This is a genomic window from Hymenobacter sp. BRD67 (genome assembly GCF_013256425.1).
Classification (GTDB): domain Bacteria; phylum Bacteroidota; class Bacteroidia; order Cytophagales; family Hymenobacteraceae; genus Hymenobacter.
This window is the reverse complement of record NZ_CP053904.1, coordinates 2379039-2436294: the sequence shown is the minus strand read 5'-3', so window position 1 is coordinate 2436294 and position 57256 is coordinate 2379039. Positions and strand designations below refer to the sequence as shown.

The window sequence follows — 57256 nt, the reverse complement described above, 5'->3', positions numbered from 1 at the left end:
GGTGTACCCACTGGCTTCTCGGCGCTCGACCGCGTTACGAGCGGCTGGCAACCGTCTGACCTGGTAATTATTGCGGCGCGCCCCGGCATGGGCAAATGCTTGGCGCTGGGTACCAAGGTGGTGATGTATGATGGTACGCTACGCCGCGTGGAAGACGTGCGCGAAGGCGACCTGCTGATGGGCGACGACTCGACGCCGCGCCGGGTGCTGAGCCTGGCCCGTGGCCGCGAAAATATGTACTGGGTGCGCCAGAATAAAGGCGACGACTACCGCGTAAATGAGAGCCACATTCTCTCGCTCAAGCGCAGCCGTAACGAAGGGCCGCACCGCCACGGCGACGTGCTGAATATAGAGGTTCGTGAATGGTTGAAAAAAGGCCCCAAGTTTCAGTCGAGCTACAAAGGCTACAAAGTGGCCGTGGAGTTTGCCGAACAGACGGTGCCGCTCGACCCTTATTTTCTGGGTGTGTGGCTGGGTGACGGGGCTGCCGGCAATTGCCGCATCACCGGCCAGGATGCCGAAATCATTGACTACCTCCACCAGTACGCCGATGAGCTGGGCATGCAGGTAACCACCGGCGTAGTGGCCGACCGCTGCAACAGCTACGGCATTACGCGCGGCCGGCAGGGTGGGAGCCTGGCTGAGTACTCGGTGCAGAACGAGCTGTGCCAGCTGGGCGTGCTCAATAACAAGCACATTCCGCAGGCTTACCTGGTCAACTCGACCGAATACCGTCTGCGCCTGCTGGCGGGCCTTATCGACTCCGACGGCCACCTCAACGTGGTGAGCAATGGCTACGAGATTACCCAGAAAAACAAGGAATTAGCTTGCCAGATTAAATTCCTGTGCGATTCGCTGGGCTTCCGCGCGTCGCTGACGAAAAAGCGTGCCGTCATCAGCAAAATCGGCTACGAGAGCGAGGTATGGCGTGTGCGCTTCTACGGCGATGTAGATAAGATTCCGGTGCGCGTGGCGCGCAAAAAAGCGAATCCCTGGGCTTCCGGCGTCGATTGGCGCATGACCGGAATCTCGGTCGAGTTTGATAAAGAGGACGATTACTACGGCTTCGAGATTGACGGTAATCACCTGTTTTTGCTGGCCGACTGCACCGTGACGCACAATACAGCGTTTGTGGTATCGGCCATGCGCAACGCGGCGGTCGATTTCAAGAAGCCGGTCGCCATTTTCTCGCTTGAAATGTCGTCGCTGCAGCTGGTCAATCGTCTGATTTCGGCCGAGGCGGAGCTGGATTCGGAAAAAATTAAGAAAGGCAACCTGGCCGACTATGAGTGGGCACAGCTCAACCACAAGATTTCGTCGCTCTCGTCGGCCCCGATTTTTATCGACGATACGCCCGCGCTCAGCATCCGCGAGCTGCGCGCCAAGTGCCGCCGCCTCAAGTCGCAGCACGATATTCAGCTCATTATCATTGACTACCTCCAGCTGATGAGCGGCGGCGAAGCCGGCCGGCCGGGCGGCAACCGCGAGCAGGAGATTGCCAGTATCTCGCGGGCGCTCAAGGGAATAGCAAAAGAGCTGAATATTCCTGTTATTGCCCTGTCGCAGCTCTCGCGCTCGGTTGAAACGCGCGGCGGCGACAAGAAGCCCCAGCTCAGCGACCTGCGCGAATCGGGCTCTATCGAGCAGGATGCCGACATGGTTATCTTCCTGTACCGGCCTGAATACTATAAGATTACCGAAGACGAGATGGGCAACCCTACCCAGGGTATGGGCGAGGTTATCATTGCCAAGCACCGCAACGGCTCGCTCGAAACGGTGCAGCTCAAGTTTATCGGCCGCTTCACCAAGTTTGCCGACCTCGACGGCTTCGACGGCGGTGGCGATGCGGGCGGTTTCGGCGGCGCGCCGGCTTTTTCGTCCAACTCCTTCCCAACCAGTAATTTCGACTCGGAGCCGGCCGGTGGCCCCGCGCCGGGTGGCGGCTTCGCGCCGAATACCATTCGCCTGGGCTCGCGCATGAACGACGCGCCGCCCTCGCCGGTGCCGTTCCCCAAAAGCAATAGCTTTGGCGAGGAGCCGCCTTTTTAGTGAGGATTCCGCTTAGAGCTATCCTATCCTATGTTTGCCTCGGGCTTACATTCCAGGTGGTGACAGGGAGGAACAAGGTGGATTAGAGTGAAGGGCATTTTTGCGCTATACTTCTATAAAGAAAGAAAAACGAACTGACTTTCGCTAGGTTTGAGGTAGCCGGACAAGTAGCTTTGCTCTACCTTTTTCTTAACTACAATGGAGCCAGTATATACCCTTGACCAAGCAAAGCCTGCCATTTATTCGCCTCGGGTGGTACGGGTTTTCTCAGTCCTGTTTAGTGGGCTGGCTGGTGGTATTCTGGCATTTCATTCACTAAGAGATGCCGGCCAGCCAGCTGCCGCCCGGCAGGCATTGTGGGCCAGTATTGGCTATACAGCTTTAACGGTACTGTTAGTGAACCTGATTTCAACAAAAACCGGGGGTTAGCTCTCGGCTTAAACTTAGGCTGGAGTTACGTACTCGACAGGTATTACTTCAAGAAATACCTGCCTGACGAAGCCGACTTTCCTCGCAAGAGTTGGGTGAAGCCTTTGCTTATCTGGCTGGTGATAAGTGCTTTTTTTGTATGGGCTATGCTAAATCAAGGAGCTTGAGTGGGTAACAGCTTAGTCCTCCCCCTCCTATGCCTGGCTTCGCTGCTGGCCGGCCTCATCGACGGCATGGTGGGCGGCGGCGGCCTTATTCAACTGCCGGCGCTACTGCTTTTATTACCCAAAGTGCCGGTGCCCACGGTGCTGGGCACCGGCAAAGTTGCTAGTCTGGCCGGCACGTCGGCGTCGGCATTTCGGTATTTGCGCGGGCTCAGTGGGGTAGCTATTAACTGGCGCACGGTGGCGGTAGCAGCGGTGGTGGCAGGCTGCTTTGCGCTGCTGGGCGCGCGGGCCGTGAGCGGCCTCAACAAAGAGCTGGTGAAGCCGCTGGTGCTGGCGCTGCTGGTGCTGATGGCTGCTTATACGTTCTGGCGCAAGGATTTCGGCAGCCTGCACGCCCCGCGCCTGCGCGGCAGCCGCGAGCTGTGGACGGGCGTGTCGTTGGGTGCCAGCATCGGGTTTTACGACGGCTTCTTTGGGCCGGGCACGGGCAGCTTGCTGCTGTTTGCGTTCGTGGGGCTGTTTGGCTATGACTTTCTGGCGGCTTCGGCCTCGGCCAAGGTGGTGAATATTGCCACCAACATTACCGGGCTGGCTTATTTTATCTCGACCGGGCAGGTGCTCTACTACTACGCCTTGCCGATGGCGGCCTGCAACGTCTTGGGTTCCACGCTGGGAGCGCGGCTGGCACTGCGGCGTGGCACGGGCTTCGTGCGGGTGCTGTTTTTGGGCGTGGTAAGCGCGTTTATTCTCAAGCTAGGCTACGAGGTGCTGCATAGCGCCTAAAGCACTTTATGAAGGTATTTAGGAAGCCGGGGCCGAAGCGCCCTGCTTTAAAACGTGTACCCTAGGGTGGTCAGGAACTGGCGCGGAGGTATAGGATTTATGCTATATCGGTCGTGCACCAGGTAGTTCAGCTCGTTGGTGATGTTGGAGAGCTTGGCCAGCAGGGAGAAGCACTGATACGTGTAGCCGGCCGATAAGTCGATGGTAGTGAAGCCGGTTAGTGAAATAAGCCGGCTGTATTCTTTGCCTACGGGGTCCTGCCCCACGGTATTGTTGTTGCCCCCGTACCGCTGGCCGGTATAAAAAGCCGAAGCACCTACTTTGATGCCGCGCAGGGCCGACTGGCTAAACGTGTAAAATACAGACGCGTTAGCCGTATTTGCGGGGTTGTTGGTGAGGCGCTCGCCTTCAATCTGCGACCCCTTCAGGCCGGAGGTATTGGTGTAGCGATTGTAGTTGTAGCCGTAGCCCACGTTGAAGTAGAGGCTTGGGGAAAGGCTGGCGTTGACGTCCACATCCAGGCCATCGCTGGTTGTCTGGCCGGTCAGCTCCTTCACATTCGTGTCGGTATTGGCTTGGCCATTGGGCAAAAAGGCGATAAACTGGGCCAGATTGCTATTGCGGTAGCGATACACGCTCAGGCTGGTAAAAACCCGGCCGCTAAACAACTCCTGCTTGGCGCCCGCCTCGTATTGGTCCACGATAGACGGGGCCAGCGCTTGTTTGTTTATGTCGTAGCCGGTATTGATGGTAAAATTGTTGGTGTAGCTGCCGTAAAATGACAGCGTGGCCAGCGGCTGGTAAAGCAGGGCGGCCTTGGGCGAAAAGGCTTTATCAACCTTCTCAACGCTGGTGGCCCGCTCGCGCTGGGTAAGCTGGTTGAAAACGCTAACTGGCTGGGCTTTTTGATACGACCACCGCAGCCCAGCCAGCACTTTGAATTTAGGCGAGAGCGTAATCAGGTCCTGGGCATAAACGCCGGCCCGGTACGACGGCGTGCGCGTGCGGGCAGTATCAGTAAAGGTCGGAATATCAGTGCGTTCCGCGTATTTACTACGGTCCAGGATATTGATTATATCATAGGCCGGGCCCACATTGCCCGCCGCATCGGTGTAGCGAAACGTATTGCTCTGGGTCTGAATCTGTACCACGTCGCTGCCGGCCAGCACCTGGTGCCCCAGAAAGCCGGTGTCAAACCTGCCCGTCAGGTTTAGCTGCCCGGTGAAGTCGCGCTCGCTCGTTTTCACGGCGCTGAGCGTCCGGCTGAAGTCGCCGTTGGTCGCAATAGCCGACGGCACACCCACCCCGAAGCCCTGCACGCGCGTGTCCTGCCAGCCAGCAATGGCATTCAGCTTCCACAATTCGTTAAAGCGATGATTGACAACCAGAGAGCCCGAGTATTGCGTGGTAATATTATACGCCCATACCGCGTTGATAAAGCGTGAGCGCGGCGTATTAGCCGGAATCTCAGCCGTAATTCCGTTGTTGACTACGCCCACGCCGGCGTCGGGGGTCACGTTCGATTGCAGGTAGTCGCCCTGCAGCAAAAGGTCCGTTTTTTCGCCTAGCTTATATAGTAGCGAAGGATTGACGTACGCGCGCTTCGACGTCACTACGTCGCGGTAGCTTTTGGCATTTTCGTAAGTGCCCACTACCCGGAACGCCAGATTCTTGCTGATGGGCCCGTAAATGTCCACAATCGGCTTGTAGAAACGGTAGCTGCCCGCCCGCATCTCTACCGAGCCACCCCAGTCGAAGCGAGGCTTTTTGGTTATCATATTGATTATAAGGCCGCCCGACACGTTGCCGTAGAGCAGGGCCGAGCTGCCTTTCAGCACTTCAATCGACTCAAGCGTGCTGGCATCGGGAAAGCCCTGGGTGTTGGAAATAACTCCATTTTTGAATATGCTGCCGCCCGCGCCGCTAATGCCGATGCTGAAGCCCCGCGCCGAGAAGGTTTCGGCAATGCCCTGGCGCTGCTGCGTGAGAGCTACGCCGCTCACGTTGCGCAACGCATCGCCGAGGCGGTTTACCTGCTGGTCGGTAAGCACGGTATTTGACACCACGCCCACGCTCTGGGGCAGGTCGAGGGGTGCGATACCGGATTTGCTGGCCGTAGTGGGGCGAGTGGCTGCGCTGCTGCCCGTCACCACTACTTCGTCGAGCTGCCGCGTGCCGCGTACCAAGGTCACGCTTGGTAAGGTAAGAACTTGATGAGGCGCTACCTGCACCGTGATTTCCTGCGCCGCGTAGCCCAGGCCCGTAAACGTGACTACCTGCCAGCCCGCCGGCGCGGTCAGTCGAAAATTACCGCTCGCATCAGGTGCCGCCCCGTAGCCCGTGCCACGCACCAGCACCGACACATGGTCAGCGCTCTGCCCGTCGGCCAGCGCTACCCTCCCTGCAAGGGTGCCCAGCCGCCGGTGCTGGTGCGACGCGTGGTGCGCCGGGCCGGGAGTAGTAGAGGCCTGCCCTAGGCAGCCCAGCGGCAAGGCCAAAGCCAGGAGCGAAATCGGAAAGAAAAGCTGAGACATAAGCTTATTTAGAATCATTCAACGCAGCGCAAAGGTCTGCCTGAATTTAGAATGATTCCAAATAATTTACTGATTAGCTTGTATCCAGCTACCGGCTCTTTAAGCTGGTAGTTGAAATAAAAAACTGTCTATGAGATGGTTGATACTAAAAAAGTCTCCCTAATGGGAGACTTTTTATTTAGAACAATACTGAATAGGATAGTATCCACTCATAAAGTCAAGGCTTCTTCAGCTACTTTTTGGGTTGTCGGCACCAACTCGAAGGCCTGGGCCAGCAGCTCGTAAGAACGTAGGCGGTCGTTAAAATCGGCGGTGATGCTTACTGCCGTCACCTCATCGATGTTGTACGCAGTGGCTAGTTGGGTCAGCTGCTCGCGCACCTGCCCGGGCGTGCCGCTCACTACGCGGCCCTGGTGGTAGCGCAGGCGCGCCTGCTCTTCAGGACTGAAAGCGTAGGCGGCTGTTTCGCTGGCGGTGGGGTAGGGGCCCCGCCGGCCCTGATCGAAGCGTAATAGCTGGATAAATAATGCTTTAACCAGCGCATTGGCTTTCTCTTCGGTATCGGCGCAGAGCACAAACAGCGCTACATTGGCTTGGGGGTGCGCCAGCTCGGGCGAAGGCCGAAACTGCGCCCGGTAGCGCTGCACGGCCGCCGGCCCACCGTGGGGCCCAATAAATTGCGCAAACGAAAACCCCATACCAAGCTGGGCGGCAAACTGCCCGCTTTGCCCGCTTGAGCTGAGCAGCCACAGGTGGGGCTGAGTAGCAATTTTAGGAATAGCCTGCACCCGCTCGTGAATGGTTTCGGGCGTAGCATCGTCGCGCAGGTAAGCCTGTAGGTCAAGCAATTGCTCAATAAAGTCCTGCTCGTTGAACTGATTATTCGGGTTGAGCGCGTAGGCCGTGAGGCGGTCGGCACCCGGGGCCCGACCCAGGCCCAGGTCGATGCGGCCGGGGTGCAGCGCTTCGAGCAGCTTAAAGCTTTCGGCTACTTTCAGGGCCGAATAATGGGGCAGCATGACGCCGCCCGAGCCCAGCCGGATATGCCTGGTGTGCGCTCCCAGGTGCGCCAGCAGCACTTCGGGGCGGGGCCGGCCAGGGAGGTAGTGTTGTGGTGCTCGCTCACCCAAAACCGGGTGTAGCCGAGGCGGTCGGCGAGGCGCGCCAGCTCGGTAGTTTCGAGCAAAGCCTGCCGGGAGGTAGCGCCGGGGCGCACGGGCGACTGGTCGAGCACGCTCAGGCGCAAAGAGGGAGAGGCAGGCATAGTAACAGTAATAGAATAAATAGTAAAACAAGCTGTACGCTCGTAAAACAACCACCCTTACCGCCTTGTTCCGGCTCCGACTTTACCACTCCTTTTCCTCTTCTTTATGAGTACCCCCAACTCGCTGGTGCTGCCCGTAGCCGATGGCACCGAGGTGCACGCCTACGTAGCTCAGCCCCAGGGCGCCACTACCGCCCCGGTATTATCCTCTGCCAGGAGGCGTTTGGTGTAAATCAACATATTCGCAGCGTGGCCGACCGCCTGGCCCAGGCGGGCTACGTGGTAGTGGCCCCGAATTGTTTCACCGCACGGCGGCGCCGGGGCTGGAGATTCCGTACGACAACTTTGCCAGTGCCATGCCGCACTATCAGGCTATTACCAACGAAGGCCTGACCCAGGATATGCAGGCAGCCTACGACTGGCTGCAAGCTCAGCCCAACGTGCAAAAAAATAAAATTGCCGCCATTGGCTTTTGCCTGGGCGGGCGGGTAGCGTTTTTGGCCAATGCCGTGCTGCCGCTGGCAGCAGCAGTGTCGTACTATGGTGGCGGAACCCACCTGCTGGCCGACCATGCCAAAGACTTGCACGCGCCGCATCTGTTTTTCTGGGGCGGCCTCGACCAGCACATCAGCCAGGACCAGATAAAGCAGGTGACCGACGCCGTGGCGGCGGCCGGCAAGCCCTACATCAACACAGTTATCTCTTATGCCGACCACGGCTTTAACTGCGATGCGCGCCCCAGCTATAACAAGGACGCCGCTGCCGAAGCCTGGGCCCTGACGCTGGCTTTCTTTAAGGAAAAAATGGGTAAATAACTGCCAGTGAATGAATAGCGCGGGCTTGATAAGGTTATTGACCTTGTCAGGCCCGCGCTTCTGTTTATAAGGTAAAGTAGCCGATGCAACCTTTCGCCGCCCAAACCCATACAGGGTAGCATGAAGCCAACTTCTCGTACTACTTCCTGGCTCTGGGCCGCCGGATTCGGCGTTGCTGCCCTGGCCACTACTGTTTGGCGCAACCGGCGCGGCTCGTATGAGCTGGCGGGGCGTACCGTGCTTATTACCGGCGGCTCGCGGGGGCTGGGCCTGGTGCTGGCCCGCCGGGCCGTGGCCGAAGGCGCCCGCGTGGCTATCTGCGCCCGCGACGAGCAGGAGCTGGCCCGCGCCCGCCAGGATTTGCTGCGCTACGGCGCGCCCGAAACTAGCGTGCTGGCCCTGGCCCGCAACCTGACCGACGCTACCGAGGTGCGCACGCTGGTAGCGGAGGTCGAAAACCGCCTGGGGCCGATTGATGTGCTCATCAACAACGCCGGGATTATTCTGGGTGGGCCGCTCGAAAACATGGACGTCCGCGACTTCGAGGATTCTATGAACACACACTTCTGGGCGCCGCTCTACGCCATGCAGGCCGTGCTGCCGGGCATGCGGCTGCGCGGCGAGGGCCGCATTGTCAATATCTCGTCGCTGGGTGGCAAGGTGGCCATTCCGCACCTCACGGCCTACAGCGCCAGCAAGTTTGCGCTGGTAGGCCTGTCCGAAGGCTTCCGGGCCGAGCTCAACCAATACGGTATTTTCGTTACGACCGTGTGTCCTGGCCTGCTGCGCACCGGCAGCGCCGGCCACGCCGAGCTAAAGGGCCAGCACGAAAAAGAATACGCCTGGTTTAGCATCGCCGATGCCCTGCCGGGCTTCACCATGAGTGCCGAAGAGGCCGCCCGCAGCATCTGGAACGCCTGCCGCCGCGGCGATGGCGAGCTCATTCTGACCTTGCCGGCCAAGTTGCTGGCTGCTTTGCACGGCCTTATGCCCGGCACTACCACCGACGCCCTGGCCTGGCTCAACCGCGCCTTGCCCGCCACCGGCGAAAGCCCGGCCGGCTACGAGCGCCGCCCCGGCGCCGAAAGCGAAACGCCGCTTACCCGCTCGTTCCTCACGGCGCTCAACCGCGAAGAGGCGGTGCGCAATAATGAATAATTTTTACTATATAATAAATTAATAATATAATTGCAAGAATGGCCTGGGCTGCTACCGGGCCATTCTTGCGTTAGCGGAAAAGCGCGGACTAACGTATTTTTCAGCAGCCGAATTAAACCGCCTGGCTTACAGCAAGTCTATATAAAAGCCGACTGAGCTATGACCCCATGCTGCCGTTAAAAAACATGAAATACCCTTTTCTCACCCGCTTGCCCCTGGTAGTGCTGCTTCTGCTGGCTACTAGCGTAGTGACTATTGCCCAACCGGGTGCTGGCCATCAGGCCGGCCCCAACCAGCCCCTTCGCCAGGAAATAAAAGCTTACCTCACGGCGACCGTCCTGCCCGTGCTGCGCCAGCAGCGCCAGAAGCTGGAAGCCCAGCTTGCCCCGGCCGACCAGGCGCAAGTAGTGACTTACCGCGCCCAGCTGAAGGCCCTGCGTGCCCAGGGCCAGGCATTGCGCCAGCGCATTATGCCAGCCGAAGCGCCAGCCGGAACCCGCCCCACCCTCACTGCCGACCAGCAGCAACAGGTGCACGCCCTGCGCTTGCAGGCGAAAGGCATTATGCTGAGTGTGGCCCAGCTGGCGCTGAAGTACGACGCCAACATTCAGAAGCTGACTCAGGAAATAGCGCCGCAAAAAGCGCAGTGGGCCACCGACATAAAAGCGATTGTGGCAAAGAATACTACGCCCGAGCAGCAGGAAAAGCTGGCAAAGTGGGCGGGCCTGGCCGCCCGGCGCAGTGGCCTGCGGAAGCTGTTCCGCCCGGCGGCCTTTCTGCTGCTCGACCCCACTGCGCCGGCTGACGCTAGTCTTACGGGCACCAGCCTTTACCCGAACCCCGCCGCAGCCACCACGCAGCTGCAGTACGACGTGAAAAAGGCCGGCTCCGTCAGCGTTGAGCTACTGGATGGCAAGGGTGCTGAGCTACGTACTTTATTGGCGCCGGTGCAGCAGGAGCAGGGCTCCTACACCCAGCAGCTCGATTTGAGTGACCTGCCCCACGGAACTTATTATTACAAAATCACGACCAAAGCCGGCACCGAAACCAAGCGCTTTGTGAAGGACTGACGCTTGTAATGCCGCCAGCAGCAAGGGCCGACTGAGCATAGCTCGGCCGGCCCTTGCTGCTGGCGGCTTGATGTCTGCCTTAGGGTGCCAGCAAAGCTGCCAGCTGGCGCAACGTTATCTCCGCCGACTTGGCGGCGTAGCGGTAGTTTACGAGCCGGTAGCCGGCATCTTCGAAGCTCTGCTGGGCCAGCTTTACATCGACCAGGGTAGAGAGGCCGGCATCGAGGCGCAGCTGCACCAGCTTCAGGAGCTGGCGGGCGGTGGTGTAGCTCTGCTCGGCGGTAGTAACGAGGCTTAGCTGCTTTTGGTACGCTTCCCAGGCCTTGAGGGCGTTGAGGCGGTAGTTGCGCTGCAGCGCATTGCTTTGCAGTTCGGTGGTGCGCGTGTTAATTCTGGCAATATCAACCTGCCGCCGGTTTACGCCGCCCGCGTAGAGGGGCACCGATAATCCCAGCCCGGCGTAGGGACCATAGCTTTGGTTGAAGAGCGTGGTACCCACCGAGTTTTGGCTACGGGCGAAGTTGGTGCCGGTATTTATGCCAATAGATGGGTAGCGAGCGGCCCTGGTTTCGCGCTCAATTAACTCGTTGACGCGTATTTGGCGCTCGGCCGCCAGCAAGTCGGGGTTCTTGGCGAGCGAGCCTTCCAGCTCGGCCCAGCTCAGCGAGCGGTTTACCGGAATAGTGTCTTCGACGGCTACCGGCGTGTTTAAATCCATGGTCAGGGCGCGAAGCAAATCGGCAGTAGCCTGCTGGGCGGCCAGTTGCTGCTGCTGCTGGGTTTCGAGCTGGGCATTCAGGTCGAGCTGCGCCTGAAAGCGGTCGGCGTTGTTGGCCAGGCCCACACTTTGGCGGGTTTCGATAAGGCGCAGCTTCTGGCGCGATACCTCCACCGAAGCTTCGAGGGTGCGGATGTAGCGCTGCTGCTGCACCACGGCGTAGTACTTCAGGCTCACATCGGCCAGCACATTCTGCACGGTCGAGTTGAGCTGCAGCTGGCTTATTTGGGCCAGCTCATCCAGCCGCTTGCGGGTGGCTACTACGTGGCCGCCGTTGTAAAGCAGCAAGGTCCCGGCCAGCCCCACGTTGTACTGGCTGAATACCGCCCCGGTGCGGGAGACGCTGCTCCCGGTATTGAATTCCTGCTGCGTGTTGTTGACCACCGCGTTGTTGCTGGCAGTAATACCCACCGCGGGCAGCGCGCCCGCAAAGCCAGCATTGTTGCGCAGGCCCTGCACATCCACGTTATTCTGACTAATTTGAATATCGAGGCTGTTTTTGAGGGCCGTTTGCAGGGCGTCGTGCAGGGTAAGCACCGGGCCAGCGCCGGGCCCGGCCGGCGACTGCGCCGTGGTAGGGGGCGCAGTCTGAGCCAGCAAAGAAGCAGGTAACAGGCAGGCTAACAGGCAGAAAGTTAGTTTCATTATACGTTAAAACGAAGGAATACTTCGTTTGTCATTAAACAAGTCGGGCGAGCAGAGCCGGTGCAGTCTAAGTGGTTGCCGGCCCCGCTTTTACATTCAGGCAGTTACGGGCTCCTCCTGCACTACTGCTTCTTCTCCCAGCTCCAGCGGTTTGCGGTCCTTGGCGATAAACGTGTAGATGGCCGGGATAACAAACAGCGTGAGAATGAGCGAGAACAGGATGCCGCCCACAATTACAATACCCAGTGGCCGGCGGCTGGTAGAGGCCGCGCCCAGGCTAAGAGCAATGGGCAACGCACCGAGCGCCGTGGCCAGCGAAGTCATCAGAATGGGGCGCAGGCGCTGCTGGGCGGCCAGCTGCACGGCCTGGCGCAGGGGCACGCCGGCGTCGCGCTGGTGGTTGGCAAACTCCACAATGAGAATGCCGTTCTTCGTTACCAGGCCAATCAGCATAATCATCCCGATTTGGGAGAAGATGTTGATAGTCTGGCCAAAAAGCCACAGACTGAGCAGCGCCCCGGCCAAAGCCAGCGGCACCGTGAGCAAAATGGTAAGTGGGTCGCGGAAGCTCTCGAACTGAGCCGCCAGCAGCAGGTAAATCAGCATTAGGGCCAGCCCGAAGGCGAAAGCCGTGTTAGAGGAGCTTTCGGCAAAGTCGCGCGACGAGCCCGAGAGGGCCGTTTGGAATGTCGGGTCGAGCGTTTTGTCGGCAATGGCCTGCATGGCCCGCACGCCGTCGCCCACTGTTTTGCCCTCGGCCAGCTGCGCCGACACGGTGGCCGATTTCAGGCGGTTGAAGTGGTAGAGCGTGCTGGGATTAGAGTCCTCAATCTGATGCACGACGGCCGAGAGCGGAATGCTTTCGCCCCGGCTATTGGTAACGTAGAGCCGGCTGATGTCGGTAGGGGCGCTGCGATTGCCCTGCTCCACCTGCCCGATTACCTGGTACTGCCGCCCGTTGATAAGGAAGTAAGCCATGCGGCGGCCACCAAATGCGCCCTGTACGGCCGCTACTACGTTCTGAGTAGTCAGGCCAAGGTCCCTGATTTTCAGGCGGTCGAATGTTAACTGTACCTCCGGCTTGTTGAATTTGAGGTTGGCATCAACGTTTTGGAAAGTAGGGTCCTGGCGGGCCGCGGCCAAAAATTTAGGCAGCGCCCGCGGATGCGGTCTAGGTCCACGTTTTGCAGCACGAACTGTACTGGCAAGCTGCTTTTCGACCCCGAACCCACGGCAATAGTCTGCTCCTGCACCACAAAAATGCGCGCATCATTGAAGCGCTTGGTATTCTTAGTCAGGTATTTGCCGATTGCTTCCTGCGAGCGCTTGCGCTCATCCGGGGGCACAAGGCCAATGCGCACCTGCCCATTGTTGACGCCGCCCCACCGCCGAAGCCCGGCGTGATACTGAATACAAAGTCATTTTCCGGTACCGAGTCGGTAGCAAACTGTGCTACTTGGTCGCTGATTTTCTGCATTGCCCCAAAGCTCGTGCCCTCGGGGCCGGTCAGGGTTAGGCGCAGGCTGCTGCGGTCTTCGAGCGGAGCCAACTCGGTTGGGATATTTTTACCCACAAAGTAGATGAGGCCGGCGCATACCGCTACCACTACCCACGCCAGGCTGCGCACGCGCAGAAAGCTGCCGACCAGCCGCCCGTAGGCGTTTTCCATGCCCGTAAAGAAGGGCTCGGTGCGGTCGTAAAACTTGCCGTGGCCCGCCCCTCACGGTGCAGCGCCACGTTCAGAACCGGCGTAATAGTCAGCGACACGAAGGCTGAAATCAGCACTGCGCCAGCCACTACCACCCCAAACTCGCGGAACAAGCGTCCGGTAAAGCCTTGCAGAAAAATAACCGGCAAAAACACCACCGCCAGTGTGAGCGAAGTTGAGATAACGGCGAAGAAAATCTCCTTACTGCCCTCCAGCGCCGCCTTGCGAATATCCATACCTTCTTCTAGCTTACGGAAGATATTCTCCGTCACCACAATGCCGTCGTCCACCACCAGGCCGGTGGCGAGTACAATACCTAGTAGCGTTAATATATTAATAGTAAATCCTGCCAGGTACATCACGAAGAATGTAGCAATCAGCGAGATGGGAATATCGATAAGCGGGCGCAGGGCGATGAGCCAGTTGCGAAAGAAGAAAAAGATAACCAGTACGACCAGCCCAAAGGAGATGAGCAGCGTCTCGATTACCTCATCAATCGAGTTGCGAACAATCTTGGTGTTGTCGGTGAGCACCCGCATTTGGATGTCCGCCTTATTTTCCTTCTGCACCTCGGCCAGGCGCTTGTAAAATTCTTCGGCAATCTGCACGTAGTTGGAGCCCGGCTGGGGCACAATGGCCAGGCCCACGGCGTAAGCCCCGTTTACCTTCCAGCTTTGCTCGTAGCTCTCGGGCCCAAGCACCACCCGGGCCACGTCGCCGAGGCGCACGATACCCGTTTTATCCTCCCGCAAAATCAGGTCGCGAAACTGCTGTTCGGTCGTGAAGCGTGCCATCGTGCGAATGGTCAGCTCCGTTTTGCCGCCGTAGATTTTACCGGCCGGTACCTCCACATTTTCGGCGTTGAGGGCGTTCTGCACGTCGGTGAAGGAGACGTTGTACGCATCCATCTTACTGGGGTCGAGCCAGAGGCGCATGGCAAAGCGCTTTTGGCCGAAGATGTTGACGGCCGATACGCCGTTAATGGTCTGGAAGCGCTGCTGCAGGTTGTTCTCGGCATAGTCGCTGAGGTCGAGTAGGCTCTTGGTGCGGCTCGTCACGGCCAGGATGAGGATGTTGTCGGAGTTGGCGTCCGACTTGGCCACCACCGGCGGGGCGTCGATATCCTGCGGCAGCGAGCGCACGCCCTGGCCTACCTTGTCGCGCACGTCGGAGGCGGCGGCCTCCAAATCCACGTCGAGGTTAAACTCGACCGTAATATTGCTCGACCCCAACGACGAGCTGCTGGTAATGGAGCGGATGCCCGGAATGCCGTTAATCTGCTTTTCGAGCGGCTCCGTTATCTGGTTCTCAATCACATCGGCGTTGGCGCCGGTGTAGGCCGTGCTCACGCTGATAATCGGCGGGTCAATGGCCGGATAGTCGCGCAGCGCCAGAAACGAGAAGCCCACCCCGCCAAATAGTATCAGCAGCAGGTTGAACACCGTCGCCAACACGGGTCGTTTTAGAGATAATTCTGAAATATTCATATTATTCTTATTATACAATAACCTAAAATTGACCGTCAGGCTTAGCGGGCACACACTTACCCAAGCATTTCACTCGCGTCGCTGGCTAGTAGCCTAACGACAGGGGCGAGGATGTTTCGGCAAGCGGCCGCTGGATAGGCCTGCTATTTTAGCATTTCATTACTGACCCTGTTGATTATTCTTGGCCTTGCGCACTTTCACCGGCTTGCCGGGCTGGGTGAACAGCACGCCATTTGTCACGACTGAGTCGCCGGCGGCGATGCCGCTGACCACGGCAATCTGCTCATTCTGGCGGTCGCCGGTTTTTACATCCTGCATTACCGCTTTGCCATGCTTGACCAGCACTACCTGGTCCGATTTATCACCGGGCATGATGGCGTTGGTGGGCAGCAGCACGCTGCGCCGCGCCGCGCCGGTGCTCACGCTCACGCGGGCAAAGGTGCCGGGGCTCACCTGAGCGCCGGCGGGCAGCAGGGCACGCACCGTGAGGTTACGGGTAGTCTGGTTTACCTGGCTTTCCTGCGCCTGAATGGTGGCGTTGTAGCGGCGCGGCGGGTTGCCGGCAAAGCGCACCGTCACGACGGAGCCCGGCTGCACGATGTTGCCGCTGGCTTCGGGCAGCGTAAAGTCGACTTTAAGCTTGGTATCGGCCTGTAGGGTGGCGATGATGGTAGCGGGCGTTACGTAGGCGCCGGGGCTTACCTGGCGCAGGCCCAGCACGCCGGCAAAGGGCGCCCGGATAACCGTTTTGGCCAGCATGGCCTGGGTGTAGGCCGCATCGGCCTCGTTGCTGCGCACCTGGCTTACGGCCAGGTCATAGTCGGCCTGGTTTACCCCCTGCACCTTCAGCAGCTTTTCGAGGCGGTCTTGCGAGAGGCGTGCCACTTGCAGCAGCGCGTTGGTTTTTTGCAGCTGAGCCCGCAGGTCGGCGTCGTTGATGCGGGCAATAATGCTACCCTGGCTTACGTGGCGGCCCTCATTGACATTGAGGGCAATAAGGCGGCCATTTACCTCGGGGTGCAGCTCAACAAAATCGTTGGCGACCACCGTGCCGTTGGCCTCGATAGAATCGGTTACGGACGAGGGATGGGCCACCAGCACATCGACCAGGGCCGGGCCATTATTCTTTTTAGAATCTTTACCGCCTTTCGAGTCGTCGGTTTTGGAATGGCAGCCGGCCAGCAGGGCCAGCGCGCCGCCGGCCAGCACGAGCTGGGCCGAAGTGAAAAAGCGCATACGGGAAATAAGGTGAATAGCAGCAGCTTGTGCAAAATTACGCACAGCCGCCGGCCGAAGCTCGGTCAACAGCACGCACCAAGTTCGGGTTCAGTGCGCGGGCAAGGACGTGGCCCCATGGTCAGGGTTGCGCTACCGGCGGCACTCTCCCGTATTTTCGCTGCATGAAGAAGCCAGCCGCCGCTTTGCCCACCCCGCCCGCCACCCCGGCTCCCGAGCGCAACTACTTTGCCGATGTGCACGAGGTAGTGCGGCTGGTGCCGCCGGGTCGTGTTACCAGCTACGGGGCTATTGCTCACTACCTGGGGGCAAAACACGGCTCGCGGGCCGTGGGCTATGCCCTCATGGCAGCTAACCTCGACGCGGCCACGTTCCAAAAAGACGAGCAGGTGCCCGCCCACCGTGTGGTAAACCGCCTGGGGCAACTCACCGGCCGCCACCACTTTCCTACGCCTACCGCCATGCAGGAGCGGCTCGAAGCCGAAGGCGTACGGGTGGTAGATGACGTGGTAGTCGATTTTAAAAAGCTGTACTGGAACCCCGCCGCGGAACTGGAGTAGGCGCGGAGGTCGGGGTTACTTACGAGTGCGGAGTCGGATAGCCTTCAAATCAAATTCTCCAACTCTGGTCGGCACTATCTCAAGCGGTTGTTTGGCGGGGTCAAGCTTACGAGCGCCCCGCACGTAAACAGGCTGCCGAAAATTAGGTAAAAACGTCAGTTCCGGCGCCGTTGCGCTACCCAGGCGCAGGTGTGGCTCATGCACGGGGTCGGTCCAGGTGAGGGTCAGAACCTGATTTTCGGTTAGCTCACCTACTGCCTGGTCATTTAAAAAAACGGGCAGGGCAGGCCCGGCACCCAGGTTGCGGTACACGTAGATGCGCACCACCCAGTTTGCCGATGCCGGCCGGCCGGCATCGGCAAACTGGGTGGTGCGCCCGGTTACCATATCGAGGGTATAAGGTTGAGGCCGGCGGTTGGCCAGCGCGGCACCCAGTAGGTTGCCAGCCTTCAACTCCTGACTGGCGTTGTCTGGCATTCCCATAAACCCAAAGCTGTTTTCCTGCCGCTGCAGGATGGCATAGCGCCCCTGATGGTAAATGTAGAGCTGCTGACCATCGGAGAAGCCCCAGCTACCGGCGGGTACCACTCCGCTGGCATGGCCGGCCGCGGCCACTGGGGTCAGCTCGGGCAGGTTTTCCCAGCCGGCAGCAGTCCGAGGAGTTGCTTTTGCCTGCAAGCCGGGTACTGGCACTGGCTGGTTGTTGCGAAAGCTGAGAAACGTAGGAAAGTAGCCCGGCACGACTGGCGTGGTCAGGATGGCGTAAAGCAGCGTTGGGCTCGCCACGTGCCCCACCTTGGTGAGGGCCTCCAGCGACTGCGCCGGCCGAGCTTGCGCGGTTTTCCAATCAGGGGTCGATAGCTGTTGCAAGCAGCGCTCCAGCGTTTTTTTGAGGTTTCGCTCGTGGCTGGGCGTTATGCCTAGCATACCAGTGGGGCGCACGGTGTCGGTAGCGGTTTGTACAAAATGATAGCCATCGGCCGCGTGTAGGTACAAGTCGAGGACCGCTCTGGCCTGCCGGATAATACCCCCGCCCGTGCCGGTTAACAATCCAGTTGGGCCGCTTACTGCTGTGCCGTTCGTAAACAGCTCGCCTACTCGCAGCTCGCGCACTAGCAATAGGGCCGGGCGGTCAGTAGGACGGGCCGGCAGTTGCGTCTGCAAAAAACTGGTCAATCCCTGAACCAGGTTGGGATACAAGTCGGCTGGGCGCAATGAGCCGGTCAATACCAACGCTGCCTGGGGGCGTATCCGGCCAATACCGGCGCGGTCGGTGCGCCCATCTAAAACCTGTTCAATATAAAAGGTGCGCTGGGGCAGGTCAAGCGTTTGCTGGTCGAGGCTCAGGTACTCAACCTGGGCACAGGCCGGCACAGCCCGGCCCAGTAGCAGCAAAAAAAAGTAGCCGAAAATCGATAAGCGTAACATCATTTGAGGAGAAAGTGCCGTGAAGTAGCACTCAAAGATGCAAACTCTCCTGCTTATGTAGCGCTATGCCGCCGCAGACATATGGCATTCCTTATATTTCTTGCCGCTGCCGCAGGGGCAGGGCGAGTTGCGGCCCAGTACTTTATTTTTCGCGCGCAGCTGGCGTAGCCACTGGCGCGGGTCAAGGTGATTGCCGTGGGCCGTGAGGGTTTGCTCGGGGTGCTGGTGCAGGGCCTGGCTGAGCAGGTCGAACAGCTCGGGATGGTTTTCCCGGAGCTTTTCGGGTCGCTCGAAAAAATACTCATTAACTACCGCAAAAAACTCGGCTTCGCTGGTGCCGCCGTAGGAATCGATGTCGGAGTGCCCGGCCCGGATGGCAGCCAGCTCGCGCTGCATTACCTCGGCCCAGGGGCGGCGCAGGGCCGGGGGCAGGCCCGTGGCAGGTATGCCGTCTATCTGGCCATCGGCCTCGTCTACGAGGTGGGCAAACTCGTGCACCCCACGTTGCGGCGGTCTTCGGCATCGGCGAAGCCCTGTACCAGCGCGGCCCGCGACAGGCGCATGTACTGTGAGGTCTGAAAGCGCTGCACCGAGCCCAGCAGAGTGCCTTGCAAGGGTAGTACCTCCTGGTCGGCCCGGGTTTCGAGCTGCCAGCCGTCGGGTACTATCAGTACCTCGTGCAGCGTCGGGTATTCCCAGCCGGGAAACCCGAAGACGGGGATAACCGCCGCGGCAGCCGTGAGTACCCGCGTCAGGTCATCGACCTGCGTTTGAATACCCGTAAGCCGCGTGCGGGCCAGAAACAGCTGCATGCCCTGCTCAAAGCGAACCCGCTCGGCGGGCTCCAGGCCGTTGTAAAAGGCGACGTGCGTAGCCAGCAGCGTGCGCCAGGTATCAGGAAAGGGAAGAGCCAGGGCAGCTGCCCGGCGGCGGCGGTCGGCCGTGAGGTAGCGGTAAAAAAGCAGCAGCGGGCCCAGCAATACCGCAGCGGCCAGTACGTAAGAAAAAGACATGCGCCGCTTAACGGCGCAGCCGCCCCGGCGGTTGGGGCGGCCGATTGCCGTTTCATGCGCAAATTTGTACCCTATCTTCTTCTTACGTGTCTTTCCCCTGCCTGCCCCGATGAACGCCGCCGACCTGAACGCCGCCCTGATGGCCCTGATTGAGAAGAAAGCCGAGCTTCACACGCTCACCTACGACGACGCCCGCTACGACGACGTGGAAGAGTCGCTGCACGACCTCGAAGACGATTTTAACGATGACTTTGGCCCCGACCTCGAAGCCGCGCTCGAAAAAGTCCACCTCGACCTGAAGTCGGATACCGACGTGCTGCTGCCTACCGCTTATCTGCCCGCCACCGACAAGCCCCAGAAAGAAGATGGCGTGTGGATAGACTCCGAAAAGTACCCCGGCCGCGTGCGCCTGGTGCTGCGCGCCAACCCGCCCGCTTCATCCTCACCACCAGCAAAGGCCAGGAGCACGAGCTGTGGAAAGCGTAGCTGCCTGTCTGTGAAAATTTAGCAATGCTAAAGAACGTCATGCCGAGCCCCGCGAAGCAGCTCGCCCAAATCGTTGGATAACTCACCAATGACGTAAGCAAGCTGCTTCGCGGGGCTCGGCATGACGTTCTTTTTTGCTTAATTCATGGTTTTACATAAAGTCGCTCAGCTCCAGCCAGCGCTCCCCCTTTTTATCCAGCTCTTTATCAACCGCCTGTAAGCGGGCCGGCCAGTCAACTAGCTCCTGGCGCGAGCCTTGGCCAGTGGCCAGGTTAGCTACCAGCTGCTCTTTTTCTTTCTCCAACGAGGCAATATCCTTTTCCAGTTGCTCAAACTCCTTTTTCTCGGCGAAGGAGGCGCGGCGCTTAGCGGGCACGGCAGCCGGTGCCGGGGCAGGAGCAGCGGGCGCGATTTTAGCGGCAGCGCGGGCAGCTTTGGCCGCTTTTTCCTCCGCTTCGAGGGCAGCCTCGGTTTCGCGCTCGGCCAGGTAGTCGCGGTAGTCGGTGTAGTTGCCAGGAAAGTTGAGCACGGCCCCGCCCGGCTCCAGCACAAACAGGTGCTCGGCCAGGTTATCGAGGAAGTAACGGTCGTGGCTCACGATGAGCAGGCAGCCCGAGAAGTTGAGCAGAAAGTCTTCCAGGATATTGAGCGTGCCCAGGTCGAGGTCGTTGGTGGGCTCGTCAAGAATAAGGAAGTTGGGGTTTTTCACCAGCACGCGCAGCAGCTGCAGGCGTCGCTTTTCCCCGCCGCTCAGCTTGCTTACCAGCGTGTACTGCTGGGCCGGCGGAAAGAGAAACAGCGTCAGAAACTGGCTGGCCGTGAGTACGTCGCCGTTGGCCAGCTCCACTACTTCGGCCACCTCCTTCACGATGTCAATCACGCGCTGTGAGGGGTCAAATTCCAGCTCGGTCTGGGTGTAGTAGCCAAATACGGTGGTCTGGCCCACGTCCACGGTGCCGCTGTCGGGCTGAAGCTTGCCCGTCAGCATATTCAATAAAGTAGATTTTCCGGCCCCGTTCGGCCCCACCAGGCCAATGCGGTCCTTTTTCTTAAACACGTAGCTGAAATCGTCCAGCACCACCTTATCGCCGAATTTCTTGTTAAGATGTTCGGCCTCAATGATTTTTCCGCCCTGGCGGGTGGTTTTCACGCTCAGCTCCAGCTGCTGCTTGCTGAGATTGGTGCTGGCTTTTTCCTTGGTAATGTAGAAAGCATCGATGCGGGCCTTCTGCTTGGTGCCGCGTGCCTGGGGCATGCGGCGCATCCACTCCAGCTCTTTGCGGAAGAGGTTGCGGGCCTTTTCTACCTCAGTAGCCTCGCGCAGCTCGCGCTCGGCTTTTTTCTCCACGAAGTAGGCGTAGTTGCCCTGGTAGCGGTACATGGTGCCCTTGTCGAGCTCCACAATCTCGTTGGCTACTTTATCCAGGAAGTAGCGGTCGTGGGTCACCATCAACAGCGTAAGACTAGGCGAGTTGAGGCGATTTTCGAGCCATTCGATAGTAGCCAGGTCGAGGTGGTTGGTGGGCTCGTCGAGCAGCAGCACGTCGGGCTCTTCGATAAGCACGCGGGCCAGCGCCACGCGCTTGCGCTGCCCGCCCGAAAGCTTGCTCACGTTGCGCGTCAGCAGCTCGCCCAGGATGCCCAGCTTGCCCAAAATCTGCTGCACCTGCGACTCATAGTCCCAGGCGTTGAGGTTATCCATGCGCTCCATCACGCGCTGGAGGTCGTCGGGGTCGTGGTTGGGGTCGTTGACGACGTGCTCGTAGTCCTTCACCGCCCGCAGCGTATCGTTCTGGCTGGCGAAGATGGTTTCCTCCACGCTCAGGCTCTCATCGAATACCGGCTGCTGGCCCAGGTAGGTGACCCGGATGCCCTGGCGGCGCGTTACCAGGCCGGTATCGGGGTTTTCGAGGCCCGCCAGCACGCGCATAAGGGTGGTTTTGCCCGTGCCGTTGATGCCCACAAAGGCGATGCGCTGCCCTTGTTGCAGGCCAAAGTTCAGGTTTTGAAACAGCCAGCGGTCGGCGTAATTTTTCGAGATATTCTCAGCAGAAAGCAAATTCATAAGTACCGTAAAGGTACGGCGGGCAGCCAACGATGGGCTGCGGCTCACACCAAGAAACACCAAAAGGAGGATGGCGCGGGGCAGAGCCCCGCGCCATCCTCCTTTATAGGTCGGCGGGGAAATTATTTTAACGCGCCCAGGATCTTTTTAATCCGTGCGAAGGCCTCGGTTAGCTTAGCGTCGGCGGCAGCGGTACTGAAGCGAATGCAGTTGGGCGCGCCAAATGCGTCGCCGCTCACGGCTGCTACGTGCGCATCGCGCAGCAGGTAAAGCGTCAGGTCCGACGAATTAGTAATAACAGTGCCATCGGGCGCGGTGCGTCCGAAGAAAGCCGTCACATCGGGGAAGATATAAAAAGCGCCATCCGGCGTGGGCGTGACGAGGCCCGGAATATCTTTTACCAGTCCCAGCACCAGGTCACGGCGGCGGCGATACGCCTGCACCATTTCATCGGCCGAGGCGCGGCCGCCTTGCAGGGCCGCCAGGCCGGCGCGCTGCGCAATGGAGCAGGTACCGGAAGTAACCTGGCTTTGGAGCTTTTCGCAGGCGGCGGCCACGACCGGGTGCGCAGCCAGGTAGCCCAGGCGCCAGCCCGTCATGGCGTAGCCCTTCGAGAAGCCATTGATGGTGATTACCTGGTCTTTCACCTGCGCAAACTGGGCCAGGCTCACGTGTTCGCTGGTGAAATTTATATATTCATAAATCTCATCTGCAATGGCAAAGATGCCGGGGTGCTGGGCCAGCACGTCGGCAATGGCTCCTAATTCCTGGCGGCTAAACACGGCCCCGGTGGGGTTGCAGGGCGAGGAGTACATGACAGCCTTGGTGCGCGGCGTGATGGCCGCGGCAAACTCAGCAGCCGTCACTTTGTAGTCGTTTTCCAGACTACCCATAATGGGCACGGCCACGCCCTCGGCCAGTTCGACCTGGGCGGCGTAGCTTACCCAGTAGGGCGAAAAAATAATGACCTCATCGCCAGGGTTTATCAGCGTCATGATGATATTGCTGAGCGCCTGCTTGGCACCGGTGCTCACTACAATCTGGCTGGGCTGATAAGTCAGTTCATTGTCACGCAAGAGCTTATCGCAAATAGTCTGGCGCAGGTCGAGGTAGCCCGGCACCGGCGTATAAAACGTGTAGCCGTCGTCAATCGCCTTCTTGGCCGCATCCTTTATATACTGCGGCGTCTGAAAATCGGGCTCGCCGAAGCTCAGGTTAATCACATCGACGCCCTGCGCGGCCAGCTCGCGGCTTTTCTTAGCCATGGCGATGGTAGCCGACTCCTGAATCTGAAGAATGCGGTCGGCGAAATAGGCACTTGGGTCGGCCGGGGCAGTAGCCGCAGAAGCACTAGGGGTCATAAACTTATTCGATAAGTTAAAGGAGCGAGTCGCAAAAGTATTGAAAATGTGGGGTAAGCCTCGTCTTGCCGGGTCTTTTGTCGCAAAAAAGCCAGAATCGCTCTGCCCGGCTACCATTTGTTTGTTATGACGAGCCGCCGAGTCGGCGCCAGCCCCGGGCCAATATGCCCAGGTCGAGGCTGGGCTCATAATCCTGCGCATAAAGCAGCTCCAGGCGGCGGCGGGTAGCCTCAGAAAGCAGTATCTCGGCAGAGGCGGTGTCGGCGGGCGAGAGCACGGCGGGGTGAGAGTCGGCTTCGGGCAGGTAGCGCAGTCCCACCCAGCTACGCCGGCCCGCAGCACTAGCCAGACATTGCGCAGCAGGCCGCCCGGCCGTAGCTGCCCCCAGGCCAGTAAAGGGCTGGCAGCTAGTATCGTGAGGGAGGCAACCAGGTCGAGCAGGCGCTTGTTGCGGCGCTGGGCGGGCTGGCTCAGCTGCCACGAGCGGTCGAGGGCGTAGTAATCGCCGGGCGCATCCTTATCGCTGCTGCCGATAATATACTGGCTGCCGGCCGGCAGAATCTTATACGTCACAACCGGCTCGGCCGGCAGGCGGGCCATGAGGTCGATAATCTGGCTGGCTGGCAGGTCCTGCCCGCAAAAAATAAGCTCCGTAAGGCCATAGAGCCGCAGCAGGGCCGGCAGCTCGGCCACCGTACCCAGGTGGTCGGCGGGCACAGGCAGTGCGGCGGGTAGCGGCACGGGCGTGAGGTAGCCGATAATTTTGGCAGGTACCTGCGCGGCGCCGAGCAGCTGGCGCACGCGCTGGCTTTCGGGAGCTGAGCCAACAATAGCCACGGTTTTTGCCCGGCCTTCGCTCAGGCGCAGGTTGCCGTGGCGCAGCCAGTGGCTAAACAGCCGCCGGGCAATGAGAGCCGCCGCCGCCCACACGCCGCCCAGCACGATAAGCGCCTTGGAAAAGCGCCAGTTATCAAAAAAATTGGTGGCCGCTGAAATCAACACGGTGCCTACGGCCAGGCCCCGCACCACGCGGCTGGTGCGGGCCGGCTGGTCGTAGCCCCCGCTTAGCCAGGTAGTAGTCAGCCACACGGCAATGTAGAGCGGCACCGCCACTAGCATGTACTGCGGCGGGTAGGGCATGCGCACGTACTTCTGGTTGGTTTCCCAGTATACTTTGAGGGCGTACATGCCCGCGTAGAGCAAGCCTGTGTCGAGCAGTACCGGGGCGGCGGCCGTGGCCAGGCGCTGCGCCACGGCCGCGCCTGCTCGCAGCCAGATGGCGCTGTTAATCAGCGCCGAAAACAGGCCGGCCCGGTTCGGGGCAAAGTGCTTTTGGGCAAAAATGACCATGGCCCGGTAAAACACAAACACGTAGTTAACGCTCGTGCGCTTGGTGCTCTCGCCCTTGTAGTGCAGAATGCGGGCGCCCGGAAAATACCAGTTTTGCCAGCCGCCCGCGTGAGGCGATACGAGAGGTCAATGTCCTCGCCGTACATAAAATAGTCTTCGTCGAGCAGCCCTACCTGGTCGAGCGCGGTTTTGCGCAGCAGCATAAATGCCCCGCTCAGCACCTCAATCTCGTGGGCCTGGTCTTTAGCCAGAAAGCCCAGGTGGTAGCGCCCAAACGTGCGCGACTTCGGAAAAAGACTCGCCAGCCCGAAAATCTTATAAAACGCCACGGCCGGCGTGGGCAGTCCGCGCTTGCTTTCGGGCAAAAACCGGCCCTGGCCGTCGAGCATCTGCACGCCCAGGCCGCCGCAGCGCGGGTGGGCATCCATAAAGTCGCAGCAGCGCCGGAAGGTGCTTTCCTCCACCAGCGTGTCGGGGTTGAGCAGCAGCTGGTACTGGCCGGTAGCCCGCCGCAGGGCCTGGTTGTTGGCTTTGGAAAACCCCGGATTATCCTGGTTGGCAAGCAAAATGACTTCGGGAAAGCGCGCACGCACCATTGCCACCGAGTTATCAGCCGAATTATTATCGACCACAAATACCTCGGTTAGCTGGCCCAGCGCCGCCACGGCGGTGCGCACCGAAAGCAGCGTCTGCTCCAGAAAGTAGCAGACATTGTAGTTAACAATGACGACGGATAGCTTCACCACGGGAGGGCGAAGTTAAAGTAACGCGGAGCTTCCGCTACGCCGGCCGGCAGCCAAGAAGAGCAGCTTTCTTTTCGGCGGGCTACCGGGCCTGGCGCTGGCGCTCTACTATCGAGCGGCCCAGGGTAATTTCATCGGCGTATTCCAGCTCGCCGCCCATCGGAATGCCGCGGGCAATGGTACTGAGGTGGATATTCTCGAAGTCGCGCAGGCGGCGCGAAAGGTAAAAAGCCGTAGTGTCGCCCTCCATGGTGGGCGAGATGGCCAAGATAATCTCCCGGATTTCCGAGTCTCCGGCCGCCGCGCGGGCCACCAGCGAGTCGACCTGTAAGTCGGCCGGGCCGATACCCTCAATGGGCGAGATAACGCCGCCCAGCACATGGTACACGCCCTTATACTGGCCCGTGTTTTCGATGGCGATAACGTCGCGCACGTCGGCCACCACGCACACCTGGGCATGGTCGCGCAGCTTATTGGCGCAAATGGTGCATTCCTCGCTATCCGAAATACTGTGGCAGGTGCGGCAGTACGTGATATCGAAGCGCATCTTGGCCAGCGCCTCGGCCAGGTTGGCCGTGGTGTCGCTTTCGGCCTTGAGCAGGTGCAAAGCCAGGCGCAGGGCCGTTTTTTTGCCGATGCCGGGCAGGCGCGACAGCTCTACTACCGCATTTTCAATAAGTTTGGAAGGAAAATCCATTTTTTAAATGTGCGGAATGTATGAATGCGAAAGATGTGAAAATGAATGAGCGGAAAGGAAAGGCATGAAGCGACCCTTCCCATTTCTACATTTCCATATTCAACATATTTCCACATTCTAAACAATATCGGCCGAGATGCCTCGGTCGTGGATGGCCGAGCAGCGCGGGGCCAGCTCGTCGAAGGTGCCGTTTTTGACCGCGCACTTGCCCTTATAATGAATGAGCAGGGTGCATTGCTCGGCCTGCTCGGGCTCGTGGCCGCACACGTCGATAAGCGTCTGGATAACGTGGTCGAACGTGTTCACGTCGTCGTTGTACACCACGAGCGTGCGCAGCTCCTGCTCTTCTTCGAGCAGCAGCACATCGTCTTCGTAATCAATCTGCGGGCGGGTAGCGGGGAAAGCCATGGCACAAAAATACGGCAGCCCCGGCGAAGCAAGGGGCCGCCTGATAACTCCGTAGCCCGCCATTTCGTTCGGAATAACAGGCTCATACCAGCGCTTGGCCGCTACTTTTAGCGCAGAAACCGGCGGCCCGTGCGCGCCGTGCCTGCTTAGCCCTATGCCCGTTCCTTCCGCCGATTTTAAAAAAGCCGTCGCCCGCCTTTCCGAAAAGGAAAAGGAGGCGCTCATTTTGCGGGCCGTGCGCCGCGACACCGAGCTGTACGATACCTTCAGCTACGAGCTGCTGCCCGATGTAACGCTCGAAAGCGTGTACGAAACCAGTGCCGACCGCATCCACGAGCTGTTCAATGTGGCCGTGACGGGCCGGCTGCTCAACCGCAGCCTGGTGAAAGCGCTGCGCGGGGCCGTACAGGAGGCGGCCCGCGCCCGACGCGTTACCAAAAGCAAGCAGCTCGAAATCGACCTGAGCGTATATGCGTTGAAGCTGATATTTGATAACTACACCGGGCAGTTCGACAGCGTGTACCAGGGCTTTTTTGTGGGCACGGCGCGGCTGGCAGCCCGGCTCACGCAACTGGTGCTGAAGCACCTGCACGAAGATTTGTGGCTGGAATATAAGGGCGAGCTGGATGATTTTCTCGCGCAGCTGCATGGCCGCAGCAAGAGCCGCGAGCTGAAGTTTGAGCTGCCCAGGGAGCTGGTATTGCCTGCCTAGCAAAGTTAGCGAACCTGATTTGTTTTAAAATATATTAAATAATGAATATTAAAAAACCGCCTGCCGTAACGTGGCCGCAGGTGCCGCGCCTGCTCACGCTGCGCAACTCGCTGAAAGCGGCCCGTAACCCAATTGGGGCGCTCTCACAGCTGCTGGCGCGCTACGGCGACACGGTGCGCCTGTACATGGGCGGCGTGCGGCCCACCGTCGTGACCCGCGACCCGGCCCTCATTCAGCATATTGTGCAGAAAAACCACCGCCGCTATCACAAGTCCGACCTCACGCACGGGCTGGTGCGCTACCTGGGCCGGGGCCTGCTCACCAACGAGGGCGCCGACTGGCTGCGGCAGCGGCGGCTGGTGCAGCCCGGCTTTCACCGGCAGCGGCTGGCCGGCCTCACGCGCCTTATGCGCACGGTGGCCGATGAGTGGGTGGCCGAGCTGGACGCGCAAACGGCAACTGAAACGGCGGTGGAGCTGGACACGCACGCCGCTACTACGCGGGTGGCTTTTCGCATTATTGCCCGCTCGGTATTTGGCAGTAGCCTCGACGAAAGCCAGCTGGCAAAGCTCAACGACTGGCTCACCGCCATTCAGGCTTTTTATGTGAATACCCTGCGGCAGCCGTACCTGCGGCCCTGGCATCGGCTGCGCGGCAATTATAAGCGCCACGACCAGCTGGCTACGCACCTGCGTGAGCTGGTGCGCGGGGCCATTCGGCAGCACCAGGCGGCGCAGGCTGCCGCGCCCGCCGGCACGCCCCCGCCCGACGACCTGCTGCAAATGCTGCTGGAGGCCCGCTACGAAGACACCGGCGTGGGCATGGCCGAAAACCAGCTGCTCGATGAGCTGAATATTCTGCTGGTGGCCGGCCACGAAACCTCGGCCAATGCTCTGGCCTGGGCGTTTTACCTGCTGGCCCGCCACCCCGAAACCCAGGCCCGGCTGGTGGCGGAGATTGAGGCGGCGCTGCCGGCCGGGCAAAGCCCGGAGTTTGCGGACCTGATGCGCCTGCCCTACGCCCTGCAAGTGGTGCAGGAAGCCATGCGCCTCTACCCGCCGGCCTGGATAATGTCGCGCGAGGCGGCCGAAGACGACGAGTTTCAGGGCCAGCACATTGCCAAGGGGACGTTATTTTCCCTTTACCTCTACGGACTACACCACCACCCGGCGCTGTGGCCCGAGGCCGAGGCATTCCGGCCCGAGCGCTTTGCGGCGGGCGCGCCGCTGCCGCCCTACGGCTACCTGCCTTTCGGTGGCGGGCCGCGCCTATGCGTGGGCAATCAGTTTGCCCTCACCGAGCTGCAGCTCGTCCTCATCCAAACGCTGCGGCGCTACCGCGTGGTGCCAGCCGGACCCGAGGTGCCGGGCCTGGCTCCGCTCATTACGCTGCGGCCCAGCGGCAAATTGCCCCTGCGCTTTGAGCGGCGCGAAATAGCTGCGTGAGCCAGGTAAAGAAGCCAGCGGGCCTGCTGCTAGCGCAGGGCCAGAACGCGCAGGCTTTTGTAGGTGGCCGCATCGTCCTGCAATTGCAGATACTGCTCGTACTCGGCCGGCGTTAGCACTTGTTCCAGGCACAGGGCCAGCTGCTGTAGCGAGCGGGTCTGGAGCTGATGACTCTGCACCGCGTGCTGTACGGCGGCGGTCTGCGCCCTGGAGAGCTGCAGGGTGGCTGCCAGGTAGCGCACCAGGGGGCGGGCGCCAATGCCGCCGCCTTCCAGCATGCCCACGCTGGGAGTAGGGCGCTCGGGGTCGTGGGAGGAAGCCAGTGCCGGATGCAGGCTCAGGCTCAGCCCAATGAGGAAGGTGGTGGTAAAGAGTGCTTTCATAAATAAAAACAGATAGGGTGAGGGAGCAGCCGTCAGGCTATAATGGTCTGGACGCGACCAGCAAAGCGTTTGACTCACCAAAGATTGTGTGCTGGCTACCCTGCCACCAACCCAACTAGCCCAGTGGCCGCTACAAATCTCCCAATCACCCGTTTTACCCTGTGAAGCGTCTAAAATCCTCGTTAAATACTTTTTTTTCCAGGTAGATTACCTAAGGCAGTAATCGGCTGCCCAGTGCCTGGCGCAGGTCGGGTACATCGTAGTAGCGCAGCACGCCGGGCAGTACCTCCGAATAAGCGTCCTTGGCGGTGGGGTTTTCGAGAAAATACCGGAACGAAGGTGGCCCACCGCTCACCTGCACCTGCTCGATTTGGGGCCCGAATGTGCTGGCCGGGCTGGTGCCCGGCTGGTCAGTGGCTAACGTAGCCGGCCCCTTCGCCACGCGAGAGCTTAACAGCGCCGCGTGCAGCGCCACCAGCGCCGCCCGGCCATCGGCCCGCAGCAGAATGGGCAGCTGCCCCAGCCGGCTGTCGTTGCGAATAAAGGAGAGAAGACTGCTCACATCTACTACGCGCTGGGTTAGCAGCGGCCGGCCGGTGTGCAGCGCCAGCAGCGCATCGCGGTATTCCTGGTTGTAAAACTTGGGGTCGTTGAAGGCGGCCGGGTCGGTGGTTTCGCCCAGGCCGCGCAGGTCGGCCAGCAGCACGGCCGTGCCCTGGCGCTGGTAGGTGGCCAGGCGGGCGGCGCTGTCGCGCAGGGTAGCGGCCATGCCCCGGTCGGGCAGCCAGATGACGAGGCGGGTCGGAGAAGCCGGGCCGGCGGGCAGCAGGAGCCGGGCCGGCAGCGGCGGCTCGCCGGTGCGGCGCAGCAGCAGGTTTTGCCAGTTCTGGCCGCCGGTCAGGCGCAGGGTATCGCGCTGGTCGGTGGCCGCAGTGACGCGGCCCTGGCTACCAATGCCAAGCTCGTGACCGACCACTTTGAGAAGCGCTTCGGGTGAGTAGGCCGGGCGGGCCGCCGCCAGGGCCCGTGCTTCGGCCAGGTAGCTGGCCGCCAGGGTTTCTTCGTCTTTAAAGCTGGTGTTAACCTGCCCGGTAGCGGTGTAGCGCAACGTTGCTTCGGGCAAGGCCGGTGCGTCGTCTTCGGGCACCAGCGGCCCGCTTGCGTGCAGCCACTGCCGAAACCAGGCCACCGCCGCTGCCCGCTTCGGGGCCGAGATGCCGTGGCCATCGTCGTAGGTAAACAGGTCGGTTTTTTCAGCGGCACCCAAAGCCGTATAAGTGCGGCGCATGTCGGCAAAAGCTGCTTCCATCTCGGTCTGGTCCACGAAGTCGTAGCGGCCCGTGAGCAGCAGCACCGGCTTGGGCGCAAACATAATGGGCCAGTCGGCCACGTCGAGGCCGGCCGCGCCGGCGCCGGGCAGCATTACGCAGCCGTCGGCCGGGCCAGTGGCGGTGAGATTGCGCTCGCCGGCAGCTACGTAGCTGCACAGCGCTGCTACCTGCACCCGTTCGTCGTAGCCCATGAAATAAGCCGTTTGGGTGGCCCCGCCCGAGTTGCCGAGGCAGCCCACGCGGGCGGCGTCGACCTCGGGCCGGGTCAGCAGGTAGTCGAGGCCGCGCACGTTGTCCCAGAGCTCGGCGGCGGGCAGGGTGCGGCCCAGCAGGTTGGCCTCCGCATTGAGTAGGGTGTGCTCGGTGGTGCCGCCGCGCGTGAGCGACTTGCCGTTCGCATCAGTCAATTGCATTCTTTCGCCCTGCGAAACGGGGTCAATGACGAGCACCACAAAGCCGTTGCGGGCAAAGAGCCGCGCCGTTTGCTGGTACGAAGGCGTGGCCTTGCTGGTATTCTCGTGCCCGCAAAACAGCAGCACCGCCGGCTTGCGGCCTTGGCCGGCGGGCAGGTAGAGGTTGGCCGTGACGTGGTGATGTGGCGTGCTTTCGTATAGTATTTTTTCTATATTAAATCCCCGCTGCGCTATCGTGCCCACAACCCGCGCCCGCAGCGGCGTGCGCGCCGGCAGCGGCCCCAGCACTCGTCGAAACCGCGCCCGCGCTGAGTCGCGGTAGGCCTGCGTGCCCGCCGCTGAAGTCAGCGCCTGGTCGAGCGCCGCCCGGCGCGGCGCGTACTGCTGGTGCAGCTGCTGCAAGAGGTAGGTGGGCAGCGTGGCGGGCGCTTTCCAATCGATAACGGCAGGGATGGGCGTCTGGGCGGCGCGCAGGGCCAGCAGAGCCAGTAGGGGCAGTAGCAACTTATGCAGCATAACGCACAAACTAACGGCTTTTGGTCTGATTCGCGGCTTCGCTACCTCAAAAGCTGGCCCCGTGCGCGCCAGTATTGAGCTGTTGCCTGATTGGTGAATATATTTAAAATAAATAATATGAAAGGGTGGATAATGGCACGCTAGGCTTCCTTTCAATAGGCGCATTCCCAAACCTGACAGCCTTAGCGCCTGAAGCTGGCCCTTGAATAATTGCCGTAACGAATACGCGCCGAGGGAAAACAGCCGGTTTTGGGGTGCTGGGGTTAGTTTTCTCAATAAACCCTGCTTCGGTCTACACTCACCAGGCGCCTTGGCGCACTAGCATCTTTATGCGATACCGTCGCATTGAATCAAGCCGGACCTTTGCCCCTGGTTAGCCAAGTAGTGCGCTGCTGGCTAATTAAGGGCAAACTGCCTTTTAATAGCTGCTTTTCGCCGTTCTCCTTTTTATGAAGTTTTCGCTACGCCTGCTGCCCGCAGCTCATTTTTTGCTCCTGCTGGTCGGGATACAGGCCTTGCTGCCCTGGGCAGCGCGGGCTCAGGCCCCAACTGTAAGCAGCATCCTCAACCCCGACGGCACGCTGCGGCCCGGTGCCAAGGGTTCCTTTAATGCTACCGGCTACCAGCTTAGCTACGGCAAGGGCGGCCAGCCCGTGCTGCAAGCGGCGGCCGGCCAAAGCTGGAACGCGCTGGGCGGTAGCCCGGCCGGCACCCAAAACGGCACTAATGGAAACGTACAGGTAGTGGCCGTGAGCGGCACCGACGTATACGTGGGCGGCAACTTTACCACGGCCGGCGGCACCGCCGCCAACTACGTGGCCAAGTGGAACGGCAGCACCTGGAGCAGCCTGGGTACGGGCTCGGCCAACGGGGTAGGGAGTAGCGTATCGGCGCTGGCAGTGCGCGGCACGAACGTGTACGTGGGTGGCAGCTTCTCTACGGCCGGCGGCCTGCCGGCCAACGCAGTGGCCATGTGGGATGGCACTACCTGGAACGCGATGGGAACAGGCGTGACTACGGGTAATTACCCTGGCAATGTGCTGGCCCTGGCTCTGGACCCCAACGGCGTGAATGTGTATGCTGGCGGCAGCTTCGTCACCGCAGGCGGTAGTACCGCCAACAACGTGGCCCAGTGGGACGGCACTACCTGGAGTGCGCTGGGCAGCGGCATGGGCAGCAGCGTGTATACGCTGGCTGTGAGCGGCTCGACGTTGTATGCGGGCGGCTATTTCACCACGGCCGGGGGTACCCCGGCCAACCGCATCGCCCAGTGGGACGGCACCGCCTGGAGTGCGCTGGGGCCGGCTTCGATAGTAGCGTAGAGGCGCTGGCCGTGAGTGGCACGACCCTGTACGCGGCTGGTTTTTTCCTGAACTCTGGCAGCGTGAGCACCCGCTACGTGGCCCAGTGGGACGGCACCGCCTGGAGTGCGCTGGGCACCGGCATGAACAACGTAGTGCAGTCACTGGCCGTGATTGGCACTACGGTGTACGCAGGCGGCCAGTACACAACTGCCGATGGCACTACCGCCAATCGCGTCGCCCAGTGGAACGGCTCGGCCTGGAGCCCGTTGGTAATGGGCGCGGCCAATGGCACCGATAACAGCGTTTTCGGGCTGGGAGTGAGCGGCACTACCTTGTATGTGGGCGGCAACTTTGCCAACGCCGGCGGCAGCACCGCCAACCATATGGCCCGGTGGGATGGCTCCACCTGGGCGCCCCTGGGCACAGGCGGCGCAAGCGGCGTCAGCAACTCCTCTTCGAGTGCTTCGGTTCATTGCGTGCTGATAAACGGCTCGACCGTGTACGTGGCCGGCTCGTTTAACAGTGCTGGTGGGGTACCGGCCAATGGGGTAGCCAAGTGGGACGGCAGTACCTGGAGCGCACTCGGCACTGGGCTCAGTAGCAGCGCGACGGCCCTGGCCCTGGGCGCAAATGGCACTGACCTCTATGTAGGCGGCTACTTCAGCACCGCTGGCGGGGTACCTGCCAACCGGGTAGCGAAGTGGGATGGCAGCGCCTGGAGCGCGCTCGGCAGCGGGCTAAGTGGGGGGAGTGGGTATAGCATTGGCCCGTCGGCGATGACGATGAGCAACGGCCTGCTGTACGTAGCTGGTATATTCAATTTGGCTGGAGGCATCACGGTTAACAATGTCGCCAAGTGGGATGGCAACGCCTGGAGTGCGCTGGGCAGCGGGGTTACCGTGGGTTCATATACCTCGGGCGTGTTGGCCCTGGCCGTGAACGGGACGACTGTTTACGTGGGGGGCGACTTTTCGGCGGCCGGCGGCAATAGTGCCATTCAACGAGTGGCCCAATGGGACGGCACTACCTGGAGTGCCCTGGGCAGCGGCGTGAGCGGCACGGTCAATGCGCTGGTAGTTGGGGGTACTACCTTGTATGCCGGTGGCTCTTTCACTGCTGCCGGCGGCGCGCCGGCCAACTACATCGCCCTGTGGAATGGCAGCGCCTGGAGTGCGCTGGGCAGCGGCCTCAGTAATTCGGTTTCTGCCCTGCTCTTGGATGGCACCAACCTGTACGCGGGCGGCAGCTTTACCACGGCCGGCGGCAGTGCTGCCAACCGGGTAGCCATGTGGGACGGCAGCAGCTGGACCAGCCTGGGCACCGGCGCTGACAACGGAGTCGGTAATGGCAGCGTCTACTCACTGGCGCTGAAGGGCACCGACCTGTATGTAGGTGGGAGCTTCGCTACGGCCGGCGGGCTGGTGGCCAATAATGTCGCTTACTACGGGGCCGCGCCGACGCCCCTGCCCGTCGAGCTTACCGCCTTCACGGCTACGGCCGAGGGCAATACGGCGGTGGCCCTGGCCTGGGCCACTGCCTCAGAGCAGAACACCCTGGCCTTTGAAGTAGAGCGCAGCCAGGACGGGAAGACCTTTGCCCACGTTAGCACAGTGGCCGCGGCCGGCAGTAGCAGTACTTCACGCCGGTATGAGTTGCTGGATACCAATCCGCTTGCCCGGCAGTCTGTCCTCTATTATCGCCTGAAGCAGCTGGACGTAGACGGCACCTACAGCTACTCACCCGTGCGCACGGTGGCCCTGGCGGGTGCCAGCGCCGGCCTGAGCCTGTACCCCAACCCCGCCCCCGGTGGCCAGGTCAGGCTGGTGGGCTCGGCCCCGGCACCCTGGTGCAGGTGTACGATGCGCTGGGCCGCCCGGTGACCAACTCACCGGCCGATGCCACGGGCACGGCGGCCCTGGTGCTGCCGCAGGGGCTGGCGGCGGGCGTGTACGTGGTGCGCGCCGGCGCGCAGGCCCTGCGCCTCACGGTGGAGTAAGCGGTTGGCTAGTCAGCTATGTATACATATGTATACGAAAAGAGGCCGCTTCCTGCCAGGAAGCGGCCTCTTTGCATGAAAGGTGGTCGGGGAGGTGCTACGCCTTCTCCGGCAGTAGCACGGCGTCGGGGTAGTTGCCGAGCACGGGCTGGCTCGGGGCACCCTGGGTAACGGCCTCTACCAAGAGCTTGCCGCCTACGAAGGCGCCCTTCCAGCTCTCGCCCAGGCCGCCGAATACTTCCTCGCGGTCGCCGCGGCTGCGCAGCTTGTTGATACCCACCTTGAAGGCGCGCAGCTCCTTGCCGGTGCGGGTGGCCCACTTCTCGTCGTCCGAGCCCAGGGCGGTCACGAGCGCGCCGTTCGAGATGTTCATCTCGCCTACCAGCTCTTCTACGCGGTCTACGAGCACTACCGTGTCGATGGGGCCGAAAGGCTCTTTAAAATACAACTCGCTCTGGCGCGGCAGGCCCACCAGGGCGCGGGGCGCGCGGTAGGCCGAGCGGTCCTGGCCGGGCAGGAAAAGCGAGTCGTCGAGCTTGCCTTCGTAGAAGGGAATCGCGCCGGTTTTGAGGCCGTCGGCGTACAGGCGGTCCAGGTCTTCGGCCTGGCGGGCGTTGATAACGGGGCCAAAGGCCAGGTCCGGCAGCTTGTCGCCAGCGGCATCAACCAGCGTTGGGTTGCCCACTTTAAGGCTACCAATAGCCGTTGTATACGTTTCGAGAAACTGCGGAAACAGGCGGCGCTCCACCACCCAGCGTACATAGGCGGTGCAGCGCTGCTTGCCGTAGTCGTAGCCTTTTACCAGCTGGTCGGCCAGCTTATCCCACTGCGAGTAGTCCCAGATTCCGTAGGTGTTCACGCCTTCCATCTCCAGCATATACCGCTTGTGGTTTTGCGACAGCGCATCGGCGATGTTGCGGCCGTTGTAGCGGCCGCCCACGAAGGAAAGACAGTCCACGGCGGGGTCTTTCACCAGTACATCGCTCAGCTCGCCGCCGGGGCCGCTTACCAGGGTCACTGGCAGGCCGCAGCGCCGGGCAATAGCAAAAGTGAGGCTCAGGGAGATAAAACCGCCGTCGGTGGGTGTTTTGGCAATAACCGAGTTGCCGCACAGCACCTGTGTGAGTACGGCGTGTAGCAGCACCGACATGGGGTAGTTCCAGGAGGCAATGTTGCTCACCAGGCCCAGGGGCTGGCGGCTACCTAGCAAGCCCTCAATATTGTCGACGTACCACTGCACGCCCTCGATAGCCCGGTCAATATCGGTAAAACCCAATTTATACGTCTTACCGATTTCCCAGATGAGCAGCTTACCCACCAGCTCTACCTGCGGGCGCAGCTGGTTGAGGCAGTCCTGCACGCGGCGCTTGCGCTCGTCGAGGTCGGTAGCAGCCCAGGCAGCGGCTTCGCCCTTGGCAAAGCGCACGGCGCGCAGCGCGGCATCGTGCTTGAGCATGGGCAGCGAGCCAATCTCGGAGCCATCAACCGGCGAGTGGAAGGGGCGGGGCTCACCGGCCTCCTGCCAGCGGCCTTCGAGCAGGTTGAGGTAGCCGCCGCTGGGGGCGAAGATTTCGGGCGTGACCTGCTTGATATCGGCCAGCAGCTTACTGAACTCGACTTCGGGCGAAATGATTTTAGCCATGAGAGTAGCGCGCGGCCGGTAGCTGCGCGAATCGGTGAAAAGAATAAGAACAGGTACGAGGCCTGGCGCAAGAACGTCATACCAAGGGTAGCGAAACAACCCGGCCGAATTGGGGAGGTAGTACTCCCTTAGCTCAGGCAAGATGCTTTGCTACCCTCAATATGACGTCTTTTCGCAGTGAAGGAGGCGCTACTTGCTCGCTACAGCTTGCAGCTCGCGCACCAGCTCCGAAGAGCCCACAAACAGCGGCACCCGCTGGTGCAGGTCGGCAGTAGGGGGCACGTCGAGTACCTCGGTGGCTCCGGTAACCGCCACGCCACCGGCTTGTTCGCTCACGAAGGCAATGGGATAGCATTCGTAGAGCAGGCGCAGCTTGCCGCTGGGCCACTGCCCGGTGGGCGGGTAAAGGTAGATGCCGCCCGTAAACAGATTGCGGTGGTAATCGGCCGCCAGCGAACCCACGTAGCGGGCGGCCATGCGGCGCTCCTTGCAAGTGGTAAGAAAGGTGCGGGCAAACTCCGGAAAGTCAAACCAGTTGCCCTCGTTGCACGAAAATACCTCGCCGCGCTTAGGCATAGTCAGGTGCGGGTGCGAGAGAAAAAACTCGCCCAGGCTGGGCTCGTAGGTAAAGCCTTTCACGCCGTGGCCGGTGGTATATACCAGCATGGTGCTGGAGCCATAGAGAATGTAGCCCGCTGCCACCTGCGCCCGGCCGCCCTGCAAAAAGTCTTCGGCCCGCGCCGGCCCGCCGTAGCGGCTCACGCGCCGGTAAATGCTGAAGATGGTGCCGGTATTTACGTTAAAGTCAAGGCTCACCGACCCGTTCAGCGGGTTGAGGGCCACCACGTACTTGCCCTCGTGGTTGCCGGTGTCGATGATATCGGGGCGGGCTTCGCTGAGCACGGCGCAGCACTCGCGGCCATTGGTGAGGGCCCGCACAAAGCGAATATGCGCCTCCTCGCCCAGCCGGTGGCGGGGGGGCTGCTGCTCACCCTCGGCGCCCACCACTTCGGCCAGGTCGTTGAGACCGGCGCGGCTCACCTCGCGCGCCATGATTTTGCTGGCCAGGGCGATGTCGCGCAGCAGCTGCGAAAGCTCGCCGGTAGCAAACGGGAACTCGGCCTGCTTGCGCATAATGTAGCGCTCGAGCGTGGTGCCGACGGGGGTCGCGATGTCGTCGTGCGAGGGCGGGATAGTAGACGGAGACATACCGGTAAAAAACGCCCCGGCCGTGGCCGGCCAGGGCAGTAACACAAAAAGCGGAAGTACTTAATCGATGGCCAGCCGGCGGCTCTGCTGGCCGTTGCGCACAATGTAGAGGCCCGGCGACAGGCTGCTCAGGTCAAGCGAAGCCCCGGCAGCCGGCGCCAGCGTACGCACCAGCCGGCCCTGGCTGTCGTGCAGGGTCACGGGCTGCTGGGCATCGTAGCTCACGAGCCCCACGCGGCCGTGGGCGGGGTTGGGCGCCAGCTGAAAAGCAGCCGCGGCCACCCCAGGGGCCATAGCCGTTACTACGCTCGGCGTGAAGGTGAAAATGCGTCCGCTCGTGGCCCGGCTGGTGATGGTGGAGGTTTCGGCCGTGGTACTGGTGGTAGCAGTAAGCTGCAGGTCCGACAGCGAGATAAAGTCGCCGCTGGTTGGCCCCGCCAGGCCCACCGAAGCACTGCGCGTCGAGCCATACGCGCTGCCACTGCCCTGCAGGTAATCGAATACTACTACGTTGGTGCCTTCAAATAGCTGCACGAAGAACGAGCATACCGGCCCGGTTGCGCCGGGTGCCCAGCGAACGTTGCGCCATTCAATGGTAAAGACGCGGCTGCCGGCCGTGCCCGTGGTCTGGTAGTACAGGTTGCCATCCATGGTGGGGTCGGGCGGCGAGGCGGCCGTGCCAAACGAGATATCATCCCAGAGCGGCGCAATGATGGGGCGTAGTGTGCTCGTAGCCAGGTTATTGACCGGCGTTGCGCTGGTCAGCGCCTGGCCCAGCGTCAGGAAGCCATTGGTTGAGGCCGATACGGTCGTGTACGACGTGCCCGCGAACTTAAAGGTGAAGCCCAGCGGCAGGTTGTTGTAGTAGCCTTCGTCTTCGGTGCCGGCGGTGCGCACGGCAAGGGTGGTGGGCTCCAGTACGGTGTAAGCGCCGGCGTTGCTGCCGCTGGCTACCATCGTGTAGGAGCTGGCCTTCTGAGCGGCAGCCGCCAGCGGCAGGGCCAGGGCCAGGGCCAGGAGGGCAAGGCGCGAAACGGAAGTAAAAGTGCTCAAAGCAAAGAGGAAAAGGGTGAAGAAGAAAAAAATAACTAGGCTTAACTCGTTCAGGCACCTTATTTCTCGGGTTGCTTCTGCGACTGCCACAGCACTACCTGCCACCCTTTTTTAGGGTCTTTTATCTGGGTGGTCACGTACTTGAGATGGGCCACATTGGGTGAGCCATCGGGCTTGTTTGGTTGGTAGATAACGATTTGGCCGTTGACGACGGCGGTCTGCCCATCGTTGTAGGCCCGCACGTTAATAGCCTCTACCTCAATCTTATCATACACGCTCTTGCCGTCGCGGATGCTTTGCAGGTAATCGGTTTTGCCGTTTTGCTTGCCGCTGGCGTGGGTATAGATAAGGTCGTCGGCGAATGCTTTTTCGAGGAAAGCGAAATCCTTGCTCACCTGGGCCGCGAAGCGCTGGCGCTCCAGCTTCTCGACTTCCTGAGCGGCGGCCACGTTTTTCTTGTTCGGAGCCTGGGCAAACGTGAGGAAAGGCAAGGCCAGCAGGAAGGCCAGCAGGAGCGAAATCTTTTTCATATAGTGAAAAGGGTATATTTTGTGATGAGACGGGCTGCTTTGTCAGAGAGAACGCGGAGTAGTAGACTTCTCTTACCACCTTTAATCCGTCTCGTCGAGCTTGATGGGCTCTATGCGCGGCACCAGCGTAAACATCAGTACCCAGGCCAATAAATAGGCCGCCCCGCAGATAAAGAACATGATATAGTACGCCTTATCGAGCTGGCCGATAGACTCGTAGTGCACAAACATGCGCTTCTGCACCAGGGCCGTGAGCGCGATGCCGCCCAGGCCGCCGGCCATGCCGCCGATGCCCGTGACCGAGGCCACGGCCCGCTTGGGAAACATATCCGATACGGTGGTGAAGATGTTGGCGCTCCAGGCCTGGTGGGCCGCCGCCGCAATGCCGATAACCAAGACCGCCAGCCACATATCAATGCTTCCCAACCACTGCGCAAACACAATCGGAAACACGCAGAAGGCGATAGCCAGCATAGCCGTTTTGCGGGCCTGAAAAGCCGGCATGCCGCGCTTGATAAAGCCCAGCGGCAGGTAGCCGCCGCCCACGCTGCCAATGCTCGACAAGATGTACACCGCCGCTACCGGCAGGGCAATGGCCGTGCCCGTGAGGTGGTACTGCTTGCCCAGAAAATCGGGTAGCCAAAACAAGTAAAACCACCAGATGGGGTCGGTAATAAACTTGCCGATAACGAAGGCCCAGGTTTGGCGGAAGCCCAGCAGGGGCAGCCAGCCCACTTTGGGCTTTTCTTCTACTACACCCTCGGCCGGCAGGCCCACCGGAATATCGGCGTTGATGTAGTCAAACTCGGCCTTGCTCAGGCGCTTGCTCTCGGCCGGCGTTTCGTAGATTAGCATCCAGAGCACCAGCCAGATAAAGCCCAGCGCGCCGGTAATAATAAAGGCCCACTGCCAGCCAATGTGCTCGGCAATCCAGGGCACCGAGAGCGGGGCCACGATAGCCCCGACGTTGGAGCCCGAATTGAAGATGCCCGTGGCCAGCGCCCGCTCGCGCTGCGGAAACCATTCGGCGGTCGTCTTGATAGCGGCCGGGAAGTTGCCGGCCTCCGTAATACCCAAAAACCCCGCGCCACGCCAAAGCCCAGCGTGCTGCTCACCAGCGCGTGGCCCATGGCCGCCACGCTCCACAGCGCCGTCGAAAGCGCGTAGCCCAGCTTGGTGCCCAGCTTGTCGATGATGCGGCCCACGCCAATCATGCCCACGGCATACGCCAGCTTAAAGGCAATCTCGATGTTGGCGTAGTCGCCCGAGTTCCAGTGAAAAGCCTTTTCGAGGTAGGGCTTCAGCAGCGAGATAACCGCCCGGTCGAGGTAGTTGATGGTGGTAGCAAAAAATACCAGCGAACAGATAGTCCAGCGGTATTTGCCCACGACCGTCGAGTCGGTGCCGGGCGGCGAGCTGCTAAGGGTGGGATTCATAGAATAGAGCTTTCGTATTGAATACTTAAAATTCGGTTGTCATCGCGAGCCTGCGAAGCAATCGCATCAGAACGTAATCGTCCGGGTGTAGTGCAGGTGCGATTGCTTCGCAGGCTCGCAATGACAGCTGATTAGTGGTTATCAACCAGCCGCTACTTGCTTCTGTAAAAAGTGCATCAGTGGCGCCACGCGCGCCGTAATCGTAGCCGCGTCGCTGGCCCCTTTGAAGAGCTGCGAGCCCACGCCCACCACATTTACCCCGGCCCCAAACCACTCGGTGAGGCTGGCCTCGGTAGGCTCGACGCCGCCCGTAACCATGAGCTTGACGGTGGGCATGGGGCCGCGCAGGGCCTTCACATAATCAGGGCCGACGAGGTTGCCGGGGAAAATTTTGACGAGCTGCGCGCCGAGCTGCGTGGCGGCATAAATCTCATTCGGCGTCAGGGCACCGGGCAGCCAGGCTACGTCGTGGCGCTGGCAGACGGCGGCTACCTCGGCCGTGGTAACGGGCTGCACGATGAAGGCCGCGCCGGCCGCAATGAAGCGCTCGGCATCGGCGGCGGTGTAGATGGTGCCAATACCCAGCACGAGGTCGGGGCAGTCATCAGCCACCAGCTTGACAAGCTCCTGAAAAACCTCAAAAGCATTGGCCCCGCGGTTGGTAAACTCAAATACCCGCACGCCCCCGGCGTAGCAGCCCCGCACAATGGACTGGGCATATGCGGCATCGGCGTGAAAAAAGACCGGCACCAGTGGCGCTTGCAGTGTGCGGGCGATAACTTCTTGGGAAGAAAGCATAGGGGAAACCCCGCCCCCGACCCCTCCCCAAAAGGCAGGGGTGCCGGAAGGCAAAGGATTAGAAGCAAGAAAAAAACGCAGAAAAATCGGCTGGCTTCCCTCCCTGTTGGGCCGGGGCCGGGAATGAGGTTACCGGAGCAGGCGCCCCGTCAGGTTGCCCTGCATGAGGTGCTCGACTTCGGCGGGCGTCACCAGGTTGATGTCGCCGTGAATGGTGTGCTTCAGCGCCGAAGCGATGGTAGCGAAGGATAGCGCCTGGGCACGGTCTTCATAAGCATGAGAGCCATAGATAAAGCCTGAAATAAACGAGTCACCGCCACCGATTCGGTCTACCACGGGCGAGATATCGTAAAAGGGTGTTTCGAAGAACTCGCCCTGGTCCCAAAGCAGGCCGCAAATGCGCTCGTGTGAGGCACTTTGGGTTTGGCGGCGGGTAGCAATCACGCGCTTGATTTGCGGAAAGCGCTGCGCCAGCTGCTCACTCATCGAGCTAAAGCTGTTGGGGGCGGCGGCAGCGGGCTGGAGGCCAAACAGGTCGTCGGCGTCGCCCTCGGTGCAGACGACTATATCGCAGCCGGCCACGAGGGCGGGCATTACGTCCTGCGCCTTCTGGCCGTATTGCCATAGGTTGCGGCGGTAGTTGACGTCGGCCGACACAGTGAGCCCCAGGCGCCGGGCAGCGGCAATGGCGTCGGCAATAGCCTGAGCCGCGGCGGCCGAGATGGCGGGCGTGATGCCGGTCCAGTGCAGCCAGCCGGCGTTTTTCAGAATCTCATCCCAGTTGAAAGCAGCCGGGTCGAGGTGCGCGAAGGCCGATTCGGCCCGGTCATACACAATGCGGCTGGGCCGCAGCGACGCGCCTACTTCCAGAAAGTACAAGCCGAGGCGGTGGCCTTCGGTGAAGAGGCAATGGGTGGTATCGACGCCGTAGCGGCGCAGGTGGCTGGCCGCCGCGTAGCCCAGCTCATTGGCCGGAAAAGCCGAAACGTGGGCCGCCGGTACGCCCATCTGGGCCAGGGCGGCGGCCACATTGGCGTCGCCACCCCCGTAGGTTACGTCGAGGGATGCCGCCTGGGAGAGCCGGTAGTTCAGCGGCGGCGAGAGCCGCATCATTACTTCGCCGAAGGTTACGACTTGTTTCATGTAGAAGAGGCAAAGCGCCTTTAACCGGTGCTAGTGCGGCCAGATTGCGGGTGAAAAGCGGGAGTACGATTGGAAAGGTAAGCCACCAGAAAGCCGTCTGAGCGTGCTGGCGCCATCTTTATTCATGCAAACGTTTCCGGTAGCGTTGCCAGTGACAAAGAAGCCGGTCTCTAAGTAACAGCTGTGCTTAGCTTGCTACCAGCTCCCTTGCGCCGGTGGGCTGCGCCGTTTTTTCAAAGCCGAAATACTTGCTGGCATTGTGGTAGCTGATATTTTCGACCAGCTGGCCCAGCCAGGGCAGCTCGTCGGCCGGCAATTCGCCGTTCTCTACATCGCGGCCGATGAGGTTGCACAGAATGCGGCGGAAGTACTCGTGGCGCGGAAACGACAGGAAGCTGCGCGAGTCGGTGAGCATACCCACAAACTGGCTGAGCAGGCCCATGTTGCTGAGCGCGTTGAGCTGCTTTTCCATGCCATCCTTCTGGTCGAGAAACCACCAGCCCGAGCCAAACTGAATCTTACCAGCCACGGAGCCATCCTGAAAGTTACCAATCATGGTGGCCATCAGGTCGTTATCGGCCGGGTTCAGGTTGTAGATAATCGTCTTGGTGAGCTTATCCTGGTTATCGAGCCGGTCGAGGAAGCGCGACAGGGCGCGGCCCTGCGAAAAGTCCCCAATCGAGTCCCAGCCCGTGTCGGGGCCGAGCTGGCGCAGCGCCCGCGTGTTGTTGTTGCGCAGCGCGCCAAGGTGAAACTGCTGCGTCCAGCCTTTCTCCCAGTCCAGCTCGGCCAGGAAAATCAGCATGGCCGATTTAAACTGCTCAATCTCCGGAGCGCTGAGCGGCTGCCCGGCGCGGGCTTTGGTGAAGATGGCGGCTACTTCTTCTGCGGTATGGTCGGCGGCATATATCTGCTCCAGGCCGTGGTCGGACAGCCGGCCGCCCAGGGTAGCGAAGAAATCGTGGCGCTGGCGCAGGGCAGCTTGCAGGTCGGCGTAGGTATTGATTGCTACACCGGCCGCTGCGCCCAGCTTGGCGAGGTACTGGCGGTAGTCGGCCGCCTCGGGCGTCATGGCCTTGTCGGGGCGGAAGGTCGGCAGCATGCGCGTGCCAAAGCCCTGGCCGGCCAGCGCCTGGTGAAACTCCAGCGAATCGGCCGGGTCATCGGTGGTGCACACCGTTTCGACTTTCATTTTGCGCAACAGGCCCTGCACCGAGTACTCGGGCGTCTGAAGTAAGGCATTGCACTGGTCATATATGCGCCGGGCGCTATCCTTGTTCAGCAGCTCCGTAATGCCGAAATAGCGGCGCAGCTCCAGGTGCGTCCAGTGATACAAGGGGTTGCGCACGGTATAAGGCACCGTTTCGGCCCATTTCTCAAATTTCTCCCAGTCCGAGGCGTCGCCCGTCACGTAGCGCTCGTTCACGCCGTTGGCGCGCATGGCCCGCCACTTGTAGTGGTCACCATAGAGCCAGATTTGGGTGATATTCTCAAACTGCCGGTTTTGGGCAATCTGGTCGGGCGGCAGGTGGCAGTGGTAGTCAATAATAGGCTGCGGCGCGGCGTGCTCGTGGTAGAGCGTGCGGGCCGTCTCGGTCTGGAGCAGAAAGTCGTCGGAAAGGAAGGGCTTCATAATTCAGCTATCAATTAGTAGTGAGCAATTATCAATAAAAATTCATATTGAAGAATGCCATGCTTCGCTGCGCTCTGCATGACGTTCTTCAAGAGAGTGGCTGCACCTGTCACCTACAAAGACACCCCGCGCTTCCACGGAATAAAGTCGGTCTGGCCGTGGCGCACGGCGCTCACTTCCAGGCCACTGGCTACCTGAATCACGTAGTCGAGAATGCGCTCGCCGGCTTGCTCAATGGTTTCTTCGCCGTCGATAACAGTGCCGGTGTTCAGGTCGATGATGTCGGGCATGCGCTCGGCCAGCTTGGTATTGGAGCTGATTTTGACGACCGGCGCAATGGGGTTGCCGGTGGGTGTGCCCAGGCCGGTGGTGAAAAGCACCACGTTGGCGCCCGAGCCGACTTCGGCCGTGGTGCTTTCCACGTCGTTGCCGGGCGTGCAGAGCAAATTCAGGCCGGGCTTGGTTACCGGCTCGGGATAGTCGAGCACGGCCACTACCGGCGACGAGCCGCCCTTGCGGGCCGCGCCGGCCGATTTCATGGCGTCGGTAATCAGGCCGTCGCGGATGTTGCCGGGCGAGGGGTTCATATCGAAGCCCGAGCCTACGGCTACCGCGCTTTCGCCGTAGGCTTTCATCAGCGAGGTAAAGCGCTGGGCCGTGTCGTGGTCAACCGAGCGGTTCACGATTTCCTGCTCTACGCCGCACAGCTCCGGAAACTCGGCCAGAATAACCGAGCCGCCAAGGGCCACCAGCAGGTCAGAAACGTGGCCCACGGCCGGGTTGGCCGAGATGCCCGAGAAGCCGTCCGAGCCGCCGCACTCCAGGCCGATAGTCAGCTTGCTGAGCGGCGCGGGCTGGCGCTGCTGCTGGTTGGCCTGCATAAGGCCGGCGAAGGTCTGCCGCAGGGCCGTGCTCACCAGCGCTTCCTCCGTGCCGATTTTCTGCTGCTCCAGAATAAACAGCGGCTTGGCAAAGTGCGGGTCGCGCTTGTTGATTTCGTCCTGTAGCATACTCACCTGCGCATTCTGGCAGCCCAGGCTGAGCACTGTAGCCCCCGCCACGTTGGGGTGGGTGATGTAGCCGGCCAGCAGGCCGCAAAGCGTCTGGGCATCCTGGCGAATGCCGCCGCAGCCACCCTCGTGGCTCAGAAAGCGGATGCCGTCCACGTTGGGGAAGGGTTTCACTTTCTGCTGATTCACTTCGGCCGAGTGCAGGTCGGTGGCCAGAATCTCTTCTACCGACTTACCAGCCTGCATCAGCTCGAGCAGCGCCTGGGTCTGGGGCTGGTAGCTCTTGCGGCGGGCGTAGCCGAGGTCGTTTACCAGCGCTTCTTCGAGCACCTGAATATTTCTGTTTTCGCAAAAAACCAGCGGGATAACCAGCCAGTAGTTGGCCGTGCCCACGCGCCCATCAGGCCGGTGGTAGCCCAGGAAGGTGCGCTCCTCAAACTTACTTACGTCGGGCTGCGCCCAGCTCTGGCGGTGCTGGCCTTCCTGAAACGAGCCGGTAGCGTGCCTGATGTTGGCCGTAGTAAGCAGGCCGCCCCGGCCCACGGGCGAGGCCATTTTGCCTACCAGCACGCCGTACATATGCACGGGGTCGCCGGCGGCCAGGTTTTGCAGCGCCAGCTTATGCTTGGCCGGTATCCTCTCAGTAGTGGTCACGGTTGCCCCGTCCCAGGTTACGGGCGTGCCGATGGGCAGGTCGGTGAGGGCGACGAGCACGTTGTCGGCGGGGTGAATCTTCGCAACTAAATGTTTCATAACTATCTGCTTACTATCTGTTAGGTGGTCATTCCGGCCGCCTCAGGGGCCGAAAAGCTCTCAGCCAGCCATCTTTAAACAGCTGCGCGCTGCGATTTATTCAATTTAGCGGCCAGGGTAGCCGCCGCGCCTTGCTGCTGCAACTGGAGCAGATACTCGGTTACGGCTGGTGCGAAGCCGGGCAACAGAGTCAGGTCGCTGTCCCACAAGTCCGCGTTGCTTAGGACCGTCTGTGCTACTTCGGCTGCCGGTAGGCGCTGCCAGAGGCCGGCAAAATAGCTGGCCTGCTCATCCTGAATCGGGTATTCCTGGCCCTGCGTTTCGCCATACCAGGCCTTGCCATCCTGGCGGGTGCTGCGCATAAAGAGCAGGTAGGCCGCAAAGCCCAGCGCCACGTACTGCGGCACGGCCTTAAGCCGCTCGTAGTAGTGCAGCAAATCGGGGACAACGCGCATCCGTAGCTTGGCCGAGTAGTTGAGCGTAATAGCCAGCCAGCGGTGCTCCACGGCCGGGTTGCGGAAGCGGTCGAGCACCTGCATACCAAAGCGCTGACCTGTTTTCTCATCGATAGGGTAGGGGATGCCGGGCAGCAAATCGGCCAGCATCAGATTGCGGATGTACGTGAGCAGGCAGTCGTCCTCCATCGCCTCGCGCACGGTGGGCACACCTGCCAGCAGCGCCAGCCCGCAAGCCAGCGAATGCGTGCCGTTGAGCAGGCGCAGCTTCAGCTCCTTAAACTGATTGATGTCGGGCTGCACAATAATGCCGGCATCCGCTTGCTGAAAGCTCAGCACGCTCTTTACGCGCTCACCGCCTTCTATAGCCCACAGGCGGTAGGCTTCCGACATAATAAGTAGCTCGTCCTCGTAGCCCAGCTCCTGCGTGAGCGTAGCGTGGGCCGCAGCATCGGGCTGACCCGGTACAATACGGTCGACCAGCGAGTTGCAAACAGTATTGGCCGTTTCGAGCCAGTGCAGGAAGCCGCTGTCGGGCACCTGCTGCTCGGCCAGCTCGCGCAGGATGTCATGCAGCCTGGTGCCGTTTTCAGGAATCAGCTCGGTGGGCACAATTACCAGCCCCTTATCGGCGGCGCCGGCAAAAGCCTCGTAGCGGGCCAGCAGCACGGCCAATAGCTTGCCCGGAAACGAGAGCGGCGGTGTAGCGCGCACATCATCCGTTTCGTCGAGCACGATGCCTACTTCCGTCGTATTGGAGAGCACAATCTGCAAGGCGGGGCTGGCAGCAACCTCCAGCACCTCTGCCCACTGGCTTTTAGCTGAGAGCACCCGGCTGATGCTGGCGCACACCACGTCCTGGCTTACGGGTTGGCCATCTTCCACGCCACGTACGCACACCGTATACAGGCCATCCTGGCGGGCAAAAGCGGTAGCATCGCCGCCATCCGTGCTTTTCACCACTACCACCCGGCCATTAAAGACCCCTTGACGGTTGGCCTGGTCAATCAGAAAGTCGGGCAGGCCCGCAGCAACACCCCCGTGCCGAACTGCAACACTTTTTCGGGCAGGTTAAATAAAGCAGCAGCGGGCAGCGCCACGGCCGGGCTGGCGGCTCCGGCCCGCACTAGCTCTTGCGAAAGAGATAACATATAGGTAAGTAGATTATTAGTCAAATCAGTTGGTGGCAGCAGAAGCAGCATGTCCCCATTTCTGCTGCCACTTGGGGTATTCGCGGGTGAGCAGCTTTTCGGGCCAGGTGCCGGCATAGCCGTAGCCGGTGCGGCGCTCCACTTCGATATCGGCCAGCTGCGCATGCTTCCTGCTGTCGCGGCCCACGTAAATAGGCTGGTTGGTATCCAAGTCATAAAAGCGGGCCCAGACGGTGCTACCAGGCTCGGAAACCATTACCCGGTCGCGGCCTTTGGGCTGCCGGGAATCGGCTACGTCCTTTATCGTCATATTCTCCAGCTTCGAAGCCTCAAACCAGGCAATAGCTGCGGTTACAGCGCGTCGCACTTCGGGCGTAGGCTGGTCGAGGCTCATCAGAAACTCGGTAATGCCCACCGACTCGGAGCCGCTGAGCGAAGCCAGCTCGAAGGCCCGGGCCTGGCAGGGCAGCAGCGTGAGGCGGTCGTGCTGAGCGCACCACACCGTGGGCTGGCCCCGGCGCACATATTGGGTTTTTAGGATGCATTGCACGCCCAGGCTCACTGCCCGCCGGGCCGGAGCCACCAGGGCCGGGTCAACCAGCGCAAAGCCACCTTTCTTCTCCGCTACTGCCTGCAACACCCGCAGCGCATTTACCATCGCATTGTCGTTGTAGGTAATCTGGGCGCGGTAAAGCCTGTTGTCGGGAAAATACTGCGGGAAGCCCCCGCTGGGCTGCTGCATCTGCAGCAGGTAGCGAATACCTCGTTCGGCCGCTGCCCGATAGGCCGGATTCCCGGTTTGCTGAAAAGCCCCGACGAGGTAATTGATTTCGCGGGTGGTGGCATTATTGTCGATGGTTGCATCGTCGCGGCCGTCATCGCGGCGGGCCGCCTGGAGCTCGGCCGTGCTCATGCGGTGGCGGTAGTCTACTTTGGCATTATCCACGACTTTGGGCCACCCACCCACGCTTCGCTGGAAAGCCAGCATCTTTTCGGCGGTAGTATCGGTCGGCTCACTAAGAGCCGGCCCGGCTAGCCGGTTGCCGGCCAGCGCGGTAGTTGCCCACCCCATACTTATACCCAGGAAAAGAGCGACGGCCTTCATGGTGAAAAAGCACTTGCCGGGCAGCGAGCCTATGCTCACTGCCCGGTAGGAGGTGGTTAGTAGCCCGAGTTTTGAGTGAGCGCCGGGTCCACATCGATAGTCGATTGTGGAATGGGCAGCAGCTCTTTGCCAGCGTTGGGAACGTACTCAGCCGCCAGGCCGGTGCCGGTGCTCGGCGAGCCCATGTAGCTGCTGCCGCTGGGTTGCGTGTTGGCCACGTAGGAAGTCGTGATAGAAGCCGCCCAGCTGGCGCTAGTGGTACCGGCCGGGGCAGTAGCCGGGGCAGCCGTGTAGAAGGAGCGCGCGAATTGCAGCCCGCCCGTTATAGGTTTGAAGTACACTGTAGCGGGCACGGTTACCGTAATCTGGCTGGGGCCGTAGGGCACAGTACCGGCGGCCTGCATCTGGGCAATCTTAGCTTTCACGTCGGCCAGCTTACTGGCCAGCAAATTCCAGCGTAGCAGGTCATACTTGCGAATGCCTTCGCCTCCAAACTCGAGGTAGCGCTCATTTACCAGCGCATTAAAGAAGGCATCCTTGCTGGTGAGGTTGAGGCCCGCGGCAGCCTTGGTCGCATTGCCAGCAAAGGCACGGGTGCGTACTTCGAGCAGCGCCTTCTGAGCGTCGGCGGTGGGGCCGTTCAACTCATTTTCGGCTTCCGCAAACAGCAGCTCCACATCGGCGAAGCGAATCAGCGGCCAGCTGTAGCCCAGGTAGTTGCTCGTGCCGGGCAGCGCTGGCACGCGCCATTCGCGCCGAAACTTCCCATCGGTGCCGTTGGCCAGGGTGGTAGCGGCGTAGGCGTTGGTATTGCTGATGGTGTAGAGTGTGATGGTAACGTCGCGGCGCACATCGGTCGAGTCGAAGGCGTAGAAGTAGGGCGGCGCAATGGTAATAGCGCCGCTCGAAGAGCCAAAGGTGGGAGACGCGCTCAGGCGGGGCCCGTCGTAATACCCCAGCTTGCTGTCGCTGGCCGAGCCCGAGCCGCCCATGCCTACGGTCATCATCAGCTCGTTGGCCGCCTCGGTGCGCAGCTCGTTGATGCTCTTGAAGGTTTCCAGGAAGCTGCTGTTAAGCGTGTGCTCCGAGCGGTGGTTCATTATATCGAGGCATTCCTGCCGGGCTATCTTGTAGTAGTCGAGGTAGTCGGTGGGGCGCGACATGGCCAGGCCGTGTAGGGCATAGCCGCCGCGCTGCATCGCAATACGAGCCCGCAGGGCCTTGATAGCCCCTTTGGTGAAGCGCTCATTGGTAACGCCGGCCGCCGAGCGCCAGGGCACCATCTTTTCGGCAATGGCCAGGTCGTCTATCAGGCGCTTAAGGGTAGCGTTGCGGTCTGAGTTGGGTAGGTTCACATCCTGGCCCGTCACGGTCGGCGAAAACTGAGCGGGCACGTCGCCCCAGTTGCGCACCAGCTCCAGGTAAAACTGCGCGCGCAGGGCCAGTGCTTCGCCGTAGAGGCGGTGCATGGTGGCCGTGTCGGCGGCGACGCCACCATTGTAAGCGGGCGAGAGGGGCAGATTGGCGATGCAGATATTGGCCCGCTCCACGCCCTGGTACAGACGGTTCCAGGGGTTGGTAATCTCCGTGTTGGTCGAAAACGTTTTGTAGCGTGCAATGCTGCGGCGGCCTCCGTCGATGGGACCCGCTGAGCCAATCAGCTCATCGGTATCGTAGGGATAGTACTGGGAAATACGGTTGCCATAGCCCGCATCGCCGGCCAGCATGTTGTAGGTGCCGATGAGGGCCGTAGTAGCCCCGGCGGCGGTGCTAAAGGTGGCGTCGGTAGTGTTAAGCGCAATCGGCTCGACGTCGAGGTAGTTCTTGCACGAGCCCAGTAGGCCAGCCGCGCCGGCTACTACCAGCGCCGAAGCTGCCAGTCGGCCGTACTTGCCAGGTTTAGAAGAAAATATAGACATGATGGGTGGGGAATTAAAGCGAGAGGTTAACACCGAACAGGAAGGCCTTGCTACGCGGATAAGCAGCGTAATCGACGCCCGGCGTCAGGGGCGTGGCGCGGCGGGTGTTCACCTCCGGGTCGTAGCCCGAGTAGCCCGTCAGGGTCGCCAGGTTGTTCATGGTTACGTAGAAGCGCAGCTGGTTCACCTTAGCCCGCTGAATCAGAGCTTTCGACAGGGAGTAACCCAGGGTGATGTTGTTGAGGCGCAGGAACGACCCTTTTTCGATGTCCGACGACTGCAGGAAGAACTGGCGGCTGGGAGCCGCTACCGTCGCATTCTGGTTCAGGGCACTGAGGGCAGCAGGGTCGGTTACCAGTACGCCATTGTTGTCGTAGCTGCGGTATCGGCCGGCTTCCTCACCCAGTAGGTTGGTGAGGGGGTAAGCGGCGGTAGTAAACTCAATCTTGTTGGCGTTGTAAATGTCGTTGCCGTACACAAAGTTCACGAAAATGCTGGCATCGAAGCTCTTATAGGTGAACTGCTGGTTCAGGCCGCCGGTTACCTTGGGGTTGGCATTGCCGATAACGGTGCGGTCGTTGTTGACGTCAACTACGCCGTCGCCATTGAGGTCTTTCAGCTTGACCACGCCGGGGGCCAGGGAGGTGAGGCCGGTTACGCTCAGGTCGTTGGCTACGGGCTTGTCGGTGCGCAGCTTCCACACTTTGTTTACGGCGTCGTAGCCGCTGAAGTCGTCGGTGGTATAGAAGCCGTCACTCACGAAGCCATACATCAGGCCTACTGGCTGCCCTACCCGCACTACGTAGTCGGTTGGGATGGTAGAGGCGGTGCCGGCCCAGCCCGACGACAGGTAAAACTCGTTCAGGTTGGGGCCCAGGTCGTCGATGCGGTTCCGGTTAAGCGAGGCATTGGCCGTGGCCGACCAGGTAAAGTTTTGGGTCTGGATTACCGTGCCGCTCACCTGAAACTCAAGGCCCCGGTTGGAGGTGCGCCCAATATTCTGGAGCTGGCTCGTATAGCCGAGGAAGGCTGGTACCGGGCGGTTTACCAGCAGGTCGTTGGTGGTATTGTAGTAGACATCAGCCGTAAACTGCACCCGGTTGTTGAACATTGCCAGGTCGACACCGGCATCGCGCGAGGTCGTAATTTCCCAGCGCAGGTTGGGGTTGGAAAGGCCCGTTGCGGCGGAGCCCAGCACCTGCTGATGGTTGAGGTAGTAAACCGCGCTGCCGCCCTGAAAGAGCTGGTCGCCCAAGAAGTCGTTGATGCGGTTGTTACCAGCCTGGCCGTAGCTGAGGCGCAGCTTAAGGTCCGAGACGGGCTTTACATTCTCCATAAAGCTCTCTTTCGAGATGCGCCAGGCGGCCGAGGCCGCCGGGAAGTAACGGTGCTGGTTGTCAGTGCCCATGTAGTCCTTAAACTTGGACGAGCCGTCGCGGCGGGCCGTTGCCGTAAACAGGTACTTGTCGTCGTACGAGTAGTTGGCGCGGCCGAAGAACGAGAGCAGCGTATAGTTAACCGGAATGCCCGTAGTAGGGGGCTGCGGCTGCGAGGTAACGCCGGCTGGCAATACGCCCTGGTTTATGTTGGCTAGCGCCCGGGCGGCCGTAATGTCGAGCGGCAGGTAGTTGGTCTGGATGTATTGCTGGTTCGTCTGCTGCTGATAAATTTCCTCACCTGCCAGTACGTTCAGCGAGTGCTTCTCGTGCCGGAAGGTATAGTCGAGCACGTTCGAGTTGTTGAGGCTGTTTTGAGTAGTTGTGGTGATGGTAGCAAACGGCAGGTTGTTATACCCCCCCGATACCTGGCGGATGGTGGGCGAGTTGCGGCCGTTGAATGTGCTGGTGTTGAAGTCCGAGATGTCGGCTCCTGCCGTCGAGCGAAAAACCAGGTCCTTCGTGATATTGAAGCTGGCATTGGCGGCCAGGTTGAGCGTGCGGCGCTTATCCGAGCGGTATTCGTCATTGATGGCCAGTACCGGGTTCACCAGGCTGGAGTTGTTGAAGAAGTCGGAGTCAAAAACGTTGGGGTCCAGGGCCGTGCTGTGGCTGGTAGCCGGCACCGCCAGCGGCACGTACTGAATGGTATTGCGCAGGCGCGAGGTAGTATTCGAGCCGGTTGGTACGGCCTGGCCGTTGGTAGCAGTGCCCACGGCCGCGCCGGTGCCCGCCCCCAACGCCTCTTGGCTGTTGAAGCGCGTGTTGAAGCCGAAGCGGAACTTATCGCTCACCTTGTTATCCATCCGGAAGTTCATCAGGTAGCGGTTATAGCTGCTGCCCAGCTGAATGCCGTCCTCGTTGTTTTTGGTGAGGCTCAGCGAATAAGTCGTGCCTTTATTGCCGCCCGAAATCGACACGTTGTGCGTCTGCTGCATGGCATTGCGGCCAAATACCTGCTTCTGCCAATCCAGGAATGGTGCGTTGCGGGCGCTGTCGAGGCGGGCGCTGTTGTAGTCGGTAGTACCGAAATAGCTCTTAAACGTGGAGAGGCCCCCGGTTGAGGTACCAATCTGGCTGGCACGCTCATACTGGTAGTTGACGTAGTCGGTCGGGTTAAGCACCGGCAGCATCTTGGTAATCTTACGAATACCGGTGAAGCCGCTGTAGGTTACCGTGGTACGGCCTTCCTTGCCGCCTTTAGTGGTGATGATAACCACGCCGTTGGCGCCGCGGGCGCCATAGATAGCCGTGGCCGCAGCATCCTTCAGCACGTCTACCGAGGCAATGTCCTGCGGGGCAATAACGCCCAGCGCATTCTCTACCTGAATACCATCTACCACGTAAAGCGGCGTGTTATCCTGGGTGATGGAGTTACCCCCCGCACCCGCACCTGGAAGCTCTGGTTGCCGGGTGTGCCGTCCGAGGCATTCAGCTGTACCCCAGCCAGGCGGCCCTGGAGGGCTTCAGCTGCCGAGTTTACCGGTATATCCTTTATCTGCTGGGCATTAACCGATGATACAGCTCCGGTTACATCGCGGCGCTGCACCGCCTGGTAGCCGATTACCACTACATCGTCGAGCGATTGCGTATCGGAAGTCAGGGTAACGTTAAAAGTTGTTTTATCGCCAATGGCTACTTCCTGGCTCACGTAGCCAATGAAGCTGAAGCGTAGCGTAGCCGATTTGCTATCGGTCGGTACGCTCAACGAAAAGCTACCGTCGGCGCCGGTCGAAGCGCCAACCGTAGTGCCCTTCAGCACTACGGTTACGCCCGGCAGCGTCTCGCCGTCCGAGCCCTTGACAACGCCACTTACCTGGCGCGATTGGGCGAAGGCCAGGCCAATACTGCCGCAAAGCACCAGCCAAAGCATTAGAAGATGTTTTTTCATAAAAGAAGCAGCCAAAAACAGGGGTGGGAAATTGAAAAAATAAAAATTTAGCGGAGGTCCTGCAGGGCTACAGGGTCCATGTCGGTGTATTCGAGATTTTCGCCGGCCATGCCCCAGATAAACGCATAGGCCGTGCTGCCGCAACCCGTATGGATAGACCACGGGGGCGACAGAATAGCCTGCTCGTTGCTTACCCACAGCGGGCGGGTTTCCTGGGGCTCACCCAGCAGGTGCAGCACCCGCTGGCCCTGGGGCAGGTTGAAGTAGAGGTAGGCTTCCATGCGCCGGTCGTGCACGTGGCTGGGCATGGTGTTCCACACCGAGCCGGGCCTGAGCTGGGTCAGGCCCATCACGAGCTGGCAGCTGGCGATGCCTTCGGTGTAGATGTATTTGTAGATGGTGCGCTCGTTGGCCGTTTCGCGGGCGCCCATCTCCACGGCGTAGCCTCGGCCTGGGTGCGGCGGGTGGTTGGATACACCTGGTGCGCCGGGGCCGACAGCAGGTAAAACTTGGCCGGGTTGGCCGCGTCTACACTATGGAAGACGACCGACTGGCTGCCTTTGCCCACATATAGGCAATCCTGATTATTTAGGTCGTAGGCGGTGCCATCCACGATGATGCGGCCCGCGCCGCCCACGTTGAGGGCCCCAGCTCGCGGCGCTCCAGAAAGTACTGGGCCTTGAGGCTGGCCGGGCAGGGCAGGGGCAGCGGGGCATCAGCCGTGGGCTGCGCGCCGCCCACAATCATGCGGTCGTAGTGCGTGTACGTCAGCACTACTTCGCCAGGGGTGAAGATGGTTTCAATCAAAAAGTGCTCACGCAGGCCGGCCGTATTCAGGCTGGCCGTTTCGCGCGGGCCAATAGCAAAGCGGGAATTCATTTTTAATGGTTAATTTTTTACTGGTTACTGGTTAATTTTTACTTGTTAGTCAGTTGTGGCGCATGCAGACCAGACGACATTGACCAGTAAAAAATTAACCATTAAAATCTAGCGTCCCATCCAGCCGCCATCAACGGTGAGGATAGTGCCGTGCACGTAATCGCTGGCGGCCGAGGCCAGAAACACGGCTGGGCCCTGATAGTCGGCGGGAACGGCCCAGCGGCCGGCCGGAATCCGCTCCAGAATGGCGGCCGAGCGCTCAGCATCCTGGCGCAGGGCGGCCGTATTGTCGGTGGCCACGTAGCCGGGAGCAATGGCGTTCACATTCACGCCTTTGCCTGCCCACTCGTTGGCCAGGGCCTTCACCAGGCTGCCCACGCCGCCTTTGCTGGCAGCGTAGCCCGGTACATTAATGCCGCCCTGAAAAGTGAGGAGCGAGGCCGTAAAGACAATCTTGCCCGAGCCCTGCTTCACCATCTGGCCGCCAATGGCGCGGGCCAGGCGGAAAGGCGCGTCGAGGTTGATGCTGAGCACGGCGTCCCAGTCTTCGTCGGAGTGCTCGGCGGCCGGAGCGCGGCGGATAATGCCGGCGTTATTAAACAGGATATCAATGACCGGAAAATCGGCCTGTACCTGCCGGATAAACCCCTGCAGCTGGTCAAGGTGACCAAAGTCGGCCTGGTAGCCCTTAAACTCGCGGCCCAGGGCCCGTACCGCCTGCTCGGTTTCGCCGCCTTCGGGCATGTGCATGGAAACGGCGATGATGTCGGCCCCAGCCTCGGCCAGGCCAACGGCAATTGCCTGGCCAATGCCCCGGTCGGAACCCGTTACGAGGGCACGCTTGCCAGACAGGCTGAAACGGGAAGAAAGGCTCATAATAAAGCGAGCGGGTTTAATTTTAAGAAGAAGAAAATGCCTGCTGCTGCAACCACAGGGCAGTTTGCAGTGTCGAAGTTTAGCGCCTAAAGCGAACGGACTAGCCACTGGGGACCGTTTTTATTTGCGCAATCGTTATCGGCAACGTTTCCACGCTGCTGCTGCCCGCCCGGTTCACAAGCCCAATTGCTCGAAAACCTTCATTTAACCTTTATCTTTAGCCGCGAAAACCACCTGCTTTTCAGGCGCTGGTAATTGCATTTTAATTAGAATCAGTTTGGAAGCCGCTACTCTCAAAGATATTGCCCGGGAACTCAACATCTCTGTATCGACGGTGTCGCGGGCGTTGCGCGACAGCTACGAAATCAATCCCGAAACCAAGCGGCTCGTGATGGAGTGCGCTGCTCGCCTGCATTATCGTCCCAATCCCATTGCCCTGAGCCTGAAAGGCAGCAGCAGCAAGGCCATCGGCGTGATAGTGCCCCAGATTGCGAATTATTACTTTTCGCAGGCTATTAATGGGATTGAAGAGGTAGCAAACCAGCGGGGATACGACGTGCTCATCTTCCAGACGCACGAGGCCTACGACCGGGAAGTGGCCAATTTGCGACAAGCGCTGGCCCGCCGGGTCGATGGCCTGCTGATTTCGCTGAGCAGCGAAACCAACGACGTATCGCACCTGCAGGAATTGCAGCAGCAGGGTACACCCATCGTGCAGTTCGACCGCGTGTCGGCGGCGCTGGATACGCCCCGCGTAGTGGCCGACAACTTTGGCGGGGCCTTTGCCGCTACCGAGCACCTGCTGCAGTCGGGGCGTCGGCGCATTGCCCACCTCACCATTCAGCCCTGGCTCAATATCACCCAAGAGCGCCTGGCGGGCTACCGGGCCGCGCTGGAAAAATACGGGGTACCCTACGACGAAACCCTGGTGCGCTTCGGTACTTTTGGCCCGATGAGGTAGGCCCGCTCGTAGATGAGCTGCTGGCCCTGCAACCCCGGCCCGATGCCTTCTTTACGGCCAGCGACCGCCTGGCCGTGGGTTGCCTGGCCGCGCTGCGCCAGCGCCGCATCGGCATTCCTGATGACATATCACTTATCGGCTTCACCAACCTTACCGTGGCCGATATGCTCTCACCTTCAATGAGCACAGTAGAGCAGCCGGCCAAAGAAATCGGGCAGGAAGCCGTGGGTCGACTGCTCGACCTGATTGAGCAAAAGCACCGCGCCGCGCCGCCCGCCACGCTTACTATTCCAACTACAATGGTGGTGCGCGAGTCGTCGTCGAGGCCGGCCGTAGTAGTCTAGAAACCACTAATCGAAGCAGGAAATAGGTGGGTTTAGCAAACGTTGCCGGCAACGTTTGCATAAAAAAAAATGCCCTTTTGTGAGTGGGTAAGCACATCCTGGTAGCAAATTGCGGGCATTATTCGTATTAGTTGCTGCCTGGCAGTAACTTTAATTTATTCACCCTTACTAATTTTTCATTAATGAAAAAGCAATTACTTTCTGCCCTATTGCTTACTGGCAGCCTCGCGGCCGGTACTATCAACACCGCCGCGGCTCAAACGCCCGTATTCGCGTACTGGCCCCTTACCGTTAACAGCGCCGACAGCGCTGCTTTGCGCTCGGCTAATACTACCGTCAATGCGCATACGCTTCGCCACTTCGTAGTGGCCGATGGTGCCAACACAGTAACGTTATCGGGCGCAACTACCGCGACCACCATCAAGCCCTATTCGTCGGCTTTTGGCGAAGCCTTTGCCCCGTTGGCGGCTGGTGGGGGCTGGGGCACGTCGGCCGGCGGCCCGGGCGGCGCCCTCAAGCGTCCTTTTTCAGCCCAATTTAGTGTAAGCGCCCCTGCTGGCGGCACTGGGCTGCGGGCCGATTCACTCATTGTTACGTCAGGCTTTATCAGTACTTCCAGCAGTACAACGATGGGCGTAGTATACTCGAAAAGCGGTTTTGCCAGCGATTCGGCTGATGTAACGGGTAACAAGGGCCCC

General features: G+C 60.6%; 49 protein-coding genes and 3 pseudogenes (2 of these 52 only partly in view). 16 read left to right on the top strand and 36 right to left on the bottom strand.

All coding sequences use genetic code 11. The annotated features are described in order from the left end of the window. Both dnaB and GKZ67_RS11350 read left to right on the top strand, forming a co-directional pair. A protein-coding gene (gene dnaB / locus GKZ67_RS11355) for a replicative DNA helicase (protein WP_254245245.1) crosses the window boundary here: on the top strand, positions 1-2049 show its 3' portion. Its footprint begins 546 nt before the window's first position; only the last 2049 of its 2595 coding nucleotides appear in the window; its start codon lies beyond the left edge, outside the window; its stop codon occupies positions 2047-2049. 596 nt (positions 2050-2645) lie between these two features. Further along, complete coding sequence (locus tag GKZ67_RS11350; RefSeq protein WP_254244772.1) at positions 2646-3428, top strand: sulfite exporter TauE/SafE family protein; 783 nt, start codon at positions 2646-2648, stop codon at positions 3426-3428. Positions 3429-3475: 47 nt separating this feature from the next. Here the strand turns inward: GKZ67_RS11350 and GKZ67_RS11345 are convergent, their stop codons facing one another. From GKZ67_RS11345 to GKZ67_RS23525, 3 genes are all read right to left on the bottom strand, one after another. Continuing rightward, complete coding sequence (locus GKZ67_RS11345; RefSeq protein ID WP_173242401.1) at positions 3476-5962, bottom strand: TonB-dependent receptor; 2487 nt, start codon at positions 5960-5962, stop codon at positions 3476-3478. Positions 5963-6171: 209 nt separating this feature from the next. Beyond that, a complete protein-coding gene (locus GKZ67_RS11340; protein ID WP_217278580.1) occupies positions 6172-7041 on the bottom strand; it encodes an LLM class flavin-dependent oxidoreductase in 870 nt (289 codons plus the stop codon). Continuing rightward, the gene (locus GKZ67_RS23525; RefSeq protein ID WP_254244771.1) at positions 6957-7226 is read right to left on the bottom strand and encodes an LLM class flavin-dependent oxidoreductase; all 270 of its coding nucleotides are present in this window, start codon (positions 7224-7226) and stop codon (positions 6957-6959) included. Before GKZ67_RS23525 ends, GKZ67_RS11340 begins: the two co-directional genes overlap by 85 nt. A 106-nt stretch (positions 7227-7332) precedes the next feature. Between GKZ67_RS23525 and GKZ67_RS24140 the strand changes: the two genes are divergently transcribed. From GKZ67_RS24140 to GKZ67_RS11320, 4 genes are all read left to right on the top strand, one after another. Continuing rightward, a complete protein-coding gene (locus GKZ67_RS24140) occupies positions 7333-7458 on the top strand; it encodes a hypothetical protein (protein ID WP_262889600.1) in 126 nt (41 codons plus the stop codon). A gap of 64 nt (positions 7459-7522) precedes the next feature. Next, the gene (locus tag GKZ67_RS11330) at positions 7523-8041 is read left to right on the top strand and encodes a dienelactone hydrolase family protein (protein WP_173242399.1); all 519 of its coding nucleotides are present in this window, start codon (positions 7523-7525) and stop codon (positions 8039-8041) included. 120 nt (positions 8042-8161) lie between these two features. Next, positions 8162-9199, top strand: a complete 1038-nt coding sequence (locus tag GKZ67_RS11325; RefSeq protein WP_173242397.1) for an SDR family NAD(P)-dependent oxidoreductase — start codon at positions 8162-8164, stop codon at positions 9197-9199. Between the two features lie 185 nt (positions 9200-9384). After that, the gene (locus GKZ67_RS11320; protein WP_173242395.1) at positions 9385-10269 is read left to right on the top strand and encodes a T9SS type A sorting domain-containing protein; all 885 of its coding nucleotides are present in this window, start codon (positions 9385-9387) and stop codon (positions 10267-10269) included. A 79-nt stretch (positions 10270-10348) separates the two neighbouring features. Here GKZ67_RS11320 and GKZ67_RS11315 read toward each other — a convergent pair whose 3' ends face one another. From GKZ67_RS11315 to GKZ67_RS11305, 5 genes are all read right to left on the bottom strand, one after another. Further along, entirely contained in the window at positions 10349-11647 is a 1299-nt protein-coding gene (locus tag GKZ67_RS11315; RefSeq protein WP_173242393.1) for a TolC family protein, read from the bottom strand. Positions 11648-11788: 141 nt separating this feature from the next. Further along, the gene (locus GKZ67_RS24650) at positions 11789-12835 is read right to left on the bottom strand and encodes an efflux RND transporter permease subunit (RefSeq protein ID WP_317172133.1); all 1047 of its coding nucleotides are present in this window, start codon (positions 12833-12835) and stop codon (positions 11789-11791) included. Between the two features lie 151 nt (positions 12836-12986). After that, complete coding sequence (locus tag GKZ67_RS24645; protein ID WP_317172132.1) at positions 12987-13361, bottom strand: efflux RND transporter permease subunit; 375 nt, start codon at positions 13359-13361, stop codon at positions 12987-12989. Continuing rightward, on the bottom strand, positions 13298-14854 hold the full coding sequence (locus tag GKZ67_RS24640) for an efflux RND transporter permease subunit (RefSeq protein WP_317172131.1): 1557 nt from the start codon (positions 14852-14854) through the stop codon (positions 13298-13300). Before GKZ67_RS24640 ends, GKZ67_RS24645 begins: the two co-directional genes overlap by 64 nt. A gap of 192 nt (positions 14855-15046) precedes the next feature. After that, positions 15047-16123, bottom strand: a complete 1077-nt coding sequence (locus GKZ67_RS11305; protein ID WP_173242391.1) for an efflux RND transporter periplasmic adaptor subunit — start codon at positions 16121-16123, stop codon at positions 15047-15049. A gap of 164 nt (positions 16124-16287) precedes the next feature. Here GKZ67_RS11305 and GKZ67_RS11300 point away from each other — a divergent pair, with 164 nt between their 5' ends. After that, entirely contained in the window at positions 16288-16683 is a 396-nt protein-coding gene (locus GKZ67_RS11300) for an MGMT family protein (RefSeq protein WP_173242389.1), read from the top strand. A 15-nt stretch (positions 16684-16698) separates the two neighbouring features. Here the strand turns inward: GKZ67_RS11300 and GKZ67_RS11295 are convergent, their stop codons facing one another. From GKZ67_RS11295 to GKZ67_RS11290, 3 genes and pseudogenes are all read right to left on the bottom strand, one after another. After that, entirely contained in the window at positions 16699-18114 is a 1416-nt protein-coding gene (locus tag GKZ67_RS11295) for a hypothetical protein (RefSeq protein ID WP_173242387.1), read from the bottom strand. A gap of 60 nt (positions 18115-18174) precedes the next feature. Then, positions 18175-18249: an SEC-C metal-binding domain-containing protein gene (locus GKZ67_RS23520; protein WP_254245244.1), complete on the bottom strand. Its 75-nt coding sequence runs from the start codon at positions 18247-18249 to the stop codon at positions 18175-18177. Between the two features lie 156 nt (positions 18250-18405). Beyond that, positions 18406-19124: pseudogene (locus GKZ67_RS11290) on the bottom strand (zinc-dependent peptidase); the annotation flags it as partial. Between the two features lie 109 nt (positions 19125-19233). Here GKZ67_RS11290 and GKZ67_RS11285 point away from each other — a divergent pair. Then, positions 19234-19632, top strand: a complete 399-nt coding sequence (locus GKZ67_RS11285; protein WP_254244770.1) for a hypothetical protein — start codon at positions 19234-19236, stop codon at positions 19630-19632. A 129-nt stretch (positions 19633-19761) separates the two neighbouring features. Here the strand turns inward: GKZ67_RS11285 and GKZ67_RS11280 are convergent, their stop codons facing one another. The 5 genes from GKZ67_RS11280 to GKZ67_RS11260 all read right to left on the bottom strand — a co-directional run bounded on the left by GKZ67_RS11280 (position 19762) and on the right by GKZ67_RS11260 (position 26234). Continuing rightward, a complete protein-coding gene (locus GKZ67_RS11280; protein WP_173242385.1) occupies positions 19762-21675 on the bottom strand; it encodes an ABC-F family ATP-binding cassette domain-containing protein in 1914 nt (637 codons plus the stop codon). Between the two features lie 122 nt (positions 21676-21797). Further along, positions 21798-23036 (bottom strand): pyridoxal phosphate-dependent aminotransferase, encoded by a 1239-nt coding sequence (locus GKZ67_RS11275; protein WP_173242383.1) that lies wholly within the window; start codon positions 23034-23036, stop codon positions 21798-21800. A gap of 1289 nt (positions 23037-24325) precedes the next feature. Continuing rightward, the gene (locus GKZ67_RS22635; protein ID WP_217278577.1) at positions 24326-25132 is read right to left on the bottom strand and encodes a glycosyltransferase family 2 protein; all 807 of its coding nucleotides are present in this window, start codon (positions 25130-25132) and stop codon (positions 24326-24328) included. Between the two features lie 79 nt (positions 25133-25211). Then, positions 25212-25826 (bottom strand): recombination mediator RecR, encoded by a 615-nt coding sequence (gene recR / locus GKZ67_RS11265; RefSeq protein WP_173242381.1) that lies wholly within the window; start codon positions 25824-25826, stop codon positions 25212-25214. Positions 25827-25943: 117 nt separating this feature from the next. Continuing rightward, a complete protein-coding gene (locus GKZ67_RS11260) occupies positions 25944-26234 on the bottom strand; it encodes an ATP-dependent Clp protease adaptor ClpS (RefSeq protein WP_151089113.1) in 291 nt (96 codons plus the stop codon). 154 nt (positions 26235-26388) lie between these two features. Between GKZ67_RS11260 and GKZ67_RS11255 the strand changes: the two genes are divergently transcribed. Both GKZ67_RS11255 and GKZ67_RS11250 read left to right on the top strand, forming a co-directional pair. Continuing rightward, on the top strand, positions 26389-26946 hold the full coding sequence (locus GKZ67_RS11255) for a hypothetical protein (RefSeq protein WP_173242379.1): 558 nt from the start codon (positions 26389-26391) through the stop codon (positions 26944-26946). A gap of 41 nt (positions 26947-26987) precedes the next feature. After that, positions 26988-28391 carry a cytochrome P450 gene (locus tag GKZ67_RS11250; protein ID WP_173242377.1) on the top strand — a complete coding sequence of 468 codons (1404 nt, stop codon included), beginning with the start codon at positions 26988-26990 and terminating at the stop codon, positions 28389-28391. Positions 28392-28420: 29 nt separating this feature from the next. On the opposite strand, the gene GKZ67_RS11245 is transcribed toward GKZ67_RS11250, so the two are convergent. Both GKZ67_RS11245 and GKZ67_RS11240 read right to left on the bottom strand, forming a co-directional pair. After that, positions 28421-28774, bottom strand: a complete 354-nt coding sequence (locus GKZ67_RS11245; RefSeq protein WP_173242375.1) for a hypothetical protein — start codon at positions 28772-28774, stop codon at positions 28421-28423. 211 nt (positions 28775-28985) lie between these two features. After that, positions 28986-31034: an alpha/beta hydrolase family protein gene (locus tag GKZ67_RS11240; protein ID WP_173242373.1), complete on the bottom strand. Its 2049-nt coding sequence runs from the start codon at positions 31032-31034 to the stop codon at positions 28986-28988. A 449-nt stretch (positions 31035-31483) separates the two neighbouring features. Between GKZ67_RS11240 and GKZ67_RS11235 the strand changes: the two genes are divergently transcribed. Genes GKZ67_RS11235 through GKZ67_RS11225 form a run of 3 tightly spaced genes read left to right on the top strand, consistent with a single transcriptional unit; the run spans position 31484 to position 34334 of the window. Continuing rightward, a complete protein-coding gene (locus tag GKZ67_RS11235) occupies positions 31484-32356 on the top strand; it encodes a hypothetical protein (protein WP_173242371.1) in 873 nt (290 codons plus the stop codon). Next, complete coding sequence (locus GKZ67_RS11230; RefSeq protein WP_173242369.1) at positions 32305-34218, top strand: hypothetical protein; 1914 nt, start codon at positions 32305-32307, stop codon at positions 34216-34218. Before GKZ67_RS11235 ends, GKZ67_RS11230 begins: the two co-directional genes overlap by 52 nt. Beyond that, on the top strand, positions 34191-34334 hold the full coding sequence (locus GKZ67_RS11225) for a hypothetical protein (RefSeq protein WP_173242367.1): 144 nt from the start codon (positions 34191-34193) through the stop codon (positions 34332-34334). The genes GKZ67_RS11230 and GKZ67_RS11225 overlap by 28 nt, the downstream gene beginning before the upstream one ends. A gap of 97 nt (positions 34335-34431) precedes the next feature. Here GKZ67_RS11225 and GKZ67_RS11220 read toward each other — a convergent pair whose 3' ends face one another. The 18 genes and pseudogenes from GKZ67_RS11220 to GKZ67_RS11150 form a co-directional block, all read right to left on the bottom strand. After that, complete coding sequence (locus tag GKZ67_RS11220; RefSeq protein WP_173242365.1) at positions 34432-35976, bottom strand: aldehyde dehydrogenase family protein; 1545 nt, start codon at positions 35974-35976, stop codon at positions 34432-34434. A gap of 189 nt (positions 35977-36165) precedes the next feature. Continuing rightward, positions 36166-37185 (bottom strand): class 1 fructose-bisphosphatase, encoded by a 1020-nt coding sequence (gene fbp, locus GKZ67_RS11215; protein WP_173242363.1) that lies wholly within the window; start codon positions 37183-37185, stop codon positions 36166-36168. Positions 37186-37245: 60 nt separating this feature from the next. Beyond that, positions 37246-38238, bottom strand: coding sequence for a T9SS type A sorting domain-containing protein (locus tag GKZ67_RS11210; protein WP_173242361.1), 993 nt, complete (start codon positions 38236-38238; stop codon positions 37246-37248). Between the two features lie 59 nt (positions 38239-38297). Continuing rightward, the gene (locus GKZ67_RS11205) at positions 38298-38768 is read right to left on the bottom strand and encodes a nuclear transport factor 2 family protein (RefSeq protein WP_173242359.1); all 471 of its coding nucleotides are present in this window, start codon (positions 38766-38768) and stop codon (positions 38298-38300) included. An 81-nt stretch (positions 38769-38849) separates the two neighbouring features. Then, the gene (locus GKZ67_RS11200) at positions 38850-39845 is read right to left on the bottom strand and encodes an MFS transporter (protein WP_317172130.1); all 996 of its coding nucleotides are present in this window, start codon (positions 39843-39845) and stop codon (positions 38850-38852) included. 71 nt (positions 39846-39916) lie between these two features. Further along, positions 39917-40204 (bottom strand): annotated as a pseudogene (locus GKZ67_RS24635) (MFS transporter); the annotation flags it as partial. A 141-nt stretch (positions 40205-40345) separates the two neighbouring features. Then, a complete protein-coding gene (locus tag GKZ67_RS11195; protein WP_173242357.1) occupies positions 40346-41002 on the bottom strand; it encodes a bifunctional 4-hydroxy-2-oxoglutarate aldolase/2-dehydro-3-deoxy-phosphogluconate aldolase in 657 nt (218 codons plus the stop codon). A gap of 129 nt (positions 41003-41131) precedes the next feature. Next, positions 41132-42145 carry a sugar kinase gene (locus tag GKZ67_RS11190; protein WP_173242356.1) on the bottom strand — a complete coding sequence of 338 codons (1014 nt, stop codon included), beginning with the start codon at positions 42143-42145 and terminating at the stop codon, positions 41132-41134. Positions 42146-42332: 187 nt separating this feature from the next. Beyond that, positions 42333-43778 (bottom strand): glucuronate isomerase, encoded by a 1446-nt coding sequence (gene uxaC, locus GKZ67_RS11185; RefSeq protein WP_173242354.1) that lies wholly within the window; start codon positions 43776-43778, stop codon positions 42333-42335. A gap of 113 nt (positions 43779-43891) precedes the next feature. Continuing rightward, a complete protein-coding gene (locus GKZ67_RS11180) occupies positions 43892-45541 on the bottom strand; it encodes a UxaA family hydrolase (protein WP_173242352.1) in 1650 nt (549 codons plus the stop codon). A 74-nt stretch (positions 45542-45615) separates the two neighbouring features. Continuing rightward, a complete protein-coding gene (locus GKZ67_RS11175) occupies positions 45616-46965 on the bottom strand; it encodes a tagaturonate reductase (RefSeq protein ID WP_254244769.1) in 1350 nt (449 codons plus the stop codon). 38 nt (positions 46966-47003) lie between these two features. Then, positions 47004-47147, bottom strand: a complete 144-nt coding sequence (locus GKZ67_RS23515; RefSeq protein WP_254244768.1) for a hypothetical protein — start codon at positions 47145-47147, stop codon at positions 47004-47006. 25 nt (positions 47148-47172) lie between these two features. Continuing rightward, positions 47173-48291, bottom strand: coding sequence for a pectate lyase (gene pelA, locus GKZ67_RS11170; RefSeq protein WP_254244767.1), 1119 nt, complete (start codon positions 48289-48291; stop codon positions 47173-47175). Positions 48292-48308: 17 nt separating this feature from the next. Further along, positions 48309-50171 carry a RagB/SusD family nutrient uptake outer membrane protein gene (locus GKZ67_RS11165; RefSeq protein ID WP_173242350.1) on the bottom strand — a complete coding sequence of 621 codons (1863 nt, stop codon included), beginning with the start codon at positions 50169-50171 and terminating at the stop codon, positions 48309-48311. Positions 50172-50184: 13 nt separating this feature from the next. Next, a pseudogene (locus GKZ67_RS11160) lies at positions 50185-53480 on the bottom strand (SusC/RagA family TonB-linked outer membrane protein). 65 nt (positions 53481-53545) lie between these two features. After that, on the bottom strand, positions 53546-53929 hold the full coding sequence (locus tag GKZ67_RS24630) for a 5-deoxy-glucuronate isomerase (RefSeq protein WP_317172129.1): 384 nt from the start codon (positions 53927-53929) through the stop codon (positions 53546-53548). A 157-nt stretch (positions 53930-54086) separates the two neighbouring features. Continuing rightward, entirely contained in the window at positions 54087-54377 is a 291-nt protein-coding gene (locus GKZ67_RS24625) for a hypothetical protein (protein ID WP_317172128.1), read from the bottom strand. Between the two features lie 108 nt (positions 54378-54485). Further along, entirely contained in the window at positions 54486-55253 is a 768-nt protein-coding gene (locus GKZ67_RS11150) for an SDR family oxidoreductase (RefSeq protein WP_173242348.1), read from the bottom strand. Positions 55254-55530: 277 nt separating this feature from the next. On the opposite strand from GKZ67_RS11150, the gene GKZ67_RS11145 reads away from it, so the two are divergent. The 3 genes from GKZ67_RS11145 to GKZ67_RS11140 all read left to right on the top strand — a co-directional run. Next, positions 55531-56214, top strand: a complete 684-nt coding sequence (locus tag GKZ67_RS11145) for a LacI family DNA-binding transcriptional regulator (protein WP_317172127.1) — start codon at positions 55531-55533, stop codon at positions 56212-56214. Next, complete coding sequence (locus GKZ67_RS24620) at positions 56100-56558, top strand: substrate-binding domain-containing protein (protein ID WP_317172302.1); 459 nt, start codon at positions 56100-56102, stop codon at positions 56556-56558. The genes GKZ67_RS11145 and GKZ67_RS24620 overlap by 115 nt, the downstream gene beginning before the upstream one ends. A 182-nt stretch (positions 56559-56740) precedes the next feature. Further along, positions 56741-57256: the 5' portion of a T9SS type A sorting domain-containing protein gene (locus GKZ67_RS11140; protein ID WP_173242346.1), read on the top strand. 498 nt of this gene lie beyond the right edge of the window; 516 of the gene's 1014 nt are visible here — the first part of the coding sequence; the start codon lies at positions 56741-56743; the stop codon falls past the right edge of the window.

What these genes read in the sequence shown, in the direction of transcription:
- GKZ67_RS11250 (WP_173242377.1), top strand. Translation starts at nt 26,988, where the DNA reads ATGAATATTAAAAAACCGCCTGCCGTAACGTGGCCGCAGGTGCCGCGC.
- fbp (WP_173242363.1), bottom strand. Translation starts at nt 37,185, where the DNA reads ATGTCTCCGTCTACTATCCCGCCCTCGCACGACGACATCGCGACCCCC.
- GKZ67_RS11205 (WP_173242359.1), bottom strand. Translation starts at nt 38,768, where the DNA reads ATGAAAAAGATTTCGCTCCTGCTGGCCTTCCTGCTGGCCTTGCCTTTC.
- GKZ67_RS11285 (WP_254244770.1), top strand. Translation starts at nt 19,234, where the DNA reads ATGAACGCCGCCGACCTGAACGCCGCCCTGATGGCCCTGATTGAGAAG.
- GKZ67_RS24140 (WP_262889600.1), top strand. Translation starts at nt 7,333, where the DNA reads ATGAGTACCCCCAACTCGCTGGTGCTGCCCGTAGCCGATGGCACCGAG.
- GKZ67_RS11220 (WP_173242365.1), bottom strand. Translation starts at nt 35,976, where the DNA reads ATGGCTAAAATCATTTCGCCCGAAGTCGAGTTCAGTAAGCTGCTGGCC.
- GKZ67_RS11180 (WP_173242352.1), bottom strand. Translation starts at nt 45,541, where the DNA reads ATGAAACATTTAGTTGCGAAGATTCACCCCGCCGACAACGTGCTCGTC.
- GKZ67_RS24630 (WP_317172129.1), bottom strand. Translation starts at nt 53,929, where the DNA reads ATGGGCGCCCGCGAAACGGCCAACGAGCGCACCATCTACAAATACATC.
- GKZ67_RS11260 (WP_151089113.1), bottom strand. Translation starts at nt 26,234, where the DNA reads ATGGCTTTCCCCGCTACCCGCCCGCAGATTGATTACGAAGACGATGTG.
- GKZ67_RS11275 (WP_173242383.1), bottom strand. Translation starts at nt 23,036, where the DNA reads ATGACCCCTAGTGCTTCTGCGGCTACTGCCCCGGCCGACCCAAGTGCC.
- uxaC (WP_173242354.1), bottom strand. Translation starts at nt 43,778, where the DNA reads ATGAAGCCCTTCCTTTCCGACGACTTTCTGCTCCAGACCGAGACGGCC.
- GKZ67_RS11165 (WP_173242350.1), bottom strand. Translation starts at nt 50,171, where the DNA reads ATGTCTATATTTTCTTCTAAACCTGGCAAGTACGGCCGACTGGCAGCT.
- GKZ67_RS11305 (WP_173242391.1), bottom strand. Translation starts at nt 16,123, where the DNA reads ATGCGCTTTTTCACTTCGGCCCAGCTCGTGCTGGCCGGCGGCGCGCTG.
- GKZ67_RS11300 (WP_173242389.1), top strand. Translation starts at nt 16,288, where the DNA reads ATGAAGAAGCCAGCCGCCGCTTTGCCCACCCCGCCCGCCACCCCGGCT.
- GKZ67_RS11235 (WP_173242371.1), top strand. Translation starts at nt 31,484, where the DNA reads ATGAAGTTTTCGCTACGCCTGCTGCCCGCAGCTCATTTTTTGCTCCTG.
- GKZ67_RS24645 (WP_317172132.1), bottom strand. Translation starts at nt 13,361, where the DNA reads ATGGAAAACGCCTACGGGCGGCTGGTCGGCAGCTTTCTGCGCGTGCGC.
- GKZ67_RS24625 (WP_317172128.1), bottom strand. Translation starts at nt 54,377, where the DNA reads ATGAATTCCCGCTTTGCTATTGGCCCGCGCGAAACGGCCAGCCTGAAT.
- GKZ67_RS11255 (WP_173242379.1), top strand. Translation starts at nt 26,389, where the DNA reads ATGCCCGTTCCTTCCGCCGATTTTAAAAAAGCCGTCGCCCGCCTTTCC.
- GKZ67_RS11325 (WP_173242397.1), top strand. Translation starts at nt 8,162, where the DNA reads ATGAAGCCAACTTCTCGTACTACTTCCTGGCTCTGGGCCGCCGGATTC.
- GKZ67_RS11295 (WP_173242387.1), bottom strand. Translation starts at nt 18,114, where the DNA reads ATGATGTTACGCTTATCGATTTTCGGCTACTTTTTTTTGCTGCTACTG.
- GKZ67_RS23515 (WP_254244768.1), bottom strand. Translation starts at nt 47,147, where the DNA reads ATGTTATCTCTTTCGCAAGAGCTAGTGCGGGCCGGAGCCGCCAGCCCG.
- recR (WP_173242381.1), bottom strand. Translation starts at nt 25,826, where the DNA reads ATGGATTTTCCTTCCAAACTTATTGAAAATGCGGTAGTAGAGCTGTCG.
- GKZ67_RS11195 (WP_173242357.1), bottom strand. Translation starts at nt 41,002, where the DNA reads ATGCTTTCTTCCCAAGAAGTTATCGCCCGCACACTGCAAGCGCCACTG.
- GKZ67_RS11190 (WP_173242356.1), bottom strand. Translation starts at nt 42,145, where the DNA reads ATGAAACAAGTCGTAACCTTCGGCGAAGTAATGATGCGGCTCTCGCCG.
- GKZ67_RS11320 (WP_173242395.1), top strand. Translation starts at nt 9,385, where the DNA reads ATGAAATACCCTTTTCTCACCCGCTTGCCCCTGGTAGTGCTGCTTCTG.
- GKZ67_RS23525 (WP_254244771.1), bottom strand. Translation starts at nt 7,226, where the DNA reads ATGCCTGCCTCTCCCTCTTTGCGCCTGAGCGTGCTCGACCAGTCGCCC.
- GKZ67_RS11345 (WP_173242401.1), bottom strand. Translation starts at nt 5,962, where the DNA reads ATGTCTCAGCTTTTCTTTCCGATTTCGCTCCTGGCTTTGGCCTTGCCG.
- GKZ67_RS11245 (WP_173242375.1), bottom strand. Translation starts at nt 28,774, where the DNA reads ATGAAAGCACTCTTTACCACCACCTTCCTCATTGGGCTGAGCCTGAGC.
- GKZ67_RS11280 (WP_173242385.1), bottom strand. Translation starts at nt 21,675, where the DNA reads ATGAATTTGCTTTCTGCTGAGAATATCTCGAAAAATTACGCCGACCGC.
- GKZ67_RS11150 (WP_173242348.1), bottom strand. Translation starts at nt 55,253, where the DNA reads ATGAGCCTTTCTTCCCGTTTCAGCCTGTCTGGCAAGCGTGCCCTCGTA.
- GKZ67_RS11240 (WP_173242373.1), bottom strand. Translation starts at nt 31,034, where the DNA reads ATGCTGCATAAGTTGCTACTGCCCCTACTGGCTCTGCTGGCCCTGCGC.